This is a genomic window from Halopseudomonas sp. (assembly GCF_036960865.1).
Taxonomy (GTDB): domain Bacteria; phylum Pseudomonadota; class Gammaproteobacteria; order Pseudomonadales; family Pseudomonadaceae; genus Halopseudomonas.
The window spans coordinates 115,344-171,946 of record NZ_JBALWE010000003.1; the positions used below are offsets into that span (position 1 = coordinate 115,344).

The following is a 56,603-nucleotide window of genomic DNA, read 5'->3' on the forward strand; positions in this document are numbered from 1 at the left end:
CGTTCGAACAGCCAGCCGCCCGCCAGGTTGCCAATGATGGCGCCCAACCCGAACGCGGCCATCGCCAGCGGCACCATACCGCGCTCAACGCGGGTCACGTCCAGCAAAGTCATGGCCAGATAGCTGAACACGCAGAACATCCCGGCGAAGCCGATAGCGCCAATCCCCAGGGCGAACCAGACCTGTGGACGGCGGAACGCCTGCAACTCAGTCAGTGGGTTGCTCGGCTTGTGCTCGGCATCGTGCGGCAGAAAGAGCGCGACCATCAGCACCGTCAGCAGGGCAATCACCGCCACGGCCACAAAGGCATAGCGCCAACTGATCGACTGCCCCAACACCGTGGCCAGCGGGTTGCCGATCAGAATGGCCACGGTCAGTCCCAGCATCACCTGGCTCACCGCCGCAGCCCGCTTGTTCGGTGCCACCAGCGAAGCGGCGACCAGCGCCGCGACGCCAAAGTAGGCGCCGTGCGGCAGCCCGGCGACAAACCGTGCCAGCATCAGGCTGTGATAGCCCGGCGCCAGAGCGCTGGCGATATTGCCGGCGGCAAAAAACAGCATCAGCAACAGTAGCAGGTGGCGCCGCCGTAACCGCGCGCCAAAGATAGCCAGTATCGGCGCGCCGACCATCACACCCAGCGCGTAGGAACTGATTACGTGGCCTACCTGGGGCTCGCTGACCTGCAGGTCGCGCGCCATGTCCGGCATCAGCCCCATGATCACGAATTCGCCGGTGCCGATGGCAAAGCCGCCAACGGCCAGTGCCAGCAGAATCAGCCAGGAAGCGGCTTTGACCGGTGCTTCGGCAAGGGGAGAGACAGATTCCAGCGACGGGTCGGACATCAGGGCTCCTGACACAAATGAGCAAAGCCGCCGATTATTCGCGCTTTAACGGCGCAGGTGAACCCCACACAGACAGATTCGGCAACAATTTGCGCAATTGCCCGCAACGCGGTTTGTTTCGCCTGTCTCAGTACGGGGAATCAGGATGATCTGCTGCCGCACCAGCGAGGGGCGACGCAGTCCGGTATGCTGGCCCAACTTAACCGGGGAGTCTGGCGCATGTGGGAGCTGACAAGTTACGCAGGACTCTTTTTGATCGCGCTGGGCGCGGCGACCGTGCTGCCGCTGCAATCGGAGTTTGCGCTGGTAGCCCTGTTGCTGCAGGGCCACTATCCGGTGTCGCTGCTGTTGCTGGTGGCCACCGCCGGCAATGTGCTGGGCGCGATCCTCAACTGGGTGCTGGGGCGCTATCTGGAGCGCCTGCAACACAAACGCTGGTTCCCAATCAAACCCAAGCAGCTGCACCGTGCCCAGGCTGTCTACCATCGCTGGGGCTACTGGTCGCTGCTGATGAGCTGGGCGCCCTTTATCGGCGATCCGCTGACCATCGTTGCGGGCCTGATGCGCGAACCCCTCTGGCGCTTCACCCTGATCGTGACGCTGGCCAAAGGCGCGCGTTATCTATTGCTGGCCGCCGCTACGCTGGGCTGGATGCCTGCCGAGACCGTCAGCTAGCCGCAGGAGGACCGTGTTTCGATATACAGCGCCTCCACCTTGCTGCGTGCCCAAGGCGTCTTGCGCAGAAACTTCAGGCTGGAGTTGATGCTCGGCTGGCTGAGAAAGCAGTTGATTGGAATGCGGCGGCCCAGCTCCTCCCAGCCGTACTGCGCTTGCAGCTCGGTCACTATCGCCTTGAGTGTCACTCCGTGCAACGGATCTGGGTGTTTGCTTTCGCTGGGTTCCTGCGGCATGAAGACATCCTGATGAGTGGCGGCGGCCAGCACGCTGAGTCTGGCGGTGAAAGCCTGTATTCTACTCCCCCTACGCCGCTTGCCCAGTCCCAACCAGGCGGCTGTCAATGCCGGCCCGCATGGAAAATGCAATGAACGAAACCCAGATAATTATTGGCCTGAGCAACCCCAAGAGCCCGACTAACATGGGCGCTGTGCTGCGCGCCGCTGGTTGCTTCAATGCCACGGCCGTGCGCTATACCGGCACCCGCCACGACCGCGCGGCACAGTACAGCACCGACACCCAACAGGTGGCCAGACGCATCCCCGCGAACCGAGTGGAATCCTTGCTGGATGACCTGCCAGACGACCTGCAGGTCGTCTGCATCGAACTGGTCGAAGGCGCCGTAGCGCTGCCGCAGTTCGAGCACCCGGCCCAGGCCATCTATCTTTTCGGGCCGGAAGACGGCACCCTGGATCAGACGCTGATCGACCGCGCCGATGCGGTGGTCTACATCCCCACTCAGGGCTGCCTGAACCTGGCCGCGACAGTGAATCTGGTGCTCTATGATCGCCTGTGCAAGGACCCGAGCCATGAACAGGGCGATGCCCTGATCCGGCGCAGCCGCGATACCAACAACAATGTTAGAATCCGCGCCAAACCAGCCACCCCTGCGTAGAGCCCCCAGCGTGTCCAACTCCCCTGCCGACTTTGACGTGATTGTGCTTGGCGCCGGTGCCTCGGGCCTGTTCTGCGCCTTTACTGCCGCGCAGCGCGGTCGCCGGGTGCTGGTGCTGGAGCGCGCCAACAAGATCGGCAAGAAGATCCTGATGTCCGGTGGCGGACGCTGCAACTTCACCAATCAAGTGGTGGAGCCGGCCAACTTTCTCTCGCGCAATCCGCATTTCTGCAAATCAGCGCTCACACGCTACAACCAGTGGGAATTCATTGCTCTGGTTGAACAACACGGCATTGCCTACGAAGAGCGCAAGCACAGCCAGCTGTTCTGCAAGGACTCCGCCAAGCAGATCGTTGCCATGCTGGAAGACGAGTGCATCAGCGCCGGCGTGGAAATCCGCACCCAGTGCGAGCTGGAGCGGCTGGAAGCGTTGGCTGGCGATGACGTTCAGCACTATCGCCTGCACCTGCAGCACAACGGCCGCGCCGGGCGCCTGACCTGCACTTCACTGGTGGTCGCCACCGGAGCGCTCTCGGTACCGACCCTGGGCGGTTCCGGCATTGGTTATGAGCTGGCCGAGCAGTTTGGGCTCAAGCTGATTCCCCGCCAGGCCGGTCTGGTGCCCTTCATGTTCAGCGACGCCATGAAACCGGTTTGTGAACGCCTGTCGGGCCTGGCGCTGGATATTGAGGTCAGTTGCAACGGCCAGTCGTTCAGCGAAGCCATGTTGTTTACCCATCGCGGCATCAGCGGCCCGGCTATGTTGCAAATATCCAACTACTGGTCGCCGGGTGACCATATCTGCATTGATCTGCTACCGGGTGTGGATGCCGCCAACTGGCTGCTGCAGGGCAAGCGCGAGCAGCCCCGCAGCCGGCTGAAAACCCGCCTTGGCCAACTGCTGGCGAAAGGCCTGGTGGCAGAGCTGCAGCCGCTGTGGTGGCCGCGCGATGACGACACCGCGCTGGCAGAGTTCAGTGATCGCCAGCTGGGCGAAATTGGCCAACAGCTCAATGCCTGGCGTCTGAAGCCCTCAGCTACCGAAGGCTATCGCACCGCCGAGGTGACCCTGGGCGGCGTGGATACCGACGACGTCAGCTCCAAGACCATGGAAGCCAAACGGCAGCCCGGGCTGTTTTTCATTGGCGAAGTGCTCGACGTTACCGGCCATCTTGGTGGCTTCAACTTTCAATGGGCCTGGTCATCGGGCTTCACTGCCGGGCAGTTCGCCTAGGCAGAAAGTCCATTCCAGACGCCTTATCAGGCACTCGTGCCGGCGCAATTCGCAGCCGAACCCGCCAGTCTTGTCTACACTGACTCACATTCATCAGCTGCCTGCGCGCAGTACTGCGCTGCGCCGTCCCCAGCAACCGGAATTGCCATTTCCAGACAAGGAGCACGCATGACTGCCATACCCCGCCTGGCCCACCTGCCGCTGGCCACCCTGATCAGTACGTTTTGCCTGTGCAGTGCCACCCTGGCCGCGGTTGAAGACCCAGCCGACATCATCTTCTACGGCGGCCCCATTCTCACCATGGACGACACTTATCCCAACGTCGAAGCGGTCGCCGTGGATAACGGCATCATCGTCGGGGTCGGCAGCCGCCGCGATCTCGAAGCAGATTTTCGCGGTGCTGAGACACAGCTACGCAACCTCAACGGGCACACGCTGATTCCGGGCTTCGTTGACGCCCACAGCCATCTCTCCTTTGTCGGCGTACAGGCGATTGCCGCCAACCTGTTGCCACCACCCGACGGCCCCGGGAGTTCGATCGCGGCTCTGCAGGCCGCACTGCAGCAGTACTTGGCTACCAATACCCGCGCGCAGGACTATGGCGTACTGATCGGCTTCAACTACGACGACTCGCAACTGCTGGAGCAACGCCACCCGACCCGCCAGGAGCTCGACGCCGTGTCCACCACGCTGCCGATCATGGCCATTCATCAGTCCGGTCATCTAGGTGTGTATAACAGCAAGGCGCTCGAAGTACTGGGCATCAATGCCAGCACGGCTGACCCGGAAGGCGGTACCATCTACCGCGAGGAAGATGGCGTCACGCCTAACGGCTTGATGGCGGAGAACGCGCACATCTCTGCGTTGCTGAAGCTGCTGCCCGAATTCACCGCTGAGCAGCGCATCGACATGCTCAACAAGGCCCAGCAGATCTATCTGGCCAACGGCTTTACCACCATTCAGGATGGCCGTACCTCGCCCGGCACTCTACAAGGCCTGGCACAGGCCGCCAAAGCCGGCTATTTCAAAGCGGATGTGGTCGCCTATCCCGATCTGGTCGTCAATCTGGAAAACCCACTGCTCGACAGCCCGTTGATGTCGCGTACCTACACCGACCACTTCCGTATCGGCGGCGTGAAACTGACCTTCGATGGCTCGCCGCAGGGCAAGACCGCCTGGTTTACCCACCCCTACTTCCAGCCACCAGCCCACGAGCATGACGACTACAGCGGCGCCCCGCTGTTCGCCGATGACGCCGAAGCCAGGCGCCTGATGGAAATGGCCTATACCAATGGTTGGCAGGTGATGGTGCACGCCAACGGCGATGCCGCCATCGACCAGTTGATCCGTCTGACCGATACCGTACAGCGTGAAATACCGGAAGTAGACGACCGCCGCACTGTGCTAATCCACGGCCAGTATCTGCGCCCGGACCAGATTCCGCAGCTGGCGACCCTGGGCATCTTCCCCTCGCTGTACCCCATGCACACGTTCTACTGGGGTGACTGGCATCGCGATTCAGTGGCGGGTCCGGAGCTGGCCAAATTCATCTCACCGACCGGCGCGGTCTACCGCTCAGGCATGAAGTTCAGCATCCATTCGGATGCACCCGTTACCTTCCCCGATTCCATGCGCATTCTGCACAGCGCCACCAACCGGGTAACCCGCAGCAACCTGATTCTCGGCCCGGAGGAGCGTCTGGACGCACTCACCGCACTGAAGGCCATGACCATCTGGCCGGCCTACCAGCACTTTGAGGAGCACAGCAAGGGTTCAATCGAAAAGGGCAAGCTAGCTGATCTGGTGATCCTGTCGCACAACCCGGTCACCCTGCAGCGCGAGCAACTGCTCGGCGTCAAAGTGCTGGAAACCATCAAGGAAGGCGAAACCCTGTTCCAGACAACCTACCCCTAAGCACACGCCAGACAAGGAGGCATCGACATGAAACCAGACTACGAATCCGCGGCGGCCGCGACCGCATCGGTACCCGCCCTGCTTGGCGACCTTGGACGCAACTGGGGCTGGCTGCTGGCGCTGGGTATTCTATTCATCGTGCTCGGCTTTATCGGGCTGGGCATGAGCGTCACCCTGACCATTGCTACGGTATTTGTATTCGGCGTGATGCTGCTGGCGGGTGGCGCGCTGCAACTGGTCGATGCGATCCGCAGCAAGCACGCTAGCGGCCGGCTGATCAGCGGTCTGATGGGCGTGCTTTACCTGCTGGGCGGCTTTCTGCTGGTCAGCAAGCCATTGGCTGGCTCCGCGGTAATCACCTTGCTGCTCGCCGCGGCTTTTTTCGCAATTGGTCTGGTACGCATCCTTCTTGGCTTGCAGCTGCGCGGCAGTGGCGCGAGCTGGGGCTGGCTGGTCTTTGCCGGCGCCATCTCATTGCTGCTGGCCTGCATGATTTTTTTGCAGTGGCCAGCATCGGCACTCTGGCTGATCGGCATGCTGGTCGCCATAGAAATGCTGGTACATGGCTGCGCCTACGTGATGCTGGCGTTAGCCGCCCGCGCCGTCAGCCGCTGAGCGCGCGACGCTTGCCACGACCCAACAGCAACCCCACCAGCAACAGAACGCCCAGCGCAGCATAAAGACCGCGCTGCACCCACAGGGCGTGGCGGCTGTAAAAGCTGCCGCCGGCCTGGGCGTCAAAGGGCATGTCGACCAGCCGCTCAGCTCGTGAAAATGCCTGTGTACTGGCGACCACGCGACCGCTGGGCGCGGTGGCGACCGAAGGACCATTGTTGATCAGATGCACCATAGGTACGCGATTCTCTACCCCGCGCACGATCGACATGTCACGGTGCTGAAAAGGCTGCGAGGTCTCGCCGAACCAATTGTCCTGCGACAGGAACAGCAGCAGCTTGCCGCCGGCATCACTACCAATCGATTGCGCCACAAACTGCGGAAACGCAGTCTCATAACAGACCTTGGGAATCACCCGCATATCGCCGACAGAAAATACCTGATGGTCGCTCCCGGCGCCCAGCGGTCGCAGGTAATCGCCCATGAACAGGCGCGTGATATACCCCACGCCCGGCAGCTGAAAGAACGGTGGCAGGTACTCGCCAAAGGGCATGCGCTTGACCTTGCGGTACTGTCCAGCCAGTTGCCCTTTGCCGTCGAGCCAGGCCACCGTGTTGAAGCTGACCTTCTCCGCATTTATCCAGCGATTCTCGACATCATGGAAGAACAGCGGCACACCCCAGCTACCCACCTCTTTGGTGTAGCCCTGGCGCACGGTGAACATATCGTAATAACCCTTGTAACGCGCCTCCGGCCAGGCTACCCACTGTGCGCCGGCCTTGGCCAGCCGGCGGCTGGCTACCATTTCTTCCGGAGACTCCCGTGTGAAACCCTCGCGCGGTGCTGGAATACGCCGGCTTGGCGCGTCATTGGGCTGAACCAGGCCAATACGGGTGGTCTCCCAGTTGCGTACCTGCGAATCCCAGTAAGACAGAGCATAAAAACCATAGGCAAACCACAGCAGAATAACGAGTGCCGCCGCCGACATGCCCAACGCCGCAGCGCGGCCCTGGCTGTGCTGCGCTTGCAGCAGCTGAAACAACAGCACACTGAAAAGCAGCATGATCAGGTTAAGTCCCTGCGCGCCAATCAGATCAACGCCCTGCAGCGCCACCAGAAAACGCGCCTGCCCCTCGGCGAAGTCGGTAATAAACAGTTGTGGGAAGAGCGTCATGACGCTCACCACAATCAACGGGAAGCTGAGCAAATCCCAGCGCGGCAGTCGAAACGAAAACCAACGGTAAAGCAGGCAGGCAAAGCCGACAGCCAACCCTGTGTAAAGCCAGAAAAGCGACGCCAGAAAGGCGCTGACCAGCCAGGAGAGCCCCTTGAGATGCATCATGAAGCCGATCATCCAGTGGCTGGCACCAGCAAAACACAGCACCCCCGCCAGCCAGCCAAGCAGAAAGGCCGCTGGCAAACGGGTATCCCGCAGCGCGTACAGTAACGGCACACCTGCGAGCCAGCCGGTCCAGAACAGCATGGGGTTGACCCAGGGTGCATACATCATCAACCCACTGACTATGGCCAGTAACGCTCGCGTCCTCCAGGCAACCGCGCGCGCGCGCTTGGCCGGCACCAGGGATTGTGTTGTCAGCGTCGCGGACGGAGTATCAAACGGCGACATGAAACCTCTTGTTATTATTCAGCGGCTGATTCAGCCCGACTGCTCAGACCGGCGCGCCGCAGACCATGGGGCCTAAAACCAGCCCTGACAATAGAATCGCTACCGATAGCAAAACATCACCTGATAGGGTGAATTTTCCGCTTGATCGCAGACTGGCACCGGCCGAATAAAACCCGCTATCCTTGGCACTTCGCTAGACACTGGAGGCGTGTTATGCCCCATTGGTTGACAGGCATGCTGACCTGCCTGCTGATACTGCTCAACACCCTGGTCGGCATTGGCCCCATGCTGATCCTTGGTGTGCTCAAAGCCGTTATCCCCCACACCGGGCTGCGCCGCCTTTGCTCCCGCGGCGTGATGTGGATTGCCGAAACCTGGGCGGAACTCAACAAGGCCATTTTTCACGCCCTGCTGCCTACGATCTGGGAGGTGCACTGCGACACCCCGCTGGAGAAGGACCACTCTTATCTGGTCATCAGCAACCACCAGTCCTGGGTAGACATCCCGGCGCTGGTGAACGCCTTCAACCGCAAGACGCCGTACTTCAAATTCTTTCTCAAACGCGCACTGATCTGGGTGCCCTTTCTCGGTCTGGCGTTCTGGGCGCTCGACTACCCCTTCATGAAGCGCTACAGCAAGGCGCATCTGGCCAAACACCCGGAAGATCAGGGCAAGGATCTGGAGATCACCCGTCAGGCCTGCGAGAAGTTTCAACAGCTGCCCGTCACGGTAGTCAACTACCTTGAGGGCACCCGCTTTACCCCGGCCAAACAACAAGCGCAGCAATCGCCTTACCGGCATCTGCTGAAACCCAAGGCGGGCGGCATCGCCTTCGTGGTTGCTGCGCTGGGCGCGCAAATGCGCTCGGTGCTAGACGTGACCATTATTTATCCGGGTGAACGCCCCCCCGGTTTCTGGCAACTGGTCAGCGGTCGGGTAGCGCGGATCACCGTGGATATTCGCGGGCGCTCCCTGTCGGCGGATCTGATTCACGGCGATTATAGTCAGGACGCTGAATACCGCGCGCGCTTCCAACACTGGGTCAGCCAGCTGTGGCAGGAAAAAGACCGCCGTATCGACACGCTGCGCCAGTCCATTGCCGCTCAGGCCGGCAAGGCCGATATTACCGTCGACAAGGGCTGAACGGGCAACTGTAGCGCCTGTGCCACCTCGGCATTGCACAGCACGCCGCCACTCAGATTGAGCCCTTGCGCCAGATGCGCATCTTCCGTCAGTGCTCGCTTCACGCCCTTGTCGGCCAGCGCCAGCACAAAGGGCAGCGTGGCATTGTTGAGCGCCTGCGTCGAAGTGCGGGCCACCCCACCCGGCATATTGGCCACGCAGTAATGCACTACCTCATCAATCACATAGGTTGGCTCTGCGTGGGTGGTCGGGGTGGAAGTTTCCGCACAGCCTCCCTGATCAATCGCCACATCCACCAGTACCGAGCCGGGCTGCATACGCTGGATCATCTCGGAACTGATCAACTTGGGCGCCGCCGCGCCCGGCACCAGCACAGCGCCGATGACCAGATCGGCGCCCAACAATTGCTCTTCCAGCGTGGCGCCGGTGGAATACAGCGTATTGATGCGATTACCATACTGCGCATCCAGCCGGCGCAGCGCGTCCGGGTTCTTGTCCAGCACAGTGACATCGGCGCCCAAGCCCACCGCCATCGCCAAGGCGTTGCTGCCGACCACCCCGCCGCCCAGAATCACTACCCTACCTCGCGGCACGCCCGGCACCCCACCCAGCAGTACGCCGCGTCCACCGCGGGCCTTCTCCAGGCAACCAGCCCCGGCCTGAATGGCCATGCGGCCGGCCACTTCAGACATGGGCGCCAGCAAAGGCAGACGGCCTTGCGCATCGGTTACGGTTTCGTAGGCAATGCAGATGGCGTTGCTGTCCAGCAAGGCCTCGGTCTGCGCTCGATCGGGCGCCAGGTGCAGATAAGTAAACAGGATCTGGCCGGGGCGCAGCCGTGCACATTCCTCGGGCTGCGGCTCCTTTACCTTGACCAGCATGTCGGCCTGCGCAAATACCTCGTCCACCGGCAGCAGCTCAGCGCCCGCCTGCTGATAGAGGGCATCGCTGTAGCCAATCGCGCTACCGGCATCGTGCTCGACAAACACGCGATGGCCACGGCGCACCAACTCCCGCACCGATTGCGGAATCAGGCCAACGCGGTACTCGTGGTTCTTGATCTCTTTCGGAACGCCAATATGCATGGCACTGCCTCCTCACCGATCAGTCAGTCAGTCAGTCAGTCATGACCTCAGTGTAGTTCGGCAACAGCCCTCTGCCGGCATCATTTACCAGCAATTCAATCCGTGCAGTCGACGGCTGGCGATAACGCCGTTGCCGCAACAATACGGTTGCGGCCCAGCCCTTTGGCCTCGTACATGCGCCGATCAGCCACCTTCAGCAGAGCGCTGAGATCATCGCCGTCCTGCCCCAGGGTTGCCACCCCACCGCTAAAACTGATCTGCAGTGTGCTTCCGCCGGCCACCCGCAAGGGCGCCGCATACAACTGCTGGCGCAGTTGATCGGCAAGCCGGGCGGCTTGCGCATGATCGGCACCAAGCAGCAGCAGGGCAAACTCTTCCCCGCCCAGCCGGCAGGCCAGATCAGAGCCACGCAACCGACTGGCCAGCAAAGCCGCCGCGTGTTGCAGGGCCTTGTCGCCAACATCATGCCCGTACTGATCATTCACCCGCTTGAAGAAATCGAGATCCAACACGACCAGCGAAAGCGCCATGCCGCTGCGTTCGGATTGGCTGCGCAACCGCTGGAACTCCTCGTTGAGGCGCATGCGGTTGGCAATACCTGTCAGGCTGTCAGTACCGGCCAACTCGATCAAACGTCGTTCATTGCGCACCCGACTGCGTTCGTAGATATGCGAAAACAGCATGACCGCCAGACTGCTGAACGCCAGATTGGTAATAATCAGCGCGTTCAGCGCATGTTCTCCGGTGATGTAACGCACATTGAACGCCACCACCGCGGCAGAAATGAAGCACAGCGACATCCACAATCCGCCACGCAAACCCAGCAGCAGATAGGAAATAATCGGAATGGTCTGGATCCAGGCAAACACAGTGAACGAGGTATTGGGCAACAGCAGTGCAAATACCATGATGCAAAAGAACGGCACCAGGTAGGCGATGGTCCAGGCCACCAGGTGTCTCGTGGTAGGTATCACAGGTATCAGACAAAGCGCGAAAAGTGCGTAGAGAAGCTCAAGCGAGGCGAGCAGATAAAGGCCCCGTACCACGTTCAATCCTGCGAAGATGAGACCAAACCCCAAGGTCAGCCAAAGTAGCGCACGCAATACCGAGCGGCGATGACTCTGATCCTGTTCTAGTTGCTCGGGCATTGTTTTCCTCTTGTTGTATGGCGCGATACATCGCGCCGCAGCAACCTACTTCGGGACAAACCATAGGCTCATAGTATCCATGCAATTGCTCAATATGCGAATGCCGTCTGAAAAAACAATGGCATTTCTGTTGAATGTCTTCTCAAGAGGTCAATAAGTTGTCATGCTTGCAAAATAGACTATTTAATGGCCATGTGCCTTTATCAATAGTAACAACGGCAGCGAAAACCAGACCAATAGCGCCAAGGATCAAGAAGTGACCGCAATCCCCTTGCTGGTATGTGACGACTCCAATATGGCTCGCAAGCAGCTGATTCGAGCGCTGCCGGCAAACTGGCCGTTCCGCATTACCCAGGCCACAAACGGGCTTGAAGGCCTGGAGGCCATTCGCGCCGGTGCAGGGCAAATTGTTCTGCTTGACCTGACCATGCCCGAGCTCGACGGCTTTGGCGTACTGGCGGCCCTGAGAGAAGAGGCGCTGACTCCTGAGGTCATCGTCGTCTCTGGCGACGTTCAGGAAGAAGCCGTCAGGCGTGCCAAGGCACTGGGCGCACGCGCCTTCATCAAGAAACCCGCTGACCCTATCCAATTGGCCGAAGCGCTCAACTCTCTTGGCGTTGAGGTACCGCTGACCACCGCGCCGGACGACCATCACACCAGCCAGCTGCCGCTGCCCAACGTCTCCTTCCGCGACGCCTTCCGTGAAGTATCCAACGTGGCCATGGGCCGGGCCGCCGAGCTGCTCGGGCGCGTGCTGGGTATTTTCATCAAGCTGCCGATTCCGAACGTCAACATTCTTGAAGTCGGTGAACTGCATATGGCGTTGGCCGACGCCCAGCGTGGCCAACGCTTGTCGGCCATCTGTCAGGGTTTTATCGGCGGCGGTGTCGCGGGCGAGGCACTCCTGATATTCCACGACTCGGAAATCGAGGATGTGGCACGCCTGCTCAATGCACAGGAAGATGAAAGCGCCCAGCTCGAAATGCTGCTGGACCTGGCCAGCATCATCATTGGCGCGTGTCTCAACGGCCTGTCAGAGCAGCTCAACATTACACTCTCGCAGGGGCACCCTCTGGTGCTCGGGCAGCACTGTCCGATTGAAGATCTGATCCGCATCAACCAGCGTCGCTGGAAGCGCACCCTGGCGGTCGAAATCAGCTATGGCCTCGAGAACCTGGAAATCCACTTCGACCTGTTGCTGCTGTTTACCGAGGATTCGGTACCCCGGCTGCGGGAGACCCTCGACTTCATGATCAACTGATCAGGTAATCAACCGAACATAGGCAAGGCGCATGGCTGCTCAGTTTGACATCGACGAACTCCATTGGCTGCTCGACATCGTGCAAAGCATTGATGTGGGCGTCGTGGTGATGGACCGCGACTACCGCATCGAGGTCTGGAACAGCTTCATGGAAAACCACTCCGGCCTTGGCTCGACGCAAGCCAACGAGAGCTCGCTGTTTGAACTCTTTCCGGAAATCGATCAAAGCTGGTTCACTCAGAAGGTCGAAACCTCGGTAATGCTTGGGACCCGCGCGTTCACTATCTGGGAGCAGCGTCCCAACCTGTTTCGTTTCAAGAGCTACCAGCCCATCACGGGCCTGGCTGACGAGATGTACCAGAACGTCACCATCTTGCCGTTGCGCAGCAGCAACGGCAAAACCGACCATGTCTGCCTGATTATTTATGATGTAACCGGTGTTGCTGTAAACAAACGGCAACTAGAGTCTGCCAATAATAAGCTCCGTGAGCTGGCGCTGCGGGACGGCCTCACCGGCCTGCTCAACCGTCGCTACTGGGAGAGCTGCCTGGAGCACGAGTTTGCCCGGCATCAACGCTACGACAATGAGGTCAGTCTGGTGATGTTCGATATTGACCACTTCAAGAAGGTCAACGACACCTTTGGTCACCAGGCCGGAGACGAAGTGATCCGCACCACCGCGCGCCTGACCGAGCAATTGGCCAGGGAAACGGATTTCTGCGGTCGTTACGGCGGTGAAGAGTTTGTGGTGCTGTTGCCCGATACCGCGCTTGAGGGGGCCCAGCAGTTTGCCGAGCGCCTGCGGCAGAGCGTTGAACGGCAACAGCTGGATCACCAGGGCACGCCCCTGAAATTTACCATCAGTTTGGGCGTCGCCCGCCTGACTGACGCCATGGAAAATTATCAGGCCCTGATAGAGCAGGCCGACAAAGCCCTATATCAGTCCAAGGAAGAGGGCCGCAACCGCACCACGGTGGCCGAATAACAAGTTTCGCCTCATTTTTGCGAACCGTTTCACATCTACACAATTCGAGCGTATGATGCGGAAAAAAGGAGGCTAGGCGTCAAGGAAGAGACACTATAGAGCCATAATCTGCCTAATAGACGTTTTTTTGACAACAGCCAAGCCATAGCACGTCAACACAACATACGGCAGTCCTATCATGAGCGAACCCAAACGAGGGTGGCGCTGGGCGTATCGCAAGGCCCGGAGTTACCACACGTCAAAAGCACAGGCGTTTTATCGCGCTACCCGTTACTGGGTGACCGGCGACACCGGCTCATTCATCAGCCACGGGGGCTTCCGCAAGACGCGTATTCGGCGCTGACACGCTGCCGGCTGGCAGCGGCGATCTGGTACACTGCAAAGCCTTTCTCTGCTGCAGGCCCACCCCGTGAACCCGACCGCCTTTGACTCGCTGAAACTGCCCACAGCCATGCTCGATACGCTGCAGCAAATGGGCTATGCAAGCATGACCCCCATCCAGGCCGAAGCCCTGCCGTTGATTCTGCAAGGCGACGATCTGTTGGCTCAGTCACGCACCGGTAGCGGCAAGACCGCCGCCTTTGGTATTGGTCTGCTGGCACCGCTGAACCCGCAGTTTTTTGGTTGTCAGGCCTTGGTACTCAGCCCCACCCGCGAACTTGCTACTCAGACCGCTACCGCGCTGCGCAGCCTGGCGCGCGGCCTGCCCAACATCAAGATTATCACCCTCTGCGGCGGCACGCCCTTCGGCCCCCAAGCCGCTTCGCTGGAACAGGGCGCCCATGTTATTGTTGGCACGCCCGGTCGCATTCAGGACCACTTGGCCCGCGGTACTTTGGCGCTCGATCACCTCAACTGCCTGGTACTGGATGAGGCCGATCGCATGCTCGACATGGGCTTTGTCGATCCCATTCGCGAGATCATCGGGCATACCCCTGCCCGGCGTCAGACCCTGCTGTTCTCGGCCACCTACCCGGCCGGCCTGAAAGCGCTTGCTGCAGAGTTCATGCGCAACCCGCAGCAGGTGACCATCGAAGATGCCAGCCCGAGCAACCCCATCACCCAACGCTTCTACGAGATAGACGACGCGCAGCGCTTCGACGCTGTGCTGCGCCTGCTCGCAGCCAATCGTCCGCAACCTTGCATTGCCTTCTGTCATACGCGGCAACAGTGTCAGGAATTGGCCGACTTCCTCAATGCCAACAGCATCAGCGCTCAGGCGCTGCACGGTGACATGGAGCAACGCGACCGTGATCAGGTACTGGCGCTGTTTGCCAACCAGAGCTGCAGCGTACTTACCGCCACCGACGTTGCCGCTCGCGGTATCGATATCGAAGGCGTCGCGGCGGTAATCAACGTTGAACTCTCTGCCGATCCCGCAGCCCACACCCACCGCATCGGCCGCAGTGGCCGCGCAGGCCAATCCGGCCTGGCACTCAGTCTGGTAGCTCCGCGTGAACTCAAACGTCTGCGCGCAATCGAAGACAACAGCAGCGAGCCGCTTGACTGGCAGGAAATCGACAGCCTGCCAGCCAAACTGGAGCAACCACTGACAGCCCCGATGCGTACCCTCGCCGTGGCCGGTGGCCGCAAGGACAAAATGCGCCCTGGCGACCTGCTCGGCGCCCTGACCGGTGACGCGGGTTTGCCAGGCGATGCCATTGGCAAGATCAGCATCAGCGACTTTCAGGCGCTGGTTGCCATTCGCCGCGATCAAGCCAAGCTAGCGCTGACCAGATTAAGCGACGGCAAGATCAAGGGGCGGCGCTTCAAGGTTCGCCTACTGCCCTGAATCGGCAAACTAAAAACCGTTTTACCTGCATCGCTACCTGATAACGAGGGCTGTTCATGGATGCCAGTCAGCAACTGATTCTGTTGATCCTCGGTTGTACCATTGCCCTGTTTCTCTGGGGCCGCTGGCGCCACGACGTCGTCGCCCTCGCCGCGCTCATGGCCTGCGTGCTGACAGGCCTGACGCCCGCTGCAGATGCCTTCGTCGGCTTTGGCCACCCCGCGGTGATCACCGTGGCTGCGGTGCTGATCCTCAGCAAAGGCCTGCAAACCACCGGCGCAGTAGAAGCCTTGGCGCAGCGCGCACTACCCAAGCGTGGCGGCCTGCTCAGCTTGGCGGTGCTGACGCTGCTGGGCGCCTGCCTGTCGGCCTTCATGAACAACGTTGGCGCCATGGCACTACTGATGCCGCTGGCCCTGCAGCTGTCCGCTCGCGAAGGCCTGCCCCCGGGGCGAGTACTGATGCCCCTGGCCTTCGGCACCATTCTTGGCGGCATGACCACGCTGATCGGTACACCGCCCAACCTCATCGTATCGGGCTTCCGCGCCCGCCAGGACCTGGGCAACTTCGGCATGTTCGACTTCACCCCGGTCGGCCTGAGCGTCGCCCTTGGAGGGGTCCTGTTCGTGGTCTTGGCCAGTCGCTGGCTAGTACCCAAACGGGCGCAGCCAGACGTTGGCAGCTTTGATACCGGCACCTACCTGACCGAAGTGCACATCGACGCCGACAGCAAGGCTGATGGCAAGACGCTGGCGGAAGTTGAACAGCTACTGGAAGATAACGACGCACAGATCGTCGGCATGGTGCGTAACGACTTTCGCGTCACCGCCCCCCTGCCCGGGCGCCTGCTACGCGCTGGCGATATTCTGGTGATCGAGGCAGAACCAGAGGGCCTTGGCGCTTCACTGACCCGGCTGGGCCTGAAACTTGAGGAAGCGGTAGCCCCGAGCAGCCCAGACAAGGCGGAAGCGGATGCTGCCAATGGAGACGAGGACGCTAGTGCCGCACAGGACAGCGCCGCAGGCGAAGCTGATACCGCGCAGGCAGTGAAGGATTCCAACGGCGTACAGGACACCGAAACCGCCAAGGCCAAGGAGCCGCAGAAAGAGAACGACAGCAAGCCCGCCCTCTCCGACGAGATCGCAGTGCAGGAGCTGGCTGTGCAGCCCAGCGCCACCATCCTTGGCCGCAGCGCATCAGACATTCAGCTGCGCACACGCTTCGGCATCAATTTGCTGGCAATCTCGCGGCGGGGTCACAGATCCATTCGACGCCTGCGCTGGACCGAGATTCAGGCCGGCGACGTGCTGTTGATGCAAGGCACCCCCGAGGCCATCTCCGGCTTTGCCAGCGAGTACGGCTGCGTCCCGCTGGCTCCACGCTCAATCCTGATTCCGGACCGACGCAAGGCACTTTATGCTGTCAGCATCATGCTTGGCGCCATCGCCCTGGCCGCGTTCGGCATACTACCGGCGGCCGTGGCTTTCATGGCTGGGGTGCTCGGCTACATGCTGACTCGGGTCATTCCGCTGCGGCGCATCTATGAAGCGGTGGACTGGCCGATCATCGTCCTGCTGGCAGCCTTGATGCCAATGGCCGCCGCCATGGCCGACACTGGCGCCGCCGACCTGCTGGCGCAGACCTTGCTGCAACACTTTGCCCAAGGCAATGCCATCATCGCGCTGACGCTGATGCTGGTCGTCACCATGACGCTCTCCGATTTCATGAACAACGCAGCAACCGCGGCCGTCATGTGCCCGATCGCCCTCAGCGTCGCCAGTCAGTTGGGTGTCAATCCCGACAGTTTCCTGATGGCGGTGGCAATTGGCGCCTCCTGCGCCTTCCTGACACCCATCGGCCACCAGAACAACACGCTGATCCTGGGGCCGGGTGGCTTCCGCTTTGGCGACTATTGGCGGCTCGGGCTGCCACTGGAAATACTGGTGGTGCTGATCAGCATTCCCATGCTGTTGTGGGTCTGGCCGCTATGAAGCTGTCAGCGGGACAAAGTCTTCCTTGTAGCGCACCGCACAATCCGGGCAGGTAAAGCTGTCCGGCAACGCTTCCCAGCGGGTACCGGGGGCAAACCCCTGGTGCGGGTCACCCTCGGCCTCGTCGTACTCGTAATCACACTCCGGGCAGCGGTAACGACTCATGCGGCGACCTCCTCGGCGGCACCTTTTTCCTCAAGGCCATACTGACGAATCAGCATGTCGCGCTTGGCCGGCAGAAAGTTGATCCGTGAGGGGTCGCGATCAACCGCATCCAGCAGACGTTTGTCCATCACGCGAAACCACAGGCGCGGGAAGTAGGCCAGCAGATACATGCCGAAGTAGCCGTTCGGCAGCCGCGGCAAGTCCGGAAAGTCGCGCAGTGATTGATAACGCCGCGTGGGATGAGCATGGTGGTCGGAATGGCGCTGCAGGTGAAACAGCGCCCAGTTGGAAAACAGGTGATTGCTGTTCCAGGAGTGGTGCGGCTGGCAGCGCTCATAACGGCCGCTGGCCTGCTTCTGGCGCAGCAAGCCATAGTGCTCAAGGTAATTCGCCTGGGTCAGCTGGAAGGCACCCCAGAACGCGATCAGCAGCATCACCGGCAGCATTTCTATGCCCAGCCAGGCGATCAGCCCGATATAGAGCACGGCGCTGATCAGCCCCGGTTGCAGGATTTCGTTATCCAGGCTCCAGACCGACTTGCCACAGCGGTCCAACCGCTGCGCCTCCAGATCCCAGGCCCGGAAGAAGGCGCCGGGCATTTCGCGGAAGACGAAACGGTAGATACTCTCGCCCATGCGCGCCGAGGCGGGATCTTCCGGGGTAGCGACGTCGCGATGATGGCCGCGATTGTGCTCGACAAAAAAGTGTCCATAACACCCCAACGCCAAGGTTATCTTGGCCAGCCAGCGCTCCAGCGCGCTCTTTTTGTGGCCCATTTCATGCCCCAGATTGAGCCCAAAGCCGAGCGACCCGCCGGTCGCCAGGATCACCGCCAGGGTGCCGTACCAGGGCAACTCGTGGGTACCAAGAAAAATGATATTGACCAGAAAGCTGGCCCACAGAATGGGCACCAGCGCGTAGGTAACATAGCGGTAATAGGGGTCGGCTTCGAGCGCCGGCACCGCCTCTTCGGGGGGATTGCTGAGGTCCTCGCCAAGCACGCCGTCGAGCATCGGAATCACGACATAACCAAACAGCGTGGACAGCCACAGCCAGATGATCTGCGGCGACACAAACATATAAAGCAGCGGGCCTACCAGAGCGAGGCCCGGCACCATCAACGAAAACAGCCAGAGCCGGCGTTTTCGATCCACGTAGCCCGACAGGCCATTATCCTGCGCAGCGAAAGCAGTCATGCGGTCATCCTCTTGTTGTTATGGCTATGACCGTTACATCTTCTGCCTCACCTGCCGCTGCCACACCCGTTGCAAGCGGCAATTTATCGTCATATTGTGACAACAGCGCACGCACAACCAACAACAATAAAGCAGGCCCAGCATGCCATCAGCCCCCTACTGGCTTGGCCCGGCGGTTCACCCGGTGTATGCCCGACTGGTCTACGCCGAGCTACTGCGCCAGGGACTTAACGCCACCCAGTTGCAGACCGACAGCGCACTGGATTGGCAGCGACTGCTGCACGATAACCACTTCCTCAACCTGAACCAGCTGCAGACCCTGCTATTGCAGGCTGTCGCCCTGAGCGGGCAACCCTGGCTTGGCTTTGCCGTGGGTATGCACACCGATGTCAGTGCACACGGCCCAGCCGGCTACGCCGCGGTGACCGCCAGCACACTCAAAGAAGGTATTCTGCTCAGCGAGCGCTACGCCAGCCTGCGCCAGCATCTGGCACGCTTTCGTCTGGAATCGGTTGAGCCTCCAGTGCTGGTTTTGGATGAGTTGAAGGTGCCGGATACGCTACGCGAGTACCTGCTGGGGCACTTCGTGACCGGTATGCTGCGCTTGCTGGAAACCCTCGGCGGGCAGCCGCTACAACAGCTGATAGGGATTGACTGGCCGCTGGCACGACCTGATTGGTGGACCGAGGTTGAGGGATATGCCGCACGCTGGCGGTTTGGCAGCGATGCGCTGCGCATTCATTTACCGCAAGGCCTGCTACAGCAACCTTGCCTGGGAGCGGATGCCGATGCCTGCGCACAGGCACTGCGCGACTGCGAACACCAGCTGGACCGTCAGCAACGGTGCGGCTCCATGAGTGAACGCATCAAACTGCGGCTACTGCGCTGTGAACCACCCTACCCCACGCTGGCCGAACTGGCCGCCCAGGAGAACCTGAGCGCACGCACGCTGATTCGCCACCTGCACAGCGAAGGCACCCGCTACCAGGTGTTACTCGACGACCTGCGCAGCGAGCAAGCCACCTGGCTGCTGTTGCACTCCGAGCTGAGCATGGAGCGTATCGCCGAACGTCTGGGTTACCAGGACACCAGTAACTTCAGTCGCACCTTCAGGCGCTGGCACGGCTGTGCGCCGCGCGACTACCGCCTGCGGCACCAGTCCCAGCAAGTGCCGACAGCCGGCTAAGCTCAGTTGCCCGGGGTGACGCGCAGGACGCTACCCTTGGCACTGTCGGTCAGCAGGTAGAGCGCGCCATCAGGCCCGGTGCGAACATCGCGAAAACGCACGCCCAACTCCTTGAACAGACTCTCCTGCTCAACTACCTGAGTGCCATCCAGCACCACCCGGCGTACCTCTTTGCCGGCTAGCGCCGAGACCAGCAGATTACCCTGCCACTGCGGGAACAGCTCGCCGCGATAGAGCGTCATGCCGGACGGCGCAATGGACGGAGTCCAGTGCAACAAGGGTTGCTCCAGGCCCGGCAGCTCGGTGTAGGGCGAGACCTGCGCGCCGTCGTAATCGATGCCATAGGTAATTTTCGGCCAGCCGTAATTCTTGCCGGCCTCGATCAGGTTGATCTCATCGCCACCGCGCGGACCGTGCTCATGGCTGAATATCCGACCCGTGTCCGCGTCGACCACAATGCCCTGTACGTTGCGGTGACCGATGCTGTAGAGCTCCGGCTGCGCGCCCGACTCAGCAACAAAGGGGTTGTCCTGCGGCGCGGAACCATCGCGATTCAAACGCACGATACTGCCCAGATGGTTGGTCGTATTCTGCGCTTGCTCGCGGTAGTCAAAGCCATCACCCAGGGTCAGTAACAGGGTGTCATCGGCCAGAAAGGCGATGCGCCCGCCATAGTGTGCGCTGCCTTTCTTGGCCGGCTCCACGCGGAAGATCTCCTGCGTGTTTTCCAGGGCGCTACCGTTGAAGCGAGCTGAGGCCAAACAAGTATGGTTGGCCTCAGCGGTGCCGCAGGCGTAGCTGAGAAACAACTCGCCCGACTCGGCAAAGTCGGGCGCCAGCGCCAGCCCCATCAGACCGGCCTGACTATTGACGAAGGCATCAGGCACACCGCTGACAGGCTCGGCCTGCAGTTCACCGGCTGCATTGATCAGGCGCAATCGTCCGGCACGCTCGGTCACCAACATGCCGCCATCGGGTAGAAACGCCAGCGACCACGGATAGGCCAGACCTTCAGCCACTGGCGTTACCTGATACTCGGCAGCCTGACTGGCACTGGCGGCCAGCAACAGGCCAACGGCAAAAACGGATTTATTCAACATGGCAATTCTCCTTTTACCGGGCTTCAGCCCAGCACCCGCAGCCCACGGCGCGCCTTGGGTTTGGTCAAGCGGCCGAACAGCCAGCTGCCCAGACCGACCGCCAGCATCATGCACAGCAGGCCCGAAGTAACCCGCGTCGCGGCGATAAAGGTAGGCATCGGCAGCAGGTGATTGGCCAGGGTAAAGGCGACCCAGATGCCGCCACCACCGGCCAACAGATACAGCAGGCCGCGCCAGGGCTTGAAAATACGTCCCAGTGCTTCAGCCACCGGCAGCGCCAACAGCAGGGTTGCAGCCACCATCACGGCAAAAATAGGGGTGAAGTGCAGCAGGTCGTGCCAGCTGGTGGCAAAGCGTGTGGGCATGTCCACCGGCACGCTCATCTCTTGCAGAAACAGCAGGTTGAACTGGGTTTGCACCAGACTGCCCAGTACAGTGGCGAGCGCCACCGCGAGCAGATAGAAAAGGATGATCCGCAGTACGGATACGAGCTTCATTCTTGTTTTCCTGATCAGACAAAGGGTGTGGATTCAAACGTCGGCGCGGCCTTCAGGCAGCTCTGGCAAGTTGCGCAGCGCCTGTTCATAGGCCGGCGTGTCAAAGGGCTGATCGCTGTCGAGCATGACGCCAATGCTGTGAGCCAGCACCTGCGCCATCAATTCCAGGCTTTCTTCCCGGGCATAGCCAACCAGGGTCAGCTTGTTCAGCGTAGCTTGGGTCGCCGCGGGTTCACCGGCGGCGAGCTGATTCTCGATAGCCTCAATCAGCTTGCTCTGGGCAAAAGCCTCGTCGACCTCATCATCGTTTTGCTGCATAGGATTGTCTCGGTGTCAGATCGCAACAGGGCGGCCGAAGCCGCCCTGCACTGCATCTCAGTTGATCTTGGGATCCAGTTCGCCGCGCGCGTAACGCTCGAACATGTCATCCAGGCAGATCGGCTTGATCTTGGAGGCATTGCCGGCGGTGCCAAAGGCTTCGTAGCGGGCAATACAGATGTCGCGCATGGCGTCGACGGTCTTGGCGAGGAACTTGCGCGGATCAAATTCGGCTGGGTTCTGCGCCATGAAGCGGCGTACCGCACCAGTGGAGGCCAGACGCAGGTCGGTGTCGATGTTGACCTTGCGTACGCCAAACTTGATGCCCTCAACGATTTCTTCCACCGGCACACCGTAGGTTTCCGGTATTTCGCCACCAAACTCGTTGATAACCTTCAGCCATTCCTGCGGCACGGAAGAAGAGCCGTGCATCACCAGATGGGTATCGGGGATACGCTGGTGGATCGCCTTGATCTGCTCGATGGCGAGAATATCGCCTGTCGGCGGACGGGTGAACTTGTACGCACCGTGGCTAGTGCCGATGGCGATTGCCAGCGCGTCAACGCCGGTTTGCTTGACGAAGTCAGCGGCTTCTTCCGGGTCGGTCAGCATCTGGCTGTGGTCGAGCACACCCTCGGCGCCAATGCCATCCTCTTCACCGGCCATCCCGGTTTCCAGGCTGCCCAGGCAACCCAGCTCGCCTTCTACGGACACGCCGCAGGCGTGCGCCATTTCGACGGTGCGACGAGTAACGTCCACGTTGTATTCGTAGCTGGTAGGCGTCTTGCCGTCTTCACCCAGTGAGCCGTCCATCATCACCGAGGAGAAACCCAGCTGGATGGAGCGCTGGCACACCGAAGGACTGGTGCCGTGGTCCTGGTGCATGCACACAGGAATGTGCGGAAACTCTTCGATCGCGGCCAGAATCAGATGACGCAGAAAAGGTGCGCCAGCGTACTTGCGGGCACCGGCCGAGGCTTGCACGATCACCGGGGAGTCGGTCTTGTCGGCCGCTTCCATGATGGCGCGCATCTGCTCCAGGTTGTTGACGTTGAACGCGGGCACGCCATAGCCGTATTCGGCGGCGTGGTCGAGCATCTGGCGCAGGCTGATCAGGGCCATAATCTATTTCTCCATAAAAAAGTTGTCATGGCGACAAGCTGCTAGCCTCAAGTGGCAAGCTGCCCGGTACATTCGGACAGTTTACTCGTCTCGCTTGAGCTTGGTCACCCCTTGCGCCCGGCTTGGCCGCAAGGGGGCAGCTTATCGTTTGCTTCTTTGCAGCAATTCGCGTGAAGCTGAATTTATTGCGCGCGCGACTCCAGCACTTCTACGGCGGGCAACACCTTGCCCTCGACAAACTCGAGGAAGGCACCGCCACCGGTGGAAATATAGGAAATCTGCTCGGCCACGCCGTACTTGTCGATAGCCGCCAGAGTGTCGCCACCGCCGGCAATCGAGAAAGCCGGGCTCTCGGCAATCGCCAGCGCCAGCGCCTTGGTGCCCTCGCCGAACTGATCAAACTCGAAGACGCCAACCGGGCCGTTCCACAAAATGGTGCCGGAGGCCTTCAGCAGCTCGGCGAACTGCGCGGCTGTCTGCGGGCCGATGTCCAGAATCATGTCATCGTCGGCAACATCCGCGACCAGCTTGATGCTGGCTTCGGCGTCTTCGGCAAAGGCCTTGGCAACGACGACGTCAACTGGCAGCGGCACGCTGACCTTGGCGGCAATCGCCTTGGCGGTATCCAGCAGGTCGGCCTCGTACAGGGACTTGCCGACCGGCAGACCGGCAGCGGCAAGGAAGGTATTGGCAATACCGCCACCCACGATCAGTTGATCGCATTTTTCCGACAACGCATTGAGCACGTCCAGTTTGGTCGACACCTTGGAACCCGCCACGATGGCCGCCATCGGACGCGCCGGCTTGTCCAGCGCCTTGGCCAGCGCGTCCAGCTCCGCCGCCAGCAGCGGGCCGGCGCAGGCGACTTTGGCAAACTTGGCAACGCCGTGGGTGGAGCCCTGCGCGCGGTGAGCAGTGCCAAAGGCGTCCATCACAAAGACATCACAGAGCGCAGCGTATTCCTGCGCCAGAGTATCGGTATTTTTCTTTTCGCCCGGATTGAAACGAACATTTTCCAACAGTACTACCTCGCCAGACTCTACGGTCACGCCGCCCAGGTAGTCGCGGATCAGCGGGACTTCACGGCCCAATGCCTTGCTCAGGTAGGCAGCGACCGGTGCCAGACTGTTCTCTTCACTGAACACGCCTTCTTCCGGGCGACCCAAGTGCGAGCACACCATGACCGCTGCGCCCTTCTCCAGCGCCAGCTTGATGGTCGGCAGCGAGGCAAGAATACGTGCATCGCTGCTCACCTGGCCGTTCTTGACCGGCACATTGAGGTCTTCACGAATGAGTACACGCTGGCCTTTCAGGTCCAGCTGATTCATGGTCAGTACGGTCATTTCCCGCTCCTTGATTGGTTAACTGTCAAAACTCGAAATCTAGTTTGCCGCGCCAACCGACTTCAGCGCTCACGCTGCAGCCAATAGCCGGCGACATCCAGCATGCGATTGGCAAAGCCCCATTCGTTATCAAACCAGACCAGCAGATTCACCAGTCGCGGGCCGGAGACCCGAGTCTGGCTGCCATCGACAATCGCTGAATGCGGATCGTGGTTGAAGTCACAACTGGCATGCGGCAGCTCGGTGTAGTCCAGCAGGCCGGCAAGCGGCCCTTGGGCAGCCTCACGCAACAGACGGTTGACCTCCTCAGCACTGGTATCGCGCGCGCAGAGCAAGGTGATGTCCAGCGCAGACACGTTCACCGTGGGCACCCGCACCGCCTTGGCCTGAATACGCCCTGCCAGTTCCGGCAACAAGCGCTCGATCCCCCGCGCCAGCCCGGTAGAAACCGGGATGATCGACTGAAAGGCCGAGCGCGTGCGCCGCAAATCACTATGGTGGTAGGCATCAATCACCGGCTGATCGTTCATTGCCGAATGAAGGGTAGTGATCGAAACCTGCTCCAGTCCCAACTGCTCGTTCAGCAGTTTGAGTAAGGGCACACCGCAATTGGTGGTACAGGACGCATTGGATACCAGCCGCGCATCGCTCGGCAGCTGTTGGTGATTTACGCCGTAAACCAGTGTGGCGTCCACCGCTTGCTCGCTGGCCATCGGCTGCGAAAACAACACCCGTGGCACACCCGCGTGGACAAAACGCAGGCCCTGCTCGCGTGTGGTGTACTGCCCCGAACACTCCAGCAGCAGGTCGATACCCAGCCCTTGCCAGTCAACGCCTTCCGGCTCGGACTGGCGCAGCACCTGAATATCCTGACCCTCCACCCGCAGGCAGTCGCCATCGAGCCGCACCTCGCCGGGAAAGCGGCCATGGGTGGAGTCGAAGCGAGTAAGGTATTCAATACTGTCGCGATCGGCCAAGTCATTCAGCGCGACTATCTGCAGCTCAGCGTCGCCGCGCTCGTGCAAGGCACGCAGCACACAGCGGCCGATGCGGCCATAGCCGTTCAGGGCAATGCGATAGGGTGCACGGGGCGCTGATAACATAGGGAGGTTTCTGATCCTGGCGTCGATTGAAAAGCCACAAAACGCTGAAGGCTGCCTGCTGGAAGGGGCGCTGGTGCAGGGATGCGCAGGCGGGGCAACAGGTCGACCATTCGACCCACCTGCGCAATACCCCGCTGACAGCGCTTGACCGTCAGCGGCGGCTATCAGTCTTCCAGCAGCTCTTCAGCTGCCAGCAGTACATTCTGCACAGTAAAGCCAAACTCCTCGAACAGGGCATTGGCCGGCGCCGACTCACCGAAGGTCTGCATGCCGATGATGCGGCCGTCGAGGCCCACGTACTTGTACCAGAAGTCGGCATGCGCCGCTTCGATGGCGATGCGGGCGCCCACTTCCAGCGGCAATACGGCCTGCTTGTACTCGGCATCCTGCTGGTCGAACACGCTGGTAGACGGCATAGACACCACGCGCACCTGCTTGCCCTGTTCGGTCAGCGCAGCCCAGGCCTCTACGGCCAGCCCCACTTCCGAACCGGTGGCAATCAGGATCAACTCTGGCTCGCCGGTGCAATCCTTGAGCACGTAGCCACCGCGCGCCACATCGGCCAGCTGCGCAGCGTCACGCTCCTGGTGCGGCAGATTCTGGCGCGAGAACACCAGCGCGCTGGGGCCGTCAGCACGCTCGAGCGCGTACTTCCAGGCAACTGCGGACTCGACCGCGTCGGCCGGACGCCAGGTATCCAGATTCGGCGTGCCGCGCAGGCTGGCCAATTGCTCAACCGGCTGGTGGGTCGGACCGTCTTCGCCCAAGCCGATAGAGTCGTGGGTATAAACGTGGATAACACGCTGGCGCATCAGTGCCGACATGCGCACCGCGTTGCGTGCGTACTCCATGAAGATCAGGAAGGTAGCGCCATAGGGCACAAAGCCACCGTGCAGCGCGATACCGTTCATGATCGCGGTCATGCCGAACTCGCGCACGCCGTAGAATAGATAGTTGCCGGAAGCGTCTTCCGCACTCACGCCCTTGCAGTCCTTCCATAGGGTCAGGTTGGAGGCCGCCAGGTCGGCAGAACCACCGAGCAGCTCGGGCAACAGCGGGCCGAAGGCATTCAGCGTGTTCTGGCTGGCCTTGCGGCTGGCGATGGTTTCGCCCTTGTTGGCGACATCCGCGATGTAGGCAGCGGCCTGCTCGCTGAAGTTGGCCGGCAGCTCACCACTCAGGCGGCGCAGCAACTCGCTGGCCAGCTCAGGGAAAGCAGCCTGATAGGCGGAAAACTTATCGTTCCAGGCTGATTCGGCGCGGGCACCAGCCTCATGGGCGTCCCACTCGGATTTAATGTCGGCGGGAATCTCGAAGGCCGCGTGCGGCCAGTTGAGGGCCTCACGGGTAGCAACGATTTCAGCCTCGCCCAGCGCGGCGCCGTGCGACTCTTCCTTGCCCTGCTTGTTCGGCGAACCGAAACCGATAATGGTCTTGCAGCAGATCAGGGTCGGCTGCTCAGTGTTCTTGCGGGCTGTCTCGATTGCGGTCTTGATCTCGTCGGCGTCGTGGCCATCGACGTTGCGGATCACCTGCCAGCCGTAGGCTTCAAAGCGCTTGGGTGTGTCGTCGCTGAACCAGCCTTCCACTTCGCCGTCGATGGAAATGCCGTTGTCATCGTAAAAGCCGATCAGCTTGCCCAGGCCCAGCGTGCCCGCCAGCGAGCACACCTCATGGGAGATACCTTCCATCAGGCAGCCATCGCCCATGAACACATAAGTGTTGTGGTCTACCACGGCGTGGCCATCGCGGTTGAACTGGGCGGCCAGCGTCTTTTCCGCGATCGCCATACCGACAGCGTTGGCGATCCCCTGGCCAAGCGGGCCGGTGGTGGTTTCGACACCGGGGGTATAACCGTACTCAGGGTGGCCCGGAGTTTTGCTGTGCAACTGACGGAAATTCTTGATGTCATCGATGCTGACGTCATAGCCAGTCAGGTGCAGCAGGGAGTAGACCAGCATGGAGCCATGCCCATTGGACATGACAAAGCGGTCACGGTCGGCAAAATTGGGGTTAGCCGGATTGTGCTTGAGGTAGTCGCGCCACAGGACTTCGGCGATATCCGCCATCCCCATGGGCGCGCCGGGGTGGCCGCTATTGGCTTTCTGCACAGCATCCATACTAAGGGCACGGATGGCATTGGCTCGGTCACGACGGCTGGGCATGGACAACTCCTGTGGCTAACAAGGCATGGGCAAGCAACCGCAGCAGGCGGCTGGCCGGAAAATAAGGCGGGCATTTTCGCGCAAACGGCGCCGACGGGCAATGAAAACCCCATGACGCCTTGCGTAAAGCCCCGACCAGCCAGACGAATGGCCACCAAAATCTATATCAAAACTTTTTGATATAGACCTTGCGAGCACTCCATATCGCCACTACACTGCCCCACATGAACCACATTGCGCGGATTGATACCGCCCTTCACAGCCCCACGGATGCCCTGGCCACCTTTTGCAAGGCGACCGGCGACAGCCTGCGGCTGGATATTTTGCGGGTGCTGCGCAACGACTCTTTTGGCGTACTGGAATTGGCGCAGATCTTCAGCATGCGCCAATCAGGCATGAGCCATCACCTCAAGGTGCTCGCCAACGCTGGCCTGGTCAGTGCGCGCCGTGAAGGCAACTCAATCTTCTATCGCCGCAGCCTGCCGACCCCGGAGGTCAGCTGGCCCCAGTTACACGCGCAGCTGCTGGCCGAGCTGGACGCGCTGCCAGCCGACCCGGCTCAGTTAGCCGCCATCAGCCAGATACACGGTCAGCGTGCCGAGTTGTCACGCCAGTTCTTCGCGCGCTTTGCCGACGGCACGCCGGCGCAGCAGGATCTGATCGCACACTTTGGCCTGTACCGTGAGCCGCTGTTGGCGCTGATCGACACGCTGCCGCTGCCTGCGCGCGAGCTGGCCATTGAAGTTGGCCCAGGTGAAGGCGGCTTTCTGCCCAGCCTGGCAGCCCAGTTTCAACAGGTAATTGCGCTGGACAATGCCGAGTCGATGCTTGATCGCGCCCGCCAGCAGTGCAGCGACGCTGGCCTGAGCAACGTGCAATGCCTGCTGGCCGATGTGCTGGCGCCGCAACAGCTGCCCCCGGCCGATTGCCTGGTATGCAACATGGTGCTGCACCATATGCCGGCACCTGCCGAGGCGCTGCGTCGCTTCGCCGACCTGCTCAAGCCCGGTGGCAGCCTGGTGCTGACCGAGCTATGCAGCCACGACCAGAGCTGGGTACGCGACAGCTGTGGCGACCTGTGGCTGGGATTTGATCAAGACGATATTGCCCGTTGGGCGACGGACGCCGGCCTCGATGTCGGTCTCAGCCAATACATTGGCCTGCGCAACGGTTTTCAACTGCAGTTGCTGCAACTGGCCAAACCCGAACCATCTTCCTCCGAGGAAAGGACAACAGCATGAGCGATTACTCGATCTTCACCTCTGAATCGGTGTCCGAAGGCCACCCCGACAAACTGGCCGACCAGATTTCCGACGCCGTACTGGACGCCATCCTCGCCGAAGACAAGTTCGCCCGCGTGGCCTGCGAAACCATGGTGAAAACCGGTGTCGCCATCGTTGGCGGCGAGATCACCACCACCGCCTGGGTTGACCTGGAAGACCTAGTGCGCAGCGTGATCAAGGACATCGGCTACACCTCGTCGGATGTGGGCTACGACGCCGACACCTGCGGCGTGATCAACATCATCGGCAAGCAGTCACCCGACATTGCCCAGGGCGTCGACCGGCAGAAGCCGGAAGACCAGGGCGCCGGCGACCAGGGCCTGATGTTCGGCTACGCCAGCAACGAGACCGACGTACTGATGCCCGCCCCCATCACCTTCGCGCACCGACTGGTCGAGCGTCAGGCCGAGGCGCGCAAGGACGGCACCCTGAACTGGTTGCGCCCGGATGCCAAGTCGCAGGTTACCTGCCGGTATGAGAACGGCATCGTCACCGGCATCGACGCCATCGTCCTCTCGACCCAGCACAATCCGGAGATCAGCCAGGCTGATCTGCGCGAAGCGGTGATGGAAGAAATCGTCAAGAAGGTGCTGCCGGCCGAGCTGCTGCATTCAGACACCCAGTACCACATCAACCCGACCGGCAAGTTCGTGATTGGCGGCCCGGTCGGCGACTGCGGTCTGACCGGCCGCAAGATCATCGTCGACACCTACGGTGGCATGGCCCGTCATGGCGGCGGCGCTTTCTCTGGCAAGGATCCGTCCAAGGTCGACCGCAGCGCCGCCTATGCCGGTCGCTACGTGGCCAAGAACATTGTGGCTGCCGGCTTGGCCGACAAGTGCGAAATCCAGGTGTCCTACGCTATCGGTGTGGCGCAACCCACCTCGGTATCGATCAATACGTTTGGCACCGGCAAGATCAGCGACGACAAGATCATCCAGTTGGTGCGCCAGCACTTCGACCTGCGCCCCTATGCCATCACGCGCATGCTCGACCTGCTGCACCCGATGTACCGCGCCACTGCAGCGTACGGCCACTTTGGCCGCACACCGGTAGAAATGACGGTCAAGGGCGATACCTTTACCGCCTTTCCGTGGGAGAAGACAGACAAAGCCGAGGCGCTGCGCGCCGAGGCCTGAAACACCGTTTGGGTCTAGCGACGGTAAGCGTCATGGCAGGCTTTACAGGCCTGCTGTACCGCGCGCAGCTGGTCGCCGACCTGACCCGGACCGCGAACGCCGCCCTCAGTGGCAGCAGTCAGGTCGGCAACCCGAGCCTTGAAGGTGTCGATAGCCAGGGCGAAGCCCTGCGGGTCGGACCAGATATCCGACTTGGCACGGTTGGGCTCAGGCTCGGCGCCGGGTTCCGGGAAGTAACCCCAGGGCTGATCGGCCAGCTCGGCCAGGCCCTGGGCATGCTCGGCAAACACGGCGCCGTCAAAGGGCAGCCGATCAGACAGCATGCCGCCCATGGGCTCGCTATGTTTGATCATCTGCTTGAACAGCGCCTGGCGCTTGCCTTCGGGCGAATTGGGGTCGGCCTCGTTGTTACAACCGACCAGTGCCAAGCCCAACAGGGCGATGGCCACGAATTTTTGGTATGAAGCAGAAAGCATGTTTCATCCAGATAGAGACAGAAGGGGGCGGCATTATCGTCGCTCAACCCATTCCGGCCAAGGCTGAGCTGCCATCAGACAGCCTGCCGGAGAGATTCGACACCCCGTGCGAGGGGCGCTGCAGCAGCCGCAGTAGCGGCTGCCAGGCTCGCAGGGGCATGTGACAATTAACCGCGCCCATTCGCATCCACGAATGGAGAAACCACATGAGTGCTGTTATGAACACTGCCGATTTTACCGACTTCAAGGTCGCCGACATTTCCCTGGCCGATTGGGGCCGCCGCGAGATCATCATTGCCGAGTCGGAAATGCCGGCACTGATGGCCATGCGTCGCAAATATGCCGGCGAGCAGCCGCTGAAAGGCGCCAAGATCCTTGGCTGCATCCACATGACCATCCAGACCGCCGTACTGATCGAAACCCTGGTGGCACTGGGCGCCGAAGTTCGCTGGTCTTCCTGCAACATTTTCTCTACCCAGGATCAGGCCGCCGCCGCCATCGCCGCTGCCGGCGTGCCGGTATTCGCCTGGAAAGGTGAAACTGAGGAAGAGTACGAATGGTGCATCGAGCAGACCATCCTCAAGGATGGCCAGCCCTGGGATGCCAACATGGTGCTGGACGACGGCGGCGATCTGACCCAGATCCTGCACGACAAATACCCCGCCATGCTCGACAAGATTCACGGCGTCACCGAAGAGACCACCACGGGTGTGCATCGCCTGCTCGACATGTTGAAGAAAGGCACCCTCAAGGTACCCGCGATCAACGTCAACGACTCGGTCACCAAGAGCAAGAACGACAACAAGTACGGCTGCCGCCACAGCCTGAACGACGCCATCAAGCGCGCTACCGACCACCTGCTGTCCGGCAAGCAGGCTCTGGTCATCGGCTATGGTGACGTGGGCAAGGGCTCGGCCCAGTCGCTGCGTCAGGAAGGCATGATCGTGAAGATCTCGGAAGTCGACCCGATCTGCGCCATGCAAGCCTGCATGGACGGCTTCGAGCTGGCCTCGCCCTATCTCAACGGCCTGAACGATGGCACTGAAGCCAGCATCGACCGTGCACTGCTGGGCAAAATCGACCTGATCGTCACCACTACCGGTAACGTTAACGTCTGCGACGCCAACATGCTCAAGGCCCTGAAGAAGCGCGCCGTAGTCTGCAACATCGGTCACTTCGACAACGAAATCGATACCGCCTACACCCGCGCCAACTGGCACTGGGAAGAGGTCAAGCCGCAGGTACACAAGCTGCATCGCACCGGCAAGGACAACTTCGACGCCGCCAACGATGACTACCTGATCCTGCTGGCCGAAGGCCGCCTGGTGAACCTGGGCAACGCCACCGGCCACCCCTCGCGCATCATGGACGGCTCTTTCGCCAACCAGGTGCTGGCCCAGATCCACCTATTCAAGCAGGGCTTTGCCAACTTTAGCGCCGCGGAAAAAACCGCACACCTGCGCGTTGAAGTGCTGCCCAAGCAGCTGGATGAAGAAGTGGCGCTGGAAATGGTCAAGGGCTTTGGTGGCGTGATCACCAAGCTGACCCAGACCCAGGCCGACTACATCGGCGTCGCGGTCGAAGGTCCGTTCAAGCCCGACAGCTATCGCTACTAACGGCCACAGGCCGCTGGACGCTGACGACTGACAGCGCGAAGGTCTCAACGGGTGCCGAACAAGGGCTGTAGCAGCCAACTCTGCCGTGCTGCTACAGCGCTTATCAGCGCACCCCGGGCCAGACCTTCCAGCCGAAGGCGTTCAGCCTTAAGCCCTTTAAAGACTATGGCAGCACCCACATGACAACGAATACCCTACCGGTCAGCTTCGAGTTCTTCCCCACCAAGACCGATGCCGGTCACGAGAAGCTGATCGCTGCCGGCCATGTACTGGCCGCTGAGAATCCCGAGTTCTTCTCGGTAACCTACGGCGCTGGCGGTTCCACCCGCGACCGTACACGCAAGACCGTGCTGCAGCTCGACAGCGAGGTGAAGGTCCCCACTGCGCCGCACCTGTCCTGCGTCGGTGACTCACTGGATGATCTGCGCAACCTACTGGGTGAATACCGTGAAGCGGGCATCAAGCGCATTGTTGCACTGCGCGGAGACTTGCCCTCCGGTATGGGACAGGCCTCCGGTGAGCTGCGATACGCCAACGAACTGGTCGAGTTCATTCGCCGCGAGACCGGCGATCACTTCACCATAGAGGTCGCCGCCTATCCCGAGGCTCATCCGCAGGCCGCGCACTTTGAGTCCGACCTGAAGAATTTCGTGCGCAAGGCCCAGGCCGGTGCCGACAGCGCCATCACCCAGTATTTCTTCAATGCCGACTGCTACTTCCACTTCGTGGACCGGGTACGCAAGGCAGGCGTCGAGATTCCCATCGTCCCGGGGATCATGCCGATCACCAATTACAGCAAGCTGGCGCGCTTCTCCGACGCCTGCGGTGCCGAAATTCCGCGCTGGATTCGCAAGCAGCTGGAGGCCTACGGCGACGATAGCGACAGCATCTGTGCCTTTGGAACCGAGGTCATCAGCCAGATGTGCGAACGGCTGGTAGAGGGCGGCGCACCAAGCCTGCACTTCTATACGCTGAACCAGGCCGAACCCAGCCTCGACATCCTGCGCAACCTGCAAGGTCGCTAGCGGACGGCTACACTGCAGCCATGCGCCTTCATCTGCTGCTGTGGCTAACACTGTGCCTACCCGGGCTTGCATGGGCGACCCCGCTCAAGGTCGTCAGCGAGCCCTGGGTGCCCTACATCTTCGAGCAGGACGGGGAGCTGCAGGGCATCGACTACGAAGTAACCCAGCAGGTACTGACGCAACTCGGCTACCAGCTGGAATGGGAACTGGTGCCCTGGAAGCGCGCGCAGCTCAGCGTTGAAAGCGGCCGCGCTGACGCCATTCTCGACATACTGGCCACGCCGGAACGACGCCAGAAGCTGATTTTCCCGAGCGAGCATCTTTCCTACAACGAGTCGGTGCTCTTCTATGCCCGCCAGCACCCTCACCCTTACGCCAACCTGCAGAGCCTGCGCGGCCTGACAGTGGGCGTGGCGCCCGGCTACAACTACGGCAACCCGGATTTCAACGCGGCCGACTACTTTACCCGTGAGCCCGCACCAACCAACGAAGCAAACCTGCTCAAGCTGCTGAACCAGCGGATCGACCTGGCGCTGATCGATCGTCGCGCCGGCCTGCATGAACGCCAACGGCTTGGCCTGCAGGAGCAGATAGGCTTTGATCCGCAGCCGCTCGCCAGCGGCAAACTCTACCTGGCCTTCCATCGAGGCGCCGGCATGCTAGAACTCAGTCACGCTTTCAATGCCGAACTCAAGCGATTCAAAGCCAGCGCCGACTATCAACAGATACTGGTACGCTATGGCCAGCAGGGGCAGCCCAACTAACCCCAATTCGCCACGGCGCAGCAGTGCCATTTCTGCAAAAAAGCGGGCTAGACTAACCCCATGAAACTCTTTGCCTGGCTGTTACTGTTACCCCTGTTAACCTGCCAAACAGCCTTGGCGGCACCTTTGCACATCGTCAGCGAGGCCTGGCCGCCCTATATCTATGAAGAGGCGGGCGTCCTGAAAGGCGTTGACTACGACGTAACGAACCGTGTGCTGAACGAGCTGGGGTATGAAGCTCAATGGCAACTGATGCCCTGGCGCCGTGCGCTGTACGACACCGCCAGTGGCAGCGCCGATGCCATCCTCGATATCACGCCCAATCCCGAGCGTGAGCCGCAGTATATTTTTCCGGCTGAGCCTCTGTCGCATAGCGAGTCCGTGCTCTTCTACCATATCGACCGCCCCCATCAGTTCACCGGCCTGCAGGACCTGCGCGGCCTGAAAATCGGCGTGTCTGCGGGGTACGTTTATGGCAACCCTGAGTTCATGCACGCAGACTACTTCAGCCGTGAACCTGCCGCCAATACCGAGGCCAGCCTGCTGATGCTGATGCGTGAACGCGTCGATATGGTGATCATGAACAAGCGCGTCGGCCAATTTACCCTACGCAAGCTGGGGCTCGATCAACAGGTTGCGTACCACCCGCTGGTGATCAGCAGCGGCGCGCTGTTCCTCGCGTTTCACCGTAGCCCTGATATGGCAGCGCTGGCCAAACGCTTCAGTAGTAACCTGAGCACCTTCAAACGTAGCGGCGAATACCTGCAGATTCTGCAACGCTACAGTGTAAGTGACCGCTAACCGGTTGAGCTGCAAGCAGGGCACAATAACCGCCGAGCGGTACGGGATGTGGCCTGACACGCTTTCTGTTATACTCGCGCCCCTTCATTCCAGGCCGCACGGACAAGCGGCAGGTATGCAACCCCTTGGCGGGCAGTGTCACCCCGACACCAGCTCGCAGGAAACCGGTTGTTACCTGCATGTTCGCAACGGCCATCACAGGGTTATCTGAATGTCCTTTGCTTCCTTGGGCCTGTCCGACGCACTCGTGCGCGCGGTTGCAGCCACCGGTTATACCAATCCCACGCCTGTTCAGGCGCAAGCTATTCCTGCCGTACTCGAAGGCCGCGACCTGATGGTTGCCGCACAGACCGGCACCGGCAAGACTGCCGGCTTTGCACTCCCCGTCATCGAGCGCCTGTTTCCCGCCGGGCAAGCTGACGCCAATCACCGTCGTGCGCCCAAGCAGGTGCGCGTACTGGTGTTGACGCCTACCCGCGAGCTGGCTGCCCAGGTGCACGACAGCATCCGCGCCTATGCCGCAGAGCTGCCGCTGAAATCCGCCTGCGTGTTCGGTGGCGTGGGCGCCAACCCGCAGATGAAAGCCATCGCGCCGGGCCTCGACGTCCTGGTGGCCTGCCCTGGCCGTCTGCTGGACCTGGTTGGCCAACGCGCTGTGGACCTGTCCAAGGTCGAAGTACTGATTCTCGACGAAGCCGACCGCATGCTCGACATGGGCTTTGTACATGACGTGAAAAAGGTCATTGCCAAGCTGCCGAGCAAGCGCCAGACGCTGCTGTTCTCGGCGACCTTTTCCAAGGACATCACCGACCTGGCCAACAAGTTGCTCGACAACCCGGCCCGCATCGAGGTAACCCCGCCCAACTCCACCGTTGAGCGCATCAACCAGAAGGTGTATCGCGTAGCCGCCGGCCATAAGCGTGCACTGGCTGCGCACCTGATCACCCAGGGAGCGTGGGAGCAGGTGCTGATCTTCACCCGCACCAAACACGGCGCCAACCGTCTGGCCGAGTACCTCGACAAGAATGGCCTGCCCGCGGCTGCCATTCATGGCAACAAGAGCCAGAGCGCCCGTACCAAAGCCCTGGCCGACTTCAAGGCCAACAAGCTGCGCATTCTGGTCGCCACCGATATCGCCGCACGCGGTCTGGATATCGATCAGCTGCCCCACGTAATCAACTTTGAGCTGCCCAACGTCTCGGAAGATTACGTACACCGTATCGGCCGTACCGGCCGGGCCGGTCGCAGTGGTGAAGCCGTCTCCCTGGTCAGCCCGGACGAAGACAAGCTGCTGCGCGCCATCGAGCGCATGACCAAGCAGCGGATCGACGAGGGTACGCTCGAAGGTTTTGAGCCACCGGCCCAGGCCGAGCTCAACAGCGACCGTCCGGAACGCCCCCGCGGTGGCGCCGGCAATGGCCGCAACCAGAATCAGCCGCGCAGCAGCAACGGCCGCGGCCAAGGCCAGGGGGCAGGTAAGCCTGCCGGCCAGGGCGCTGGCCCGGCTCGCGGCCGTGGTCGTCCGGACAAGCCAAGCACGGATCGTCCCCGTGGTCCCAAGCGCGCCGCCCATGTGATCAGCGAACCGGAAGATGCCGTCACCCTGGAGCGCCGTCGTCAGGCCAACGGCAACCGCGCCGATCCTATCCCGCAGGACAAGCCACAGCGCAAACCGAACAACCGTCGGCCGAACAACCGTGGCCCACAACGCGAAAAGCCAGCCTTGCTCGGCCCGCGTTAAGTACCGGTAGCACGCAGAAAAGGGGCCTCGGCCCCTTTTTTTCGCCTGCAATTTGGCCCCGCGCAGTGACCCCGACATCATCAGCTTCTATAGTGCCAGAGCACATTCATCACTTCTGCCCAAGCAAGGACCGCACGATGAGAACTCGCCTCCCCTTACTGATCCCTTGTCTGCTGCTGGCCGGCAGCGCCAGCGCCCTGGCCGCCAGCATCCAACCCACGCCCGAACCCGGCCTCTGGCTCAGCGACAGTACCACCCTGATCAACGGCGTAGACCTGCATGCAAAACTGCGCGAAGCCCGCGATGCGATGCTGGAGAGCATCCCGCAAGAGCAGCGCAGCATGGTTGCGCAGATGCTGGACAACGCCGCGGACGCCAACCAAAAACGCTGCATTACGCAGGAGCTGGCGCAACAACTGACCGATCCTGACGCCCTGCTGGCCGACGCCCACAAACAGATGCCCGGTTGCGAGTTCAGCATTGAACAGCACGGCGATGACCGTCTTGCGTTCAACGGCACCTGCAACAACAAGGACGGCTTTACCGGCACGATGCAAGGCGAAACACAGATGATCAGCAGCCGCGAGATGCGTTCCAGTTTTACCGGTGAAGGCACTTACCAAATACCCGAGCAGACAGCACCGGGCTTGGCCGAGCAACTCAACGGCCCGGTTAAGGTGACTCACCAGGAAACCAGCACCTGGTCCGCCAGCGCGTGTGGTGACGTCCCCGTCGAGATGGCGCACTGAGCGGTCCGGCGCAGCGCAAGTCTTGAAGGCGATCACATCCCCAGCCGGGCAGGCTCGCCCGACGCCCGGCTGGTACGCTAAGCTGACGGGTCTTTATGCGCCAACCAGACAGGATGTTAAGGCATGCGCCCGTCACGCCATCGCAGTACCCGGCCCACTCTCTTCAACCCACGCCAGCACAATGCCCCTGCCTTGGCCGGCAGCGGCACGCACAACCTGATGGTAATGCGCTGATGACCGCACTCGCCCCCGGCCGACTGCTCGCCGCGGCCTTGGCCTTTGCGCTCTGGGGTGGCTGGGCGCTGCTTGCCAATGGCGGCCCCGAACACCCCGAGGCACTGACCGCCGGCCTGCTGCAAGGTAGCGCCAGCGCTCTGATTACCCTGCTGATGGCCGTCTGCGCCACCGCGCTGTTTCATCGCCTGCCCGGACCCATTCTGCGCGTAGCGCTGCCTCCGCTGCTGATCGTTTCGGTCAGTTTCAGCGCGCTCTGGGTAGCGCACAGCCTACACGCCACACCGGCACTGTGGGCGACCATTGTGCCGCCCAGCAGCCTGGCCTTCGTCTACTGCCTGTACCTCACCCTTTCGCTAGCGCGTGAAACACGCCAGCTGCCTCCGGAGCTACCGCCCCATGACTGACCTCAGCAACCGTCGTCCATTGAAAATTCGCGATCAGCAACTGATGCGCCGCTTCGCCGCCTGGCTCAGCCGGCGCAGTGTCACGCCTAACCAGATCTCGATGCTAAGCGTGATCTTTGCCTTGGGTGGCGGCGCGGCACTGGTGATGGCCGGGCAGACGCTGGCCGCTGAGCGCTCACTGTGGTTTCTGGCCGCCGCGCTGCTGATTCAGCTACGCCTGCTGTGTAACCTGTTCGATGGCATGGTGGCGATGGAAGGCGGCAAGCAGACACTGGCAGGCGAGCTGTTCAACGACGTACCGGACCGCATCGCCGACCCGCTGCTGATCATTGCTTGCGGCTTTGCACTGCCAGATTACCCCAGCGCCATGTGGCTTGCCTGGCTCGGTGCCCTGTTGGCGGTCATGACCGCCTACATTCGCGTGCTGGGCGTCTCGCTTGGGCTGCCCGCTGACTTTCGCGGTCCGATGGCCAAGCAGCAGCGTATGGCGCTGATCACCGGGGCGGCGGTGATCAGCGCGTTGGAAATCTTCTGGGGGCACTACGGCATGGTGCTCTGGATCAGTCTGATCGTACTGGTGGTAGGCAGCGCAATGACCGCGCTGCGTCGCCTGATTGGCGCCTACCTGCGCCTGCAACAACGTGGAGCCAACTGATATGGATCTCGGCCTGCCCTTTATGCTCGACCTAACCCCCAACGCGCTGGGGGCCATGTTGGTGGTACTGGTCATGCTGGTGGTGGCCTCCATCACCCAGTGGCGCCTGCGCGCACGCCTGAGCCCCGAAGCACACCTGGAACTCAAACAGCGCATCAACTCCTGGTGGGTGATGGTCGCGGTGGTGTTTACCGCCCTGATGATTGGCCAGGTCGCCTCGCTGATCTTCTTCGCGATATTGAGCTTCATCGCCCTGCGCGAAATCTTCTCGATCCTGCCGGTGCGTATCAGTGACCGACGCCTGATCCTCGCGCTCTACCTGATGGTGCCGCTGCAGTACTACTGGATCGCCACCGACTGGTACGGCATGTTCATCGTATTCATTCCGGTCTACCTGTTTTTGCTGATCCCCTTCGGCCTGTTGATGCTGGGTGAAACCAAGGGCTTTATCCGTGCAGTGGGCTCCTACCAGTGGGCCATCATGACCACGGTATTCGCCATTAGCCACGTGGCCTACCTGCTGATGCTACCGGCGGACCAGAACGCCTCCGGTGGCGGCGTCGGCCTGGTGCTCTATCTGGTTTTCCTGACCCAGTTCAACGATGTGGCGCAGTACATCTGGGGCAAGAAGTTTGGCGAACGCAAGATTGTGCCCACTATCAGCCCCAACAAAACCTGGGCCGGCTTTCTCGGCGGCGTTGCGACCACCACGCTGCTAGGCGGCCTGCTCGCGCTCTGGTTGACACCGCTGAGCTTCTGGCAGGGTCTGGCGGCCGGCCTGCTGATCGGTATTGCCGGCTTCATCGGCGATCTGACCATCTCGGCGGTCAAACGCGACCTGCGCATCAAGGACACCAGCCAGCTGATTCCCGGCCACGGCGGCATTCTCGACCGCATCGACAGCCTGATGTACACCGCGCCGCTGTTCTTCCACTTCCTTGTTTACACCAGCTACTGAGGCCGCCATGCCGTTCTTTCAACGCCTGCCCAAGCGGCTGTTCTTTCTGCTGATCGTCAAACCCGTGGTCTACCTGCTGCTGGGGCTGAACATCTACTCGCCGCAGCGCCTGCCGGCGCGCGGTCCAGCTATTCTGGCCGCCAACCACAATAGCCATTTGGACACCCTGGTGCTGATGGCGCTTTACCCGCTCAGCCAATTGCACCGCGTGCGCCCCGTTGCCGCCGCCGATTACTTTCTGCGCAACCGCTTTACCAGTTGGTTGTCACTTAACGTGATTGGCATCATCCCGCTGGATCGCCAGGGCCAGGTCGACAAGGAAAAGGTGTTTGACCTCTGCCAACAGGCACTGGCCAACGACGAGATTCTGCTGCTCTTCCCCGAGGGCAGCCGCGGCGAAGCCGAGCAGCTGCAACCGCTACGCAAGGGCATCTATCACCTGGCTCGCAGCCACCCTGGCACCACAGTCACCCCCATCGCCATGCACGGCCTGGGCCGCGCCCTGCCCAAGGGCGAATCCATGCTGGTACCGTTCAATTGTGATGTGGTAATTGGTGAGGCGCTGACACCGGGTGACGACAGCAACGCCTTCATGCAGGAGCTGCAGCTTTCGCTGGAGGAATTGCTGGCTGCCTGTATTACCCGGCGGGATGCGCAGTGGGAGGATTGAAGCAGACCACCCTCAACCGGCTTCACCCTCACAGCCAGCACAACACTCACCCCAACCGCGCTGCCGTGAGGTATGGCCAATACCCGGATTGAAACTGTTGGTCGGGTCGAGTTCGCGGTAAAAGCCCGCCAGGGCGGGTTTGGCCACGTAAAGATGGCCGACGTTGTGCTCGGCCGGATATTCAGCGCGGCGCTCGTCCAGTAGCGCCCACATGCGGTGCTCCATGGCCAGCGGGTCGACGCCCTTGCGCACGATGTAATCCTGATGAAAGACGTGGCAGAAAAAGTGCCCGTAATACAGCTTATGCACCATGTCCTGTTCCAGCTCGGGCGGCAAAGTCTCTACCCATTCTCGGTCGTTGCGGCGTAGTGCGATGTCGAGGGCGACTATGTCCTCCACGTCTTTTCGGTGTACTTCGCGGTAACGGATAGCGGCCCCAGCAATGGCAAAACGGTGCAGAAAAGCACGGCGGCCTTCGTCCGCATCGCACTCAAAGTAATCGCCACTGTCACGTGAGACAAAAAAGCCACGGAGATGCTCGCGGGTCTGCTCGGCGGTGTCGTTGGCGACGCGCAGCAGCAGGTGATGCTCGTAGCGGTCACGATAATCACGCATGCGGTCAGGCAAGTGGCTGGGTAGCAAGTCCATGACCTTCTGGATAATGCGATCGCTGACGCCGCGCAGGCCAAAACGCTCAAACAGCCCATCCACGCGGCTCTTGAGTGCAAAGGCGGCCGGCACTCTGGCGGTGCCAAAGCGGTCGATGATCAGGTAGGTATCCTTACCATAACGCTCGCCAATATCGAAGGCGGTGCGGTGGATGTACTCACCGGCAATCGGCAGGCTCGGTAGACTGGTCAGCAGGTAGCGGCGCAGATCGGTCAGATCCTGCGGATCGTTACTGCCGATGTAGAAGACGGTGCTGTCTTCCTTGATGAAGGTATCCAGCCGCACAGCAAACAGGCACAGCTTGCCCGCTGAGCCCGAGGCCTCAAACAGCCGCGATGGGTCGGCATTGAAACGCGCCGGGGTATCGGCATCCACGTCACGCACATGCTCGGCGTAACCCGCATCCGAGGCTCTGGCAGTGTCTTTGCGCACATCCGCCGCGCTGTAATCGCCGCGCTGCAGTCGGGTGAGTATCTCTTCCGGGCTGTCGCCCAGCTCGATACCCAGGTGGTTGACCAGATTCAGACTGCCGTCGGCCTGCACCTGGGCGTAGAGTGCCAGCTCGGTATAGGCCGGACCACGGCGCACCAGGGCGCCGCCGGAGTTGTTACAGACGCCGCCGAGTACCGAGGCACCTATACAGGAGGAGCCAATGACCGAGTGCGGCTCGCGGCCCAACGGGGCCAACTCACGCTCCAACCGGTCCAGCGTTGCGCCCGGCAAACACACCACCTGCTCGCCCTGGTTGAGCAACTGCACACCATCCAGCCGCCGGGTACTGATCAGCACTATGTCGCGGTCATAATTATCGCCATCCGGTGTAGAACCACCGGTCAATCCGGTATTGGCAGCCTGCATGATAACGATGCAATCGGCGGCCACAGATGCCTGCAACACCTGCCATTGCTCCACTAGCGTACCCGGCTGCACCACCGCCAGGACCTGCCCTTCACCGGTACGATGGCCCTTGCGAAAACGTCGCGTTTGTTGCTCGTCAGTCAGCACGTGGCGCCGCCCTACTAGCGCTTGGAGGCGTTCGAGCAGTTCGCTGCGTTTGCAGCTATCGGCAATAGTCATAGTTCACGCACCAGCATTTCGGGGGTGATATCGGCGATGGATTTGGCGCCGGTCAGCACCATGGCTACGCGCATTTCCCTCTCAATCAGCTCCAGCAGGTTGCTCACGCCCGCTTCGCCGTCTGCTGCCAGTGCGTAGATAAAGGCACGGCCGAGCATCGCACAGTCGGCGCCCAGTGCCAGCATGCGCACGACGTCCAAACCAGTACGCACACCGGAGTCGGCGAAGATCTTGATCTGCCCTTTCACCGCGTCGGCAATCGCCGGCAGTGCGCGGGCGGTAGAAAGCACACCGTCGAGCTGACGACCGCCGTGGTTGGAAACCACTATGCCGTCGGCGCCAAAACTCACAGCGTCGCGCGCGTCATCGGCATCGAGGATACCCTTGATCACCATAGGGCCATCCCAGAACTCGCGGATCCATTCCAGATCCTGCCAACAGATGGAGGGATCAAAGTTGGCGCCCAGCCAGCCGATGTAGTCGGCCAATCCGGTCGGGTTGCCGCGGTAGGTCGAGATGTTGCCCAAGTCGTGCGGCTTGCCGAGCAGGCCCACGTCCAGCGCCCAGCGTGGATGCGTCACCGCTTGCAGCATGCGCCGCAAGGGTGCGTTGGGGCCGCTCATGCCCGAATGTGCGTCGCGGTAACGCGCGCCGGGCACCGGCATATCGACGGTGAACACCAGAGTAGTCACACCAGCCGCCTTGGCGCGTTCCAGCGCGTTTTTCATGAAGCCACGGTCCTTCAGCACATAGAGCTGAAACCACATGGGCCGGTCGATCGCCGGCGCCACTTCTTCAATCGGGCAGACCGAGACGGTCGACAAGGTGAAGGGAATGCCCCGCGCTGCGGCAGCGCGCGCCGCCTGCACCTCGCCACGGCGAGCGTACATCCCGGTCAGACCGACCGGCGCCAGTGCGACCGGCATGGCCAGGGTCTCATCGAACAGCTGCGTCTGCAGACTCAGCTCGGACATATTGTTAAGCACCCGCTGCCGTAGGGCGATGTCGGCCAGGTCCTCGACGTTGCGCTTGAGCGTGTGCTCGGCATAGGCACCACCGTCGATGTAATGGAACAGGAACGGCGGCAGCCGACGCTTGGCAGCGGCGCGGTAGTCAGTCGAGGCAGAAATGATCATCAGATGTATCCCGTAAAGTCGATTAATGTCGGGCCTGTGCAATGCAGGAGCCGATCAGTGGCGCGTTCAGCTGGCCAGCAGTGGATCGCTGACACCCAGCCAATAAACCGCGATCAACGCGATGATGCCGGTCATCAGCACATAGTAGAGCGTTGGCCATACGGTGCGGCGCAGCGTGGTGCCCTCACGACCAAGCAGACCGACGGTCGCCGAGGCTGCCACCACGTTATGAATCGCCACCATGTTACCCGCGGCGGCGCCAATCGCCTGCGCTGAAACAATCAACGCCGTCGACAGGCCCAAATTAGTCGCTACGCCAAACTGGAACTGACTGAACATCATGTTGGAGACGGTGTTGGAGCCGGCCAGAAAGGCGCCCAGCGCACCGATGGCAGGAGCAAACAGCGGGTAAATGCTGCCGACACTATCGGCCACGTAACGCGCCATCACAATCGGCATGCTGGGCAGGTCCGCGGCGTTAACGCCAGAGTTGATCAAGATGCGCACCATGGGCACGGTGAACAGCAACACGAAACCGGCGCTCAACAGCACCCCACCCGACTCTTGCACCGCTTTGCCCAGGTCGCGCAGTTGCATGCGATGCAGGAAGACCGTCGCCAGCACCACCATCACCAGAATGCCGCCGGGTAGATAGAGCGGCTGCACGCCAGCGCTGATGCCCGCTTCGCCCAACAGGTCAGAGAAGTTCAGCGCGACCGATTTGAACGCGGCAGTGACCGACGGGAAGACGCGGCTGATGACCAGCAACACACCTACCAGAAGGTATGGCAGCCAGGCGCGTAGGCTGCTCATGGGCCGTGCGGTGAGGTCTTCGAGTTTCATCTCGATGCTGCCCATCCACTGGGCCGGCCAGTCTGCGCGCGGGGCAAAATCCCATGTGGTTTTAGGCACCAGGAAGCCGTAACGCGCGGCGGTGGTGACCACCGCCAACCCCACCAGACCGCCCATCAGCGAGGGAAACTCCGGCCCGAGCAGAATGCCGGTAAGCATGTAGGGAATGGTGACCGAGACGCCAGCAAAAAGAGCAAAAGGCAGCACCTCGAACACCGCGCGCCAGCTCTTGTCCTTGCCGAAGAAGCGCACCAGCATGATCACCATCACCAGCGGCATCACACTGCCAACCAGCGCGTGGATGATCGCCACCTGACTGGTGATCAGTTGCAGGTAAGCTTCCCAACTGGAACCGCTCGCCGCCAGCTGCTCGCCAATCGCAGCGTGATCCAGCCCGGTGCTGACGCCGACGATGATCGGTGTACCCACGGCGCCAAAGGATACCGGCGTGCTCTGCACCAGCATGCCCATAAGCACTGCTGCCATTGCCGGGAAGCCAATGGCCACCAGCAGCGGCGCGGCAATCGCGGCGGGCGTGCCAAAACCGGAGGCGCCCTCAATGAAGCAGCCGAACAGCCAGGCAATGATGATCGCCTGGATGCGCCGGTCGGGGCTGATGGTAGTGAAGCCGGCGCGGATGGCGGTGATGCCACCGGAGTGCTTCAGCGTATTCAGTAGCAAGATGGCGCCAAAGATAATCCACAGCAGCCCCAAGGTGACCACCAGACCTTGCAGGGTAGAGGCCAAGACCCGGTTGAAGCTCATATCCCAGCCGAACAACGCGATGGCCGCGCTAACCAGGTAGACCAGCGGCATGGCACGGCGTGCGGGCCAGCGCAGGCCGATCAGCAATATGCCGGCCAGCAGTATGGGGGTGAAGGCCAGCAAGGCCAGAAATCCGGATGACATGGAGCGCTCCTGTGAGGGTTCTAGTTGTTGTGTTGAGACTGCTTCGCGCTTATTGGTAATACCAATTTACAATTCAGGTTGATCAGATTAAGAAAGCATCTGCTTGCTGTCAAACCTCTCGAGGTAGACTTTGGTATACGTGGGTAATAGAGCGACTTGCAGAAAAGGCTGCGGATGGACACAATTCAGCAATTGGTAAGACCAAAAGGAAGTCAAATGGAAGTGGGCCCCATTCGCCAGCGCAGACTGGCAGATAACATCGTTGAACAGCTGGAAACCATGATTCTTGAGGGCACGCTGCAGCCCGGTGAGCGACTGCCCGCCGAGCGCGCACTGGCCGAGCAGTTTGGCGTTTCGCGGCCGTCGTTACGGGAGGCCGTGCAGAAACTGGCGGCGCGTGGGTTGCTGGTAAGCCGTCAGGGTGGCGGTAATTATGTCAGTGACAACCTTGGCTCCAGTTTCAGTGATCCACTGCTGGGGCTGCTGGAAGGTCGTCCGGAAGCACAGCGCGATCTGCTGGAATTTCGCCATACGCTGGAGGCCGATTGCGCCTACTACGCGGCGCTGCGCGCCACCGACCTGGATCGCCAGCACCTGCAGAGCGCCTATGAGTCGTTGCAGGCCTGCTATGCGCCTGAGAGCAACGCCAGCCGCGCCGATGAAGGTGCCGCGGACGCGCGCTTTCACCTGGCCATTGCCGAGGCGAGCCACAACATGGTGCTGTTACACACTATTCGCGGCCTGTTCGACCTGCTCAAACGTAACGTGGTAACCAATATTGGTGGCATGTATGCGCTGCGCGGCGAAACCCGGCTGATGCTGGTGGAGCAGCATCAGCAGCTGTTCGACGCCATCATGCAGGGGCGTGCGGATGACGCCAAGCGCATTGCCAGCGAGCACATCACCTACGTGCAGGATGTGCTGGCGCAGAGCCAGGAAGAAAGCCGGCGCATGGCGCGAGCGCAGCGCCGCGACAAGCCGTCGAGCCGCTAGCCAGCGGCCTGTGTGCCCAGCCAGTCAGCAATTACCTCGGCATTGTGTTGGCCGAGTAACGGCGGCGCGCTGCGGTATTCAACCGGCGTACGCGACAGCCGAATCGGATTGGCGACCAGCTTCACCCCTCCCGACAGGGCGTGCGGCAGGCTGATCTGCACGCCACGCGCTTTGATTTGGGCGTCATCAAACACCTGACTCAGATCGTTGATCGGCCCGCAGGGCACGCCGGCCTGCTCCAACTCGGCAATCCATTGTGCGGTGGTGCGAAACACCGTCGCCTGACGAATCAGCGGAATCAACTGCTCGCGATGTGCCACGCGCTGCGCGTTGCTGGCGAAGCGCGCATCGCTGGCCCATTCCGAGTGGCCGGCTACCTCGCAGAAGCGCCGGAACTGGCCGTCGTTGCCCACAGTGAGAATGAAGTCGCCGTCGGCCGTCGGGAAGTCCTGGTAAGGCACGATATTAGGATGCGCATTGCCCAGGCGCCGCGGCGGCTTGCCAGTGGTCAGGTAATTGAGCGCCTGATTGCCCAGGCAGGCTACCTGCACGTCCAGCAGGGCCAGATCGATATGCTGGCCCTGCCCGCTACGCGCGCGCTCGGCCAACGCCGCCAGAATGGCATTGCTGGCGTACAAGCCGGTAAGGATGTCGGTGAGGGCGACGCCCACCTTGACCGGACCAGCACCTTCTTCGTTGTCAGCCCGGCCAGTGATGCTCATCAGGCCGCCCATGGCCTGAATCATGAAATCGTAGCCGGCCCGCTTGGCGTAAGGGCCGTCCTGCCCGAAGCCGGTGACCGAACAATAGATCAGCCTCGGGTTGAGCTGCTGCAGGCTGGCATAATCCAGCCCGTAAGCGGCCAGGCCGCCGACCTTGAAGTTCTCTATCAGCACATCAGCCTTGGCGACCAGTTCACGCACGCGCCGCTGACCTTCGGGCTGGGTAAAGTCGATGGTAATGGAGCGTTTGTTGCGGTTGGCAGAGAGAAAGTACGCCGCCTCCGAGGTATCACGGCCGTCGGCGTCCTGCAGGTAGGGCGGCCCCCAGGCTCGGGTGTCATCTCCCACCTCCGGTCGCTCGACTTTAACCACATCGGCCCCCAAATCAGCCAGCATTTGCCCCGCCCAAGGACCGGCCAATACACGGGAAAGGTCGAGCACCTTGAGGTCGGCAAGCGCACCTGACATATCCAACTCCTGTTGAACAAAGAAGACATCGGAAAACCGTTACGAAAAGGGGTCGCAGGCATATGCCAACGACCCCTGATCAGATAACCGCCACCCACCCTGCATAAACGCTCGCAATGGTGGGCGCTAAATGACGCGGCTTAGAAGAAGGCTTGCAGACCCGTTTGCGCGCGGCCGAGAATCAGCGCGTGCACGTCGTGGGTACCTTCGTAGGTGTTGACTACTTCCAGGTTGACTACGTGGCGGATCACACCGTACTCGTCGGAGATGCCGTTACCGCCCAACATGTCGCGGGCAACGCGAGCAATGTCCAGCGACTTGCCGCAGGAGTTGCGCTTCATGATCGAGGTGATTTCCACCGCCGCAGTGCCTTCATCCTTCATCCGGCCAAGGCGCAGGCAGCCTTGCAGGGCCAGGGTGATTTCGGTCTGCATGTCGGCCAGTTTCTTCTGTACCAGCTGGGTTTGCGCCAGCGGACGACCGAACTGCAGACGATCCAAAGTGTACTGACGCGCGGTGTGCCAGCAGAACTCGGCGGCGCCCAGCGCGCCCCAGGAAATGCCGTAACGCGCAGAGTTCAAGCAGGTGAACGGGCCTTTCAGACCAGTCACGTGCGGCAGCATGTTCTCTTCCGGCACAAACACGTCTTCCATCACGATTTCACCAGTGATGGAGGTGCGCAGGCCAACCTTGCCCTTGATCGCTGGCGCGCTCAGGCCTTTCCAGCCTTTTTCCAAGATAAAGCCGCGAATCACGTCATCATCGGTTTTGGCCCAGACCACAAAGACATCGGCGATGGGACTGTTGGTAATCCACATCTTGGCGCCCTTGAGCAGGTAACCGCCCTCGGTGCTGCGCGCGCGGGTGACCATGGAGCCCGGATCAGAGCCGTGGTTGGGTTCGGTCAGACCGAAGCAGCCGATGAATTCACCGGAAGCCAGCTTGGGCAGGTACTTCTGCTTCTGTTCTTCACTGCCGAATTCGTTGATCGGCACCATGACCAGAGAAGACTGCACGCTCATCATCGAGCGATAACCGGAGTCCACCCGCTCGACTTCACGGGCGATCAGGCCGTAACAAACGTAGTTCAGACCACTGCCGCCGTACTGCTCTGGAATGGTGGCACCCAGCAGGCCTAACTCGCCCATTTCACGGAAGATTTCGGCATCGGTCTGCTCGTTACGGAACGAGTTCAGCACCCGCGGCATGAGTTTGTCCTGGCAGTACTGGCGTGCGCTGTCACGTACCATGCGCTCTTCTTCAGTCAGTTGCTGATCCAGCAGCAGCGGATCTTCCCAATTGAAACTTGCTTTGGATGCGGCCATGAAAACTCCGAACTGTTTTGTTGAGTAGAACGACCCGACCAGCGGGCGTGGAATGACAGGGATGCTAACCAGCCAGGCTGGTGCCAACAACCGTCTTTTTTGCAACGACCTGTGCTAGATTGGAACTCCGAAGCGGCGAATTGCCAACTTTCCCGCCGCTATGCTCAATTTTTAAGCATTCCGAACAGCACCGAGATTGGCTTATTCGGCAGCTGATAATCAGGACAGCATAGACCATGCGCCGTAAAATTCCGCCGACTCAGGCCCTCATCTGTTTTGAATCCTCGGCCCGCCATGAAAGTTTTACCAAGGCCGCCGAAGAGCTGTCATTGACGCAGAGCGCGGTCTGCCGACAGATCGCCAACCTGGAAGAATTTCTGGATATTCAGCTGTTTCGACGCACCCGCCGGGGTGTGAAGCTGACCGACGCGGGGCAGACCTACAGTCGGCGTATAGCCAGTCGGCTGGACGCGGTGGAGCGCGATACGCTGTCGGTGATGGGTAATCAGGGTACCGCGACCCTGGAACTGGCGCTGGTGCCAACCTTCGGCACCCAATGGTTGTTGCCGCGCCTGGGCGATTTTTTGCGCCAACATCCGCAAATCACCATCAACCTGACAAACCGGACGCGCCCTTTCCTGTTTGCCGATACCGAATTCGACGCCGCCATCTATTTTGGCGACGGCGACTGGCCAGGAACCCAGACCGACTTCCTGATGAAAGAGTCCCCCATTCCCGTGTGCAGCCCGGCGCTCATAGCGCCACAACAGCAGCTCAGCCCCGAGCAGATTGCCAACCTGCCACTGCTGCAGCAGACCACCCGGCCCTACGCCTGGCGGCAATGGTTCGCAGCAGCGGAGATGCGCGTCGAGCACGACCTCAACGGCACTCGACTGGAATTGTTCTCGATGCTCGCCCAGGCTGCCATGCATGGTCTCGGGGTGGCGTTGATCCCCCCCTTCCTGATTCGGCAGGAGCTGGCCGACGGTCGCTTGATCAGCCCGTGCCCGCGCAGCTTCGACAGCAGCAACAGCTACTTTCTGGTGATCCCGGAGCGCAAGGCCGAGTCGGCTGCTTTACTCGCCTTCCGCGACTGGCTGACCCAGGAGGCAGAGCGCTATCGCGACTCACACGCCTGAGTATGGGCGCGAATAAAAAAAAGGCCTCCGTAGAGGCCCCGAGCACAACTTGAATGACCGCAGCAGGATTACTGACGCACGCCTTCAACACTGATGATCAGCTCGACTTCCTGCGAAGCCGGGCCCAGATCCATCGAGATGTCGAAGTCCTTCAGCGCCAGCGTGGTGGTGCCGGAGAAGCCGGCTCTGTAGCCGCCCCAGGGATCGTCGCCTTCACCAATGAACTTGGCATCCAGCACCACGGGCTTGGTCACGCCGTTGAGTGTCAGGTTGCCGGTGATGTTGGCGGTGTCATCGCCGGTCATCTCGACCTTGCTTGATTCGAAGGTGGCGGTAGGGTGCTCTGCCACGTTGAGGAAGTCGTCGCTGCGCAGGTGCTTGTCCCGCTCGGCGTGGTTGGAGTCAACGCTGGTGGTGTTGATGCTGACCTTGACTGCGCTGGCTTCCGGCTTGTCGGCATCCCAGCTGAAGTTGCCGCTGAAGTCGTTGAAACGCCCGTAGATCCAGCTATAACCCAGGTGGCTGATCTTGAAGTTGATTGAGGCATGCTGACCCTGCTGGTCGATCACGTAATCGGCAGCCTGCAGCGAGCCCGACAGTGCCAGTAAACCACCCAGCGCCAATCCTGCGAATGTCTTTTTCATACTAACTCTCCTTGGTGTTTTTTAACCGCATGCCCAGCATACGGCGCAGTGTGTCGTCACGATCCAGCCAGTGGTGCTTGAGCGCGCCCAGCGCATGCAGCGCCACCAGCCCGAGTACTCCCATCGCCACCCAGTAATGCACGGCACCAGCGCGATCAGCCTGTTGCGGCAAACCGGTTACCAGCGCCGGCACCTCGAACCAGCCGAACAGGCTGATACCCTGCCCCTTGGCGGTTGAAATCAGATAGCCGCTTATCACGATGATGGCCAGCAGCAGGTACAACAGCAGGTGAACCATAGCTGACAGGGTGATCTCCCATGGCTTGTGGCCGGGGACCGCCTCGGGTTTACGATTGATCAGCCGCCACCCAAGCCGCACCAGCAGCAGTGCCGCCAGCAGCAGACCAATACTCTTGTGCCAAAACGGCGCACTGGTGTAATAGGGGCTGTAATAAGTCAGATCGGTCATCCACAGGCCCAGCGCAACCAGGCCAAATACGCCCAGCGCCATCAGCCAGTGCAGGCAGACGCTGATCGATCCATAGCGTTGGGCGTTGTTGCGCAAAGGCATGACTGGCTCCCGTTATTTCGGACATGATCCCATCGAGAGATAAAGACAAAAAGCGCAATATTTGGTTCTAAATCATCGAGTTTCCATATATTTCAGACACAAAAAAACCTCCCGCCGCGCCTGCGTGGGAGGTTTTTCCAGCGCACCCGGACTAGAAGAAGAGCCGCTTGAGTTCGTGCCCCGGGTCGCTGGCGCGCATGAAGGCCTCGCCCACCAGGAAACTGTAAACGCCGTGCGCCAACATGAGCTCAACGTCGGTGCGGTGCAGAATGCCGCTCTCGGTAACCAGGGTCTTGCCTTTGGGAATCTGCGGCAGCAGCTCCAGGGTCGTGTCGAGCGTTACCTCAAAGGTGTGCAGGTTGCGGTTGTTGATGCCAATGAGTGGGGTATCCAGCTTCAAGCCACGCTCCAGCTCGGCCGCATCATGCACCTCAACCAGTACATCCAGCCCATGCTGTTTCGCGGTGGCGGTCAACTCGTGCAACTGGGCATCGTCCAAGCAGGCAGCAATCAACAAGATGCAGTCAGCACCCAGCGCACGCGCTTCCACTACTTGATAGGGATCAACCATGAAGTCCTTGCGGATGACCGGCAGCGAACAGGCATTGCGCGCCTGCTGCAGGTAATCGTCGTGTCCCTGAAAGAAGTCCACATCGGTCAGTACCGACAGACAGGCTGCCCCGCCCTCTTCATAACTACGGGCAATAGCGGCCGGATCAAAGTCATCTCGCAGCACACCCTTGCTGGGCGAGGCCTTCTTGATCTCGGCGATCACCGCCGGCTTGCGCGCGCTGGCGCGACTCTGCAGCGCCGCCGCGAAGCCTCGCGGGCGCGAGGCGTCAGCAGCCAGCGTTTCAAGCTCCTGCAGCGACGCGCGCTCGCGGCGCTCGGCCACTTCTTCGTACTTGCGTGCCACAATATTTTGCAGAATCGTTGGCACCGTCATTGTGCGGCCTCCTCTCTGAACACCTCGGTAAAAGCCACCAGCTCATTGAGCTTTTCCCGAGCTAGCCCTGAGTAGAGCGCATCGGAGGCCAGTTTGACACCTTCTTGTAGCGAGGTGGCGTGATCTGCGGCGTATAGCGCGGCGCCCGCATTGAGAATAATAATGTCTGCGGCCTTCTCACCCGCTTCCGACGTGCGCTTGCCCAGCGCATCACGAATCAGCGTTAGCGACGCTTCCGGCCCCTCGACGGTCAGGCCGATCAGGCTGCGGCTCTTGATACCCAGCTCTTCAGGGCTCACGTCGTACTCGCGTATCTCGCCGTCTTTCAGCTCGGCAATGTGGCTGGTCGCAGCCAGACTGAGCTCGTCCAGTCCATCCTTGGAGTGCACCACCAGCACATGCTCGCTACCCAGTCGCTTGAGCACTTCGGCGATGGGCCGGCACAGAGCCTGGGAAAAAACCCCAATGACCTGATGTTTGACGCCTGCGGGGTTGGTCATTGGCCCCAGCATGTTGAAGATAGTGCGCATGCCCAGCTCGCGGCGAGGTCCGATAGCATGCTTCATGGCGCCGTGGTGTGCCGGGGCAAACATGAAGCCGACACCGACCGATTCCACGCAACGCGCTACCTGCGCGGGCGTCAGATCCAGATTGACGCCCGCCGCTTCCAGCAGATCAGCGCTGCCACTTTTGCCCGATACCGCTCGGTTACCGTGCTTGGCGACCTTGCCGCCCGCCGCCGCGACCACCAGGGCCGCCGCCGTGGAGACGTTAAAGATATTGGCGCCATCGCCCCCGGTGCCGCAGGTATCCACCAGGCGCTCAGCGTTGATGCTAACGTCGGCCGCCAGCTCACGCATGACCATGGCAGCGCCGGTGATTTCGTCGAGGGTTTCGCTCTTCATGCGCAGGGCGACCAGAAAACCACCAATCTGTGCGTCGGTGCACTGACCGGTCATGATCTGACGCATGACGTCTTGCATTTCCTCGGTGCTCAGATCCAGTTGGTCAACCGCCTTACTGAGGGCTGTCTTGATGTCCATAGACTCTCCTTTGCTCCGCATCAGCCGCGCAGGCCGCCTTGCTGCTTGAGAAAATTATCCAGTAGTTCGTGCCCCTGGTCCGACAGAATCGACTCGGGATGGAACTGCACGCCCTCGATCATGAACTCGCGGTGCCGCACGCCCATGATCTCATCCACATTGCCCTGCTCATCCTGGGTCCAGGCAGTCAGCTCCAGGCAGTCCGGCAGCGTCTCGCGGCTGATCACCAACGAATGATAGCGGGTCACGGTCAAGGGGTTGTTCAGCCCGGAAAACACCCCCAGCCCCTCATGGTAGACCGGGCTGGTCTTGCCGTGCATGACCTGACGTGCACGCACCACGTCCCCGCCAAAGGCCTGGCCAATACTCTGGTGCCCCAGGCAGATACCCAGAATCGGCAACTTGCCGGCAAAGTGCTTGAGCACCGGCACCGACACACCGGCTTCATTCGGCGTGCAGGGGCCGGGGGAGACGACGATGCGCTCAGGTTTCAGTGCTTCAATCTCGGCGACGGTCAGCTCGTCGTTGCGGATAACCTTTACCTCAGCACCCAGCTCACCCAGATACTGCACAACGTTGTAGGTAAAGGAGTCGTAGTTATCGATCATTAACAGCATGGTCCTGCTCCTTTACCGGGCGGCCTGTTCGGCCAGGGCGATAGCGCGAAACATCGCGCGGCGCTTGTTGATGGTTTCTTCCCACTCCAGCGCGGGGACCGAATCGGCAACAATGCCGGCGCCAGCCTGCACGTGCAGCTCGCCGTCCTTGATCACCGCGGTACGAATGGCGATGGCGGTGTCCATGTTGCCGTTCCACGCCCAGTAACCTACCGCGCCGCCGTACACGCCGCGTTTGACCGGCTCCAGCTCGTCGATGATTTCAATCGCGCGGATCTTGGGCGCGCCTGACAGGGTGCCGGCAGGCAGGATGGCGCGCAGCGCGTCCATCGCATTCAGCTCAGGCTTGAGGTGACCCTGCACGTTGGACACGATGTGCATGACGTTGGAATAGCGCTCGATCACCATCTTCTCGGTCAGTTGTACCTTGCCGATTTCCGCGACGCGGCCCACATCATTGCGTCCCAGGTCGATCAGCATCAGGTGCTCGGCAATCTCCTTGGCATCCGACAGCAGGTCCTGCTCCAGCGCCAGATCCTCTTCCTCGGTGGCGCCACGCGGGCGCGTGCCGGCGATCGGCCGTACCGTGACCTCGCCCTCTTCCACCCGCACCAGCACTTCCGGCGAGCTACCGACTACATGAAAGTCGCCGAAGTTGAAGAAGTACATATAAGGGGTAGGGTTCTGGCTGCGCAACGCGCGATACAGATCAATCGGCTCGGCCCTGAACTGCACGCTCATGCGCTGCGAGGGCACCACTTGCATGCAGTCGCCGGCCAAAATGTACTCTTTGACGGTCTCAACCGCGCGCTCGAAGTGCTCGCGGGTAAAACTGGCGCGGTAGTCCAGATCGATATCGACCGGCGCGTTCAAGTCCAGCAGCTTGCGCGGCTGCATGGGCTGGCGCAATTGTTCCAGCAACTGATCCAGACGCGCATTGGCCTGGGCGTAGGCATCGCTCTGCGCGGGATCAGCCAGCACGATGGCGTGCAGCTTGCCGGCCAGATTGTCGAATACCACCACCTCATCAGACACCATTAGCAGAATGTCCGGCGTGCCCAGCACATCAGGGTTAACGCTCCTGGCCAGCCGCGGCTCGACGTAACGCACGCAATCGTAACCAAAGTAACCGACCAGACCACCATTGAAACGCGGCAGGCCGGGAATCGAAGGCACGCGGTAGCGCGCCTTGAAGTCCTCAACGAAGGCCAGCGGGTCGGCGCACTCGTGGCGTTCCTGCTCCACACCGTCAGTCAGCACGGTCGCGGTGTGTCCGTCGACGCGCAGCACGGTGCGCGCCGGCAAACCAATGATGGAATAGCGGCCCCATTTTTCGCCGCCCTGCACGGATTCAAGCAGATAGGAGAAGGCGCCGTCGGCCAGTTTCAAATAGGTGGAAAGCGGGGTTTCCAGGTCGGCCAGTACCTCACGCACTACGGGTACGCGATTACAGTCCTGAGCGGCCAGGCGAAGAAATTCGTCTTGGGTCATGATCAGCCTCGTGGGCAAAAATTGTTGTCACACACAAACCAGGGGTGCCCGCGTATCACGCAGGCGAGCGCACATCAGACACGCCAACGCCAGCGGGCGAGCGCCTTGATAACTCTCATCAGTTTGCGGTTGCTGACAAACACGGCTGATCCATCTTGCAGAAGGTATAACGCAGCAAGACTATATGAGCGCATCGAGTGAATCAACCAGCAAGTCCGGGTTTTCCGCCGCGATGGGCTCGCCGTGGTTGTAGCCATAGCTCACCGCCACCACCGGCACGCCAGCCGCTCTGGCGGCGCGAACATCATTACGCGAATCGCCCACAAAGAGCGCCTGGTCTGCCGCCACACCGGCCTGTCGCAGCACCCAGAGCAATGCACCAGGGTCAGGCTTCTGCATAGGCAGGGTATCGCCACCCACCAGCCAGTCAAAGCTGTCCGCCAACCCTTTCTCGGCCAGCAGCTCCGGCAGAAAACGCTCAGGCTTATTGGTGACCAGCGCCAGCTTGACACCCGCAGCGCGCAGGGCGCCGAGCAGCTCCGCCGCGCCCGCGTAAAGTGTGGTGCGCGAATGATCCCCGGCGTAACAACGCAGAAAATCCTGCAGTGCAGACTCCGCCTCCCGAGCGCTCACGGCGGCATGCTCCAGACCACCGGCCAGCGCGCGGCGCACCAGCACGGCCGCGCCGTTGCCGACCCAGTCACGCACATGCTCCACGCCAGCGGCAGGTCGGCCGCGCAGCGCCAGCATCTGATCCACCGCTGCGGCCAGATCCGGCACTGAGTCCATCAGAGTGCCATCCAGGTCGAACATCACCAGTTGCGGCAGTTCGCCAGCAAACAGCCTACGCAGCGCCTGCATCCTAGCGGGCAACCTGTGCCAGCTCGCTGCGCATCCGGTCGATCACGGCTTTGTAGTCCGGCGCATTGAAGATGGCAGAACCGGCAACAAAGGTGTCGGCGCCAGCTTCGGCAATCTCGCGGATGTTGTCGACGTTCACGCCGCCATCGATCTCCAGGCGGATATCGCGGCCGCTGGCATCGATCAGCGCACGCGCCTCACGCAGCTTATCGAGCGTACCGGGGATGAACTTCTGTCCGCCAAAGCCGGGGTTGACGCTCATCAACAACACCATGTCGACCTTGTCCATCACGTACTTGAGCACATCAAGCGGAGTAGCCGGGTTAAATACCAGGCCAGCCTTGGCGCCGCCCTGTTTGATCAGCTGCAACGAGCGGTCGATATGCTGGGATGCTTCCGGGTGGAAGGTGATGTAGGACGCACCAGCCTCCAGAAAGTCGCCAATGATGCGGTCCACCGGACTGACCATCAGGTGCACATCAATCGGCGCGGTGACGCCATATTTGCGCAGTGCTGAGCACACCATCGGCCCGATGGTCAGGTTCGGCACGTAGTGATTATCCATTACGTCGAAGTGCACGATATCTGCACCGTCCGCCAGGACCTGATCGACTTCAGCGCCGAGGCGCGCGAAATCGGCGGACAGAATGGAAGGGGCAATGGCATAGTCTTGCATGGCAAACCTCAGCGACAACAAGGGTAGGAAATGCCCGCCAGTTTACCGCAAGCGTGCCGTGGCTGCGCTGTTATACTCGAATCAACGCCACCAAAGGACCTAGCTGAATGCGAGCCTTGCTGTTGCTTATCGCACTCTCCCTGCCACTGTGCAGTCAGGCGCAGACACCCGAAACCGAGGAAGCGGCGGCAGACGCCACCCCCACTGCGCAGGCTGGCAAACGCGCCGAATCCCCCTCGCGCAACGCACTGTATCAGCAGGCACTGGAGCGCCGACTGCCGACCGAAGAGCAGCGCCAACTGGACTTCCATGGAGAATCGCAACTGGGCTTGTATTTGCCAGCCGCGCGGCCAGAGGCGCTCGGCGGCGTGTTGCTGATCGCCGGCCCCGGTGAGCATGCCGACTGGCCCGAATTGATCGGCCCGGCACGCCGCCGGCTGAGCGACGCCGGCTGGAATACCCTGTCCATCAGCCTGCCGGATGCCCCTTTGCCAGCGTCCGTCGCCGAACCCGCGACGCCCAACCCCGACGTGGATACCGCAGA

Annotated in this window: 54 protein-coding genes and 1 riboswitch (2 of these 55 cut by a window edge); of the genes, 26 read left to right on the forward strand and 28 right to left on the reverse strand. The window is 61.1% G+C overall.

Going from position 1 to position 56,603, the window contains the following annotated elements:
• Positions 1–842, reverse strand: partial view of an MFS transporter gene (locus tag V7747_RS05140; RefSeq protein WP_335614986.1) — the 5' portion only. 367 nt of this gene lie to the left of the window's left edge; only the first 842 of its 1,209 coding nucleotides appear in the window; it begins with the start codon at positions 840–842; its stop codon lies beyond the left edge, outside the window.
• Positions 843–1,061: 219 nt separating this feature from the next.
• Here V7747_RS05140 and V7747_RS05145 point away from each other — a divergent pair, with 219 nt between their 5' ends.
• Positions 1,062–1,517 carry a YqaA family protein gene (locus V7747_RS05145; protein WP_335614987.1) on the forward strand — a complete coding sequence of 152 codons (456 nt, stop codon included), beginning with the start codon at positions 1,062–1,064 and terminating at the stop codon, positions 1,515–1,517.
• Here V7747_RS05145 and V7747_RS05150 read toward each other — a convergent pair.
• Entirely contained in the window at positions 1,514–1,753 is a 240-nt protein-coding gene (locus tag V7747_RS05150) for a VF530 family protein (RefSeq protein WP_335614988.1), read from the reverse strand. The two genes, V7747_RS05145 and V7747_RS05150, sit on opposite strands and share 4 nt — an antisense overlap.
• Positions 1,754–1,884: 131 nt before the next feature.
• Between V7747_RS05150 and V7747_RS05155 the strand changes: the two genes are divergently transcribed.
• The 4 genes from V7747_RS05155 to V7747_RS05170 all read left to right on the forward strand — a co-directional run bounded on the left by V7747_RS05155 (position 1,885) and on the right by V7747_RS05170 (position 6,175).
• On the forward strand, positions 1,885–2,412 hold the full coding sequence (locus V7747_RS05155; RefSeq protein ID WP_335614989.1) for an RNA methyltransferase: 528 nt from the start codon (positions 1,885–1,887) through the stop codon (positions 2,410–2,412).
• A 10-nt stretch (positions 2,413–2,422) separates the two neighbouring features.
• Entirely contained in the window at positions 2,423–3,646 is a 1,224-nt protein-coding gene (locus V7747_RS05160) for an NAD(P)/FAD-dependent oxidoreductase (RefSeq protein ID WP_335614990.1), read from the forward strand.
• Between the two features lie 168 nt (positions 3,647–3,814).
• On the forward strand, positions 3,815–5,560 hold the full coding sequence (locus V7747_RS05165; protein ID WP_335614991.1) for an amidohydrolase: 1,746 nt from the start codon (positions 3,815–3,817) through the stop codon (positions 5,558–5,560).
• Between the two features lie 27 nt (positions 5,561–5,587).
• On the forward strand, positions 5,588–6,175 hold the full coding sequence (locus V7747_RS05170) for an HdeD family acid-resistance protein (protein WP_335614992.1): 588 nt from the start codon (positions 5,588–5,590) through the stop codon (positions 6,173–6,175).
• Here the strand turns inward: V7747_RS05170 and lnt are convergent.
• Positions 6,165–7,802, reverse strand: coding sequence for an apolipoprotein N-acyltransferase (lnt, locus tag V7747_RS05175; protein ID WP_335614993.1), 1,638 nt, complete (start codon positions 7,800–7,802; stop codon positions 6,165–6,167). The two genes, V7747_RS05170 and lnt, sit on opposite strands and share 11 nt — an antisense overlap.
• A 213-nt stretch (positions 7,803–8,015) precedes the next feature.
• Between lnt and V7747_RS05180 the strand changes: the two genes are divergently transcribed.
• Positions 8,016–8,945, forward strand: coding sequence for an acyltransferase (locus tag V7747_RS05180; protein ID WP_335614994.1), 930 nt, complete (start codon positions 8,016–8,018; stop codon positions 8,943–8,945).
• On the opposite strand, the gene ald is transcribed toward V7747_RS05180, so the two are convergent.
• Both ald and V7747_RS05190 read right to left on the reverse strand, forming a co-directional pair.
• Positions 8,906–10,030, reverse strand: coding sequence for an alanine dehydrogenase (ald, locus tag V7747_RS05185; protein WP_335614995.1), 1,125 nt, complete (start codon positions 10,028–10,030; stop codon positions 8,906–8,908). The two genes, V7747_RS05180 and ald, sit on opposite strands and share 40 nt — an antisense overlap.
• A 95-nt stretch (positions 10,031–10,125) precedes the next feature.
• Positions 10,126–11,178 (reverse strand): GGDEF domain-containing protein, encoded by a 1,053-nt coding sequence (locus V7747_RS05190; RefSeq protein WP_335614996.1) that lies wholly within the window; start codon positions 11,176–11,178, stop codon positions 10,126–10,128.
• Positions 11,179–11,434: 256 nt separating this feature from the next.
• On the opposite strand from V7747_RS05190, the gene V7747_RS05195 reads away from it, so the two are divergent.
• From V7747_RS05195 to V7747_RS05210, 4 genes are all read left to right on the forward strand, one after another.
• The gene (locus V7747_RS05195; protein ID WP_335614997.1) at positions 11,435–12,439 is read left to right on the forward strand and encodes a response regulator; all 1,005 of its coding nucleotides are present in this window, start codon (positions 11,435–11,437) and stop codon (positions 12,437–12,439) included.
• 31 nt (positions 12,440–12,470) lie between these two features.
• The gene (locus tag V7747_RS05200; RefSeq protein ID WP_335614998.1) at positions 12,471–13,424 is read left to right on the forward strand and encodes a sensor domain-containing diguanylate cyclase; all 954 of its coding nucleotides are present in this window, start codon (positions 12,471–12,473) and stop codon (positions 13,422–13,424) included.
• A gap of 409 nt (positions 13,425–13,833) precedes the next feature.
• Positions 13,834–15,216 (forward strand): ATP-dependent RNA helicase DbpA, encoded by a 1,383-nt coding sequence (gene dbpA / locus V7747_RS05205; protein WP_335614999.1) that lies wholly within the window; start codon positions 13,834–13,836, stop codon positions 15,214–15,216.
• A gap of 56 nt (positions 15,217–15,272) precedes the next feature.
• Positions 15,273–17,207, forward strand: coding sequence for an SLC13 family permease (locus V7747_RS05210; RefSeq protein WP_335615000.1), 1,935 nt, complete (start codon positions 15,273–15,275; stop codon positions 17,205–17,207).
• Here the strand turns inward: V7747_RS05210 and V7747_RS05215 are convergent.
• Together V7747_RS05215 and V7747_RS05220 are read right to left on the reverse strand one after the other, a co-directional pair.
• On the reverse strand, positions 17,202–17,372 hold the full coding sequence (locus tag V7747_RS05215; protein WP_335615001.1) for a rubredoxin: 171 nt from the start codon (positions 17,370–17,372) through the stop codon (positions 17,202–17,204). The two genes, V7747_RS05210 and V7747_RS05215, sit on opposite strands and share 6 nt — an antisense overlap.
• A complete protein-coding gene (locus tag V7747_RS05220; RefSeq protein ID WP_335615002.1) occupies positions 17,369–18,568 on the reverse strand; it encodes an alkane 1-monooxygenase in 1,200 nt (399 codons plus the stop codon). Before V7747_RS05220 ends, V7747_RS05215 begins: the two co-directional genes overlap by 4 nt.
• Positions 18,569–18,710: 142 nt before the next feature.
• Here V7747_RS05220 and V7747_RS05225 point away from each other — a divergent pair, with 142 nt between their 5' ends.
• Positions 18,711–19,754, forward strand: a complete 1,044-nt coding sequence (locus V7747_RS05225) for a helix-turn-helix transcriptional regulator (protein WP_335615003.1) — start codon at positions 18,711–18,713, stop codon at positions 19,752–19,754.
• A gap of 2 nt (positions 19,755–19,756) precedes the next feature.
• Here V7747_RS05225 and V7747_RS05230 read toward each other — a convergent pair whose 3' ends face one another.
• From V7747_RS05230 to tkt, 7 genes are all read right to left on the reverse strand, one after another.
• Positions 19,757–20,854 carry a PQQ-dependent sugar dehydrogenase gene (locus V7747_RS05230; RefSeq protein ID WP_335615004.1) on the reverse strand — a complete coding sequence of 366 codons (1,098 nt, stop codon included), beginning with the start codon at positions 20,852–20,854 and terminating at the stop codon, positions 19,757–19,759.
• 23 nt (positions 20,855–20,877) lie between these two features.
• Positions 20,878–21,351 (reverse strand): hypothetical protein, encoded by a 474-nt coding sequence (locus V7747_RS05235; protein WP_335615005.1) that lies wholly within the window; start codon positions 21,349–21,351, stop codon positions 20,878–20,880.
• Between the two features lie 33 nt (positions 21,352–21,384).
• Positions 21,385–21,669 (reverse strand): hypothetical protein, encoded by a 285-nt coding sequence (locus V7747_RS05240; RefSeq protein WP_335615006.1) that lies wholly within the window; start codon positions 21,667–21,669, stop codon positions 21,385–21,387.
• A 57-nt stretch (positions 21,670–21,726) separates the two neighbouring features.
• The gene (fba, locus tag V7747_RS05245; RefSeq protein ID WP_335615007.1) at positions 21,727–22,791 is read right to left on the reverse strand and encodes a class II fructose-bisphosphate aldolase; all 1,065 of its coding nucleotides are present in this window, start codon (positions 22,789–22,791) and stop codon (positions 21,727–21,729) included.
• 182 nt (positions 22,792–22,973) lie between these two features.
• Positions 22,974–24,134 (reverse strand): phosphoglycerate kinase, encoded by a 1,161-nt coding sequence (locus V7747_RS05250; protein WP_335615008.1) that lies wholly within the window; start codon positions 24,132–24,134, stop codon positions 22,974–22,976.
• A 62-nt stretch (positions 24,135–24,196) separates the two neighbouring features.
• A complete protein-coding gene (epd, locus tag V7747_RS05255; RefSeq protein ID WP_335615009.1) occupies positions 24,197–25,237 on the reverse strand; it encodes an erythrose-4-phosphate dehydrogenase in 1,041 nt (346 codons plus the stop codon).
• 164 nt (positions 25,238–25,401) lie between these two features.
• Entirely contained in the window at positions 25,402–27,402 is a 2,001-nt protein-coding gene (tkt, locus tag V7747_RS05260; RefSeq protein ID WP_335615010.1) for a transketolase, read from the reverse strand.
• A 224-nt stretch (positions 27,403–27,626) separates the two neighbouring features.
• On the opposite strand from tkt, the gene V7747_RS05265 reads away from it, so the two are divergent.
• Together V7747_RS05265 and metK are read left to right on the forward strand one after the other, a co-directional pair.
• Positions 27,627–28,643, forward strand: a complete 1,017-nt coding sequence (locus tag V7747_RS05265) for an ArsR/SmtB family transcription factor (protein ID WP_335615011.1) — start codon at positions 27,627–27,629, stop codon at positions 28,641–28,643.
• Positions 28,640–29,824, forward strand: coding sequence for a methionine adenosyltransferase (metK, locus tag V7747_RS05270; RefSeq protein WP_335615012.1), 1,185 nt, complete (start codon positions 28,640–28,642; stop codon positions 29,822–29,824). The genes V7747_RS05265 and metK overlap by 4 nt, the downstream gene beginning before the upstream one ends.
• 14 nt (positions 29,825–29,838) lie before the next feature.
• Here the strand turns inward: metK and V7747_RS05275 are convergent, their stop codons facing one another.
• Entirely contained in the window at positions 29,839–30,300 is a 462-nt protein-coding gene (locus tag V7747_RS05275; RefSeq protein ID WP_335615013.1) for a c-type cytochrome, read from the reverse strand.
• Positions 30,301–30,404: 104 nt separating this feature from the next.
• Positions 30,405–30,486: riboswitch (S-adenosyl-L-homocysteine riboswitch) on the forward strand.
• A gap of 20 nt (positions 30,487–30,506) precedes the next feature.
• Between V7747_RS05275 and ahcY the strand changes: the two genes are divergently transcribed.
• The 10 genes from ahcY to V7747_RS05325 all read left to right on the forward strand — a co-directional run bounded on the left by ahcY (position 30,507) and on the right by V7747_RS05325 (position 39,920).
• Positions 30,507–31,916: an adenosylhomocysteinase gene (ahcY, locus tag V7747_RS05280; RefSeq protein WP_335615014.1), complete on the forward strand. Its 1,410-nt coding sequence runs from the start codon at positions 30,507–30,509 to the stop codon at positions 31,914–31,916.
• A gap of 179 nt (positions 31,917–32,095) precedes the next feature.
• A complete protein-coding gene (gene metF, locus V7747_RS05285; RefSeq protein WP_335615015.1) occupies positions 32,096–32,941 on the forward strand; it encodes a methylenetetrahydrofolate reductase [NAD(P)H] in 846 nt (281 codons plus the stop codon).
• A gap of 20 nt (positions 32,942–32,961) precedes the next feature.
• Complete coding sequence (locus V7747_RS05290) at positions 32,962–33,705, forward strand: substrate-binding periplasmic protein (protein ID WP_335615016.1); 744 nt, start codon at positions 32,962–32,964, stop codon at positions 33,703–33,705.
• Positions 33,706–33,765: 60 nt separating this feature from the next.
• Positions 33,766–34,506 (forward strand): substrate-binding periplasmic protein, encoded by a 741-nt coding sequence (locus V7747_RS05295; protein WP_335615017.1) that lies wholly within the window; start codon positions 33,766–33,768, stop codon positions 34,504–34,506.
• Positions 34,507–34,717: 211 nt separating this feature from the next.
• Entirely contained in the window at positions 34,718–36,247 is a 1,530-nt protein-coding gene (locus V7747_RS05300) for a DEAD/DEAH box helicase (RefSeq protein ID WP_442909183.1), read from the forward strand.
• Positions 36,248–36,384: 137 nt separating this feature from the next.
• Positions 36,385–36,996, forward strand: coding sequence for a DUF3617 domain-containing protein (locus V7747_RS05305; protein ID WP_335615018.1), 612 nt, complete (start codon positions 36,385–36,387; stop codon positions 36,994–36,996).
• A 233-nt stretch (positions 36,997–37,229) separates the two neighbouring features.
• The gene (locus V7747_RS05310; protein WP_335615019.1) at positions 37,230–37,637 is read left to right on the forward strand and encodes a hypothetical protein; all 408 of its coding nucleotides are present in this window, start codon (positions 37,230–37,232) and stop codon (positions 37,635–37,637) included.
• A complete protein-coding gene (locus V7747_RS05315) occupies positions 37,630–38,292 on the forward strand; it encodes a CDP-alcohol phosphatidyltransferase family protein (protein ID WP_335615020.1) in 663 nt (220 codons plus the stop codon). The genes V7747_RS05310 and V7747_RS05315 overlap by 8 nt, the downstream gene beginning before the upstream one ends.
• A 1-nt stretch (position 38,293) precedes the next feature.
• Complete coding sequence (locus V7747_RS05320) at positions 38,294–39,250, forward strand: phosphatidate cytidylyltransferase (protein ID WP_335615021.1); 957 nt, start codon at positions 38,294–38,296, stop codon at positions 39,248–39,250.
• A gap of 7 nt (positions 39,251–39,257) precedes the next feature.
• Positions 39,258–39,920 (forward strand): lysophospholipid acyltransferase family protein, encoded by a 663-nt coding sequence (locus V7747_RS05325; RefSeq protein ID WP_335615022.1) that lies wholly within the window; start codon positions 39,258–39,260, stop codon positions 39,918–39,920.
• 12 nt (positions 39,921–39,932) lie between these two features.
• On the opposite strand, the gene dld is transcribed toward V7747_RS05325, so the two are convergent.
• From dld to V7747_RS05340, 3 genes are all read right to left on the reverse strand, one after another.
• Positions 39,933–41,666 carry a D-lactate dehydrogenase gene (gene dld, locus V7747_RS05330; RefSeq protein ID WP_335615023.1) on the reverse strand — a complete coding sequence of 578 codons (1,734 nt, stop codon included), beginning with the start codon at positions 41,664–41,666 and terminating at the stop codon, positions 39,933–39,935.
• Entirely contained in the window at positions 41,663–42,802 is a 1,140-nt protein-coding gene (gene lldD, locus V7747_RS05335) for an FMN-dependent L-lactate dehydrogenase LldD (RefSeq protein WP_335615024.1), read from the reverse strand. Before lldD ends, dld begins: the two co-directional genes overlap by 4 nt.
• Positions 42,803–42,868: 66 nt before the next feature.
• On the reverse strand, positions 42,869–44,563 hold the full coding sequence (locus tag V7747_RS05340; protein ID WP_335615025.1) for an L-lactate permease: 1,695 nt from the start codon (positions 44,561–44,563) through the stop codon (positions 42,869–42,871).
• A gap of 216 nt (positions 44,564–44,779) precedes the next feature.
• Between V7747_RS05340 and V7747_RS05345 the strand changes: the two genes are divergently transcribed.
• Positions 44,780–45,556 carry a GntR family transcriptional regulator gene (locus V7747_RS05345; protein WP_335615026.1) on the forward strand — a complete coding sequence of 259 codons (777 nt, stop codon included), beginning with the start codon at positions 44,780–44,782 and terminating at the stop codon, positions 45,554–45,556.
• Here V7747_RS05345 and V7747_RS05350 read toward each other — a convergent pair.
• A complete protein-coding gene (locus V7747_RS05350) occupies positions 45,553–46,746 on the reverse strand; it encodes a CaiB/BaiF CoA transferase family protein (protein ID WP_335615027.1) in 1,194 nt (397 codons plus the stop codon). The two genes, V7747_RS05345 and V7747_RS05350, sit on opposite strands and share 4 nt — an antisense overlap.
• A 140-nt stretch (positions 46,747–46,886) precedes the next feature.
• A complete protein-coding gene (locus V7747_RS05355) occupies positions 46,887–48,071 on the reverse strand; it encodes an acyl-CoA dehydrogenase (protein ID WP_335615028.1) in 1,185 nt (394 codons plus the stop codon).
• A gap of 236 nt (positions 48,072–48,307) precedes the next feature.
• On the opposite strand from V7747_RS05355, the gene V7747_RS05360 reads away from it, so the two are divergent.
• A complete protein-coding gene (locus V7747_RS05360) occupies positions 48,308–49,210 on the forward strand; it encodes a LysR family transcriptional regulator (RefSeq protein WP_335615029.1) in 903 nt (300 codons plus the stop codon).
• A gap of 68 nt (positions 49,211–49,278) precedes the next feature.
• Here V7747_RS05360 and V7747_RS05365 read toward each other — a convergent pair whose 3' ends face one another.
• The 8 genes from V7747_RS05365 to rpe form a co-directional block, all read right to left on the reverse strand.
• The gene (locus tag V7747_RS05365; RefSeq protein WP_335615030.1) at positions 49,279–49,854 is read right to left on the reverse strand and encodes a YceI family protein; all 576 of its coding nucleotides are present in this window, start codon (positions 49,852–49,854) and stop codon (positions 49,279–49,281) included.
• Position 49,855: 1 nt separating this feature from the next.
• Positions 49,856–50,425 (reverse strand): cytochrome b, encoded by a 570-nt coding sequence (locus tag V7747_RS05370; RefSeq protein WP_335615031.1) that lies wholly within the window; start codon positions 50,423–50,425, stop codon positions 49,856–49,858.
• A 151-nt stretch (positions 50,426–50,576) separates the two neighbouring features.
• On the reverse strand, positions 50,577–51,371 hold the full coding sequence (gene trpC, locus V7747_RS05375; RefSeq protein WP_335615032.1) for an indole-3-glycerol phosphate synthase TrpC: 795 nt from the start codon (positions 51,369–51,371) through the stop codon (positions 50,577–50,579).
• Complete coding sequence (gene trpD, locus V7747_RS05380; RefSeq protein WP_335615033.1) at positions 51,368–52,414, reverse strand: anthranilate phosphoribosyltransferase; 1,047 nt, start codon at positions 52,412–52,414, stop codon at positions 51,368–51,370. The genes trpC and trpD overlap by 4 nt, the downstream gene beginning before the upstream one ends.
• Positions 52,415–52,434: 20 nt before the next feature.
• Positions 52,435–53,031 carry an aminodeoxychorismate/anthranilate synthase component II gene (locus tag V7747_RS05385; protein ID WP_335615034.1) on the reverse strand — a complete coding sequence of 199 codons (597 nt, stop codon included), beginning with the start codon at positions 53,029–53,031 and terminating at the stop codon, positions 52,435–52,437.
• Between the two features lie 12 nt (positions 53,032–53,043).
• Positions 53,044–54,522 (reverse strand): anthranilate synthase component I, encoded by a 1,479-nt coding sequence (gene trpE / locus V7747_RS05390; RefSeq protein WP_335615035.1) that lies wholly within the window; start codon positions 54,520–54,522, stop codon positions 53,044–53,046.
• A gap of 180 nt (positions 54,523–54,702) precedes the next feature.
• A complete protein-coding gene (locus V7747_RS05395; RefSeq protein WP_335615036.1) occupies positions 54,703–55,383 on the reverse strand; it encodes a phosphoglycolate phosphatase in 681 nt (226 codons plus the stop codon).
• Position 55,384: 1 nt separating this feature from the next.
• Positions 55,385–56,059, reverse strand: coding sequence for a ribulose-phosphate 3-epimerase (rpe, locus tag V7747_RS05400; protein ID WP_335615037.1), 675 nt, complete (start codon positions 56,057–56,059; stop codon positions 55,385–55,387).
• 107 nt (positions 56,060–56,166) lie between these two features.
• Between rpe and V7747_RS05405 the strand changes: the two genes are divergently transcribed.
• Positions 56,167–56,603: the 5' portion of a DUF3530 family protein gene (locus tag V7747_RS05405; protein WP_335615038.1), read on the forward strand. The gene runs 574 nt beyond the window's last position; 437 of the gene's 1,011 nt are visible here — the first part of the coding sequence; the start codon lies at positions 56,167–56,169; its stop codon lies off the right edge, out of view.

Bases quoted from the DNA above. Each gene is read 5' to 3' on its own strand.
- V7747_RS05170 (WP_335614992.1), top strand. From the start codon at position 5,588: ATGAAACCAGACTACGAATCCGCGGCGGCCGCGACCGCATCGGTACCC.
- V7747_RS05215 (WP_335615001.1), bottom strand. From the start codon at position 17,372: ATGAGTCGTTACCGCTGCCCGGAGTGTGATTACGAGTACGACGAGGCC.
- V7747_RS05360 (WP_335615029.1), top strand. From the start codon at position 48,308: ATGCGCCGTAAAATTCCGCCGACTCAGGCCCTCATCTGTTTTGAATCC.
- V7747_RS05315 (WP_335615020.1), top strand. From the start codon at position 37,630: ATGACTGACCTCAGCAACCGTCGTCCATTGAAAATTCGCGATCAGCAA.
- V7747_RS05275 (WP_335615013.1), bottom strand. From the start codon at position 30,300: ATGCTTTCTGCTTCATACCAAAAATTCGTGGCCATCGCCCTGTTGGGC.
- V7747_RS05220 (WP_335615002.1), bottom strand. From the start codon at position 18,568: ATGACTGCTTTCGCTGCGCAGGATAATGGCCTGTCGGGCTACGTGGAT.
- ahcY (WP_335615014.1), top strand. From the start codon at position 30,507: ATGAGTGCTGTTATGAACACTGCCGATTTTACCGACTTCAAGGTCGCC.
- V7747_RS05320 (WP_335615021.1), top strand. From the start codon at position 38,294: ATGGATCTCGGCCTGCCCTTTATGCTCGACCTAACCCCCAACGCGCTG.
- V7747_RS05180 (WP_335614994.1), top strand. From the start codon at position 8,016: ATGCCCCATTGGTTGACAGGCATGCTGACCTGCCTGCTGATACTGCTC.
- metF (WP_335615015.1), top strand. From the start codon at position 32,096: ATGACAACGAATACCCTACCGGTCAGCTTCGAGTTCTTCCCCACCAAG.
- V7747_RS05350 (WP_335615027.1), bottom strand. From the start codon at position 46,746: ATGTCAGGTGCGCTTGCCGACCTCAAGGTGCTCGACCTTTCCCGTGTA.
- V7747_RS05345 (WP_335615026.1), top strand. From the start codon at position 44,780: ATGGAAGTGGGCCCCATTCGCCAGCGCAGACTGGCAGATAACATCGTT.
- V7747_RS05235 (WP_335615005.1), bottom strand. From the start codon at position 21,351: ATGAAGCTCGTATCCGTACTGCGGATCATCCTTTTCTATCTGCTCGCG.
- V7747_RS05265 (WP_335615011.1), top strand. From the start codon at position 27,627: ATGAACCACATTGCGCGGATTGATACCGCCCTTCACAGCCCCACGGAT.
- V7747_RS05225 (WP_335615003.1), top strand. From the start codon at position 18,711: ATGCCATCAGCCCCCTACTGGCTTGGCCCGGCGGTTCACCCGGTGTAT.
- trpD (WP_335615033.1), bottom strand. From the start codon at position 52,414: ATGGACATCAAGACAGCCCTCAGTAAGGCGGTTGACCAACTGGATCTG.
- V7747_RS05290 (WP_335615016.1), top strand. From the start codon at position 32,962: ATGCGCCTTCATCTGCTGCTGTGGCTAACACTGTGCCTACCCGGGCTT.
- V7747_RS05355 (WP_335615028.1), bottom strand. From the start codon at position 48,071: ATGGCCGCATCCAAAGCAAGTTTCAATTGGGAAGATCCGCTGCTGCTG.
- V7747_RS05385 (WP_335615034.1), bottom strand. From the start codon at position 53,031: ATGCTGTTAATGATCGATAACTACGACTCCTTTACCTACAACGTTGTG.
- V7747_RS05155 (WP_335614989.1), top strand. From the start codon at position 1,885: ATGAACGAAACCCAGATAATTATTGGCCTGAGCAACCCCAAGAGCCCG.
- lnt (WP_335614993.1), bottom strand. From the start codon at position 7,802: ATGTCGCCGTTTGATACTCCGTCCGCGACGCTGACAACACAATCCCTG.
- V7747_RS05300 (WP_442909183.1), top strand. From the start codon at position 34,718: ATGTCCTTTGCTTCCTTGGGCCTGTCCGACGCACTCGTGCGCGCGGTT.
- V7747_RS05240 (WP_335615006.1), bottom strand. From the start codon at position 21,669: ATGCAGCAAAACGATGATGAGGTCGACGAGGCTTTTGCCCAGAGCAAG.
- V7747_RS05295 (WP_335615017.1), top strand. From the start codon at position 33,766: ATGAAACTCTTTGCCTGGCTGTTACTGTTACCCCTGTTAACCTGCCAA.
- V7747_RS05145 (WP_335614987.1), top strand. From the start codon at position 1,062: ATGTGGGAGCTGACAAGTTACGCAGGACTCTTTTTGATCGCGCTGGGC.
- trpE (WP_335615035.1), bottom strand. From the start codon at position 54,522: ATGACCCAAGACGAATTTCTTCGCCTGGCCGCTCAGGACTGTAATCGC.
- dld (WP_335615023.1), bottom strand. From the start codon at position 41,666: ATGACTATTGCCGATAGCTGCAAACGCAGCGAACTGCTCGAACGCCTC.
- rpe (WP_335615037.1), bottom strand. From the start codon at position 56,059: ATGCAAGACTATGCCATTGCCCCTTCCATTCTGTCCGCCGATTTCGCG.
- V7747_RS05150 (WP_335614988.1), bottom strand. From the start codon at position 1,753: ATGCCGCAGGAACCCAGCGAAAGCAAACACCCAGATCCGTTGCACGGA.
- epd (WP_335615009.1), bottom strand. From the start codon at position 25,237: ATGTTATCAGCGCCCCGTGCACCCTATCGCATTGCCCTGAACGGCTAT.
- V7747_RS05305 (WP_335615018.1), top strand. From the start codon at position 36,385: ATGAGAACTCGCCTCCCCTTACTGATCCCTTGTCTGCTGCTGGCCGGC.
- metK (WP_335615012.1), top strand. From the start codon at position 28,640: ATGAGCGATTACTCGATCTTCACCTCTGAATCGGTGTCCGAAGGCCAC.
- V7747_RS05395 (WP_335615036.1), bottom strand. From the start codon at position 55,383: ATGCAGGCGCTGCGTAGGCTGTTTGCTGGCGAACTGCCGCAACTGGTG.
- V7747_RS05310 (WP_335615019.1), top strand. From the start codon at position 37,230: ATGACCGCACTCGCCCCCGGCCGACTGCTCGCCGCGGCCTTGGCCTTT.
- tkt (WP_335615010.1), bottom strand. From the start codon at position 27,402: ATGCCCAGCCGTCGTGACCGAGCCAATGCCATCCGTGCCCTTAGTATG.
- V7747_RS05190 (WP_335614996.1), bottom strand. From the start codon at position 11,178: ATGCCCGAGCAACTAGAACAGGATCAGAGTCATCGCCGCTCGGTATTG.
- V7747_RS05365 (WP_335615030.1), bottom strand. From the start codon at position 49,854: ATGAAAAAGACATTCGCAGGATTGGCGCTGGGTGGTTTACTGGCACTG.
- V7747_RS05250 (WP_335615008.1), bottom strand. From the start codon at position 24,134: ATGACCGTACTGACCATGAATCAGCTGGACCTGAAAGGCCAGCGTGTA.
- V7747_RS05340 (WP_335615025.1), bottom strand. From the start codon at position 44,563: ATGTCATCCGGATTTCTGGCCTTGCTGGCCTTCACCCCCATACTGCTG.
- fba (WP_335615007.1), bottom strand. From the start codon at position 22,791: ATGGCCCTGATCAGCCTGCGCCAGATGCTCGACCACGCCGCCGAATAC.
- V7747_RS05200 (WP_335614998.1), top strand. From the start codon at position 12,471: ATGGCTGCTCAGTTTGACATCGACGAACTCCATTGGCTGCTCGACATC.
- V7747_RS05230 (WP_335615004.1), bottom strand. From the start codon at position 20,854: ATGTTGAATAAATCCGTTTTTGCCGTTGGCCTGTTGCTGGCCGCCAGT.
- V7747_RS05165 (WP_335614991.1), top strand. From the start codon at position 3,815: ATGACTGCCATACCCCGCCTGGCCCACCTGCCGCTGGCCACCCTGATC.
- V7747_RS05325 (WP_335615022.1), top strand. From the start codon at position 39,258: ATGCCGTTCTTTCAACGCCTGCCCAAGCGGCTGTTCTTTCTGCTGATC.
- V7747_RS05370 (WP_335615031.1), bottom strand. From the start codon at position 50,425: ATGCCTTTGCGCAACAACGCCCAACGCTATGGATCGATCAGCGTCTGC.
- lldD (WP_335615024.1), bottom strand. From the start codon at position 42,802: ATGATCATTTCTGCCTCGACTGACTACCGCGCCGCTGCCAAGCGTCGG.
- trpC (WP_335615032.1), bottom strand. From the start codon at position 51,371: ATGACGGTGCCAACGATTCTGCAAAATATTGTGGCACGCAAGTACGAA.
- V7747_RS05210 (WP_335615000.1), top strand. From the start codon at position 15,273: ATGGATGCCAGTCAGCAACTGATTCTGTTGATCCTCGGTTGTACCATT.
- ald (WP_335614995.1), bottom strand. From the start codon at position 10,030: ATGCATATTGGCGTTCCGAAAGAGATCAAGAACCACGAGTACCGCGTT.